Origin of the sequence: Mycobacterium sp. 852002-30065_SCH5024008 (assembly GCF_001665645.1) — a bacterium.
Taxonomy (GTDB): domain Bacteria; phylum Actinomycetota; class Actinomycetes; order Mycobacteriales; family Mycobacteriaceae; genus Mycobacterium; species Mycobacterium paraffinicum.
On the sequence record NZ_LZSZ01000072.1, the window covers coordinates 1 to 57,671 of the forward strand.

The window sequence follows — 57,671 nt, forward strand, 5'->3', positions numbered from 1 at the left end:
CCCCCCCCCCCCCCCCCCCCCCCCCCCCCCCCCTTTTTTTTTTCACGCATAAGACGGCATACGAGATGTAGCTCCGTGTCGTGGGCTCGGAGATGTGTATAAGAGACAGGGTGCAGCTGCGGGGGCGGGCGGCGGCGGGGTCGACGACGGTTCGGGTGTCTCGCTCATTCCTGAATCATGCCCAGCGTCGCGACGGGCATAACAGGTTCGTGCCACAAACTTGCTGTGAATCGAGATCGGGCGGTTAGTTGCCGGTGACGAAACGACACGCAGCCCGGTGCTCTGGCGAGCACCGGGCCGCTGCTTGTTCAGGAACGGGTTGGACTACGGCGTCCGGGACGGGGCGACCGACGACGGAATCTGGCTGGGCCCGGGGGCGCCGGGGGTGGCAGACGCGGGTCCGCCCTGCTGGACGCCGGCGGGTCCACCCTGCTGGGCACCCGGGCCACCCGGACCGCCCATGCGGTGCGGATGCATCCACGCCGCGTGGTGCTTGTGGTGGTGGTGATGGCCACCGTGGTGTCCCAGCGCCATTCCGGTGAAGAAAATGACGGAGACGATGAACACTATTCCGGCGACAATGGCAACCCAGGCCGCGGCGATGAAGACCCTGGGGGTCTTGTAAAGCGCGGCTTCGGTTGCTGGTGCCGGGGCAGTTGCGGTGGAGGTCCGCGCAGTGGGGGTTTCAGATGTTTCACTCATGAGACAAATGATGAAGGTGTTAACACCAGTCGTGGCTATGCATTACTTAAGTAGCAGCTATGAGCTGAACGGCCGTCTTGCCTGGTAGAACGGCCAGCCTGCTCCATCGCAATTGCCGGCGAGCGGCTTTCCCCTATGCGGCAGACCCGCTGCAACCGGGAGCGCACTCCGCGCTCTGGACCACCCGTTTCTCGCACCGAACGCATTGGTTGGCGGCCTCCCAATCAGCCACCTGCTGCACCCCCGAAGACTTACGCTGCCTGAAACGCCTCAACCGTGACGTGGCCGCCCGCAGACCGACAACCGCCGACCCTGTATCAGGAGAAAGTATGACGCTATTTGTCAGTCACTCCAGCCAGGACAAGGCGGCGATCCAGGATCTCTTGAAGGCGTTGCGGGACGCGCGTCAGCACGTGTGGGTTGACGAAACGTTGGGCGGCGGTGACGCATGGTGGCGCACCATCCTCGAGGAAATCCGGGGCTGCGACGTCTTCGTCTTTGCACTGTCGAACAACTCGATGTCGTCGAAACCCTGCCAAGCCGAGTTGCGCTACGCCGAGGCTCTGCGCCGTCCGATCCTTCCCGTCCAGGTGGGTCCGGTCGATTCCATGCGGCTCACTCCGCTGGCGGAGACCCAGGTCATCGACTACCGAAATCCGGCCGTGGACAGCGGTATTCAGCTGATCGAAGCGGTGCACGAGTTGAAGGAAAAGCTTGAGCCGCTGCCGTCACCTCTGCCCGAGGAACCGCCGGTGCCCTTCGCCTACCTGATGCGGCTGGGCACCATCCTTTCCGACCCGGAGCTCAGCGCCCGCCAGCAGGCCGAGTTGGTGTCGGAGCTGAAGACGGGGCTGCACGAGGACGGGGCCGATCCGGCTGCGCGCCGCGACATCGCCCGATTGCTGTCCAAGCTGCGCGACCGTCCCGATGTCACCTATCAGGCGCGAAACAGCATCGATGCGCTGCTGAAGTCGGTTGACGACGAACCTACAACCGAAGCCACGGCGCCTGTTGCGACGCCCGGCTCGCCAGCGGAACCCGAATCGGGAGCGGTCCCGGGAGAGGGCTCCGACGCCGCGCCCCCGCACGCTCCCAAGATCGGCAAGAGTCACCGGCCGCGCGCCAGGTGGCTCATCGCCGGCGGCGCGGGTTTGGCCGTTCTGGTCGCAATCATCGTCGCCGCGGTGCTGCTCCTCCGGCCCAAGCCGGGTCCTGCCCCCCTGCCCCTGGAGTCCATCCTGCTGAGCGACGCGGAGATCAACTCGATCACGGGCACCTCCAATATGGTGAAAACCCCGGACAACCAAGGCAAGACGTTCAAGGACGTCAGCAAGGCAGTTGACGTGTCTCCGCGGTGGTGCATGGGCGTGCTCTATCCCGGTGCCGACCTGACGTATGAAGACAGCGGAGAAAAGGGACTCGACTGGGCGGCGTTGGAGGATTCGGGGGGCTGGGTACGGGCAGGCGAGGGCAATCATCACTTCGTCGACCAAGCCGTGGCGGCCTTTCCGACCAGAGATCAGGCCCTGGACTTTGTGAGGCGCTCAGCGAACGAATGGGCGGCCTGCGACGGGAAGACGGTGACCGCGACCTACCTCGACAACGGCCGCGCATACACGTGGATCGTCGAAAACCTCACCGGGCATGCCCCGCAGATCACTCAGATGTACAGACAACAGGGCGACGGTCCCTACGCGTGCCAGCGGGTGTTGCAGGCGGCGTCCAGTTATGCGATCGACGTCAAGGTGTGCGGGGACCACATCACCGATGAGGGCACCGTGATCGCCGGGAAAATGGCCGTCAAGGTGCCGAAGTCCGCGGGCCCCAAGTTCTGAAGGCGCGGCCGTCCTCACTTCTGCTGTGTGCGGATCACCTGCAGACCGGCCGAGGCGAGCAGGGCGGGGATCTCCCGCACAAACATGCGGTCGTAGTCGGCGACGTCGTCGGGCAGGTCTGAGAAGGGCACCAGATACGGGGTCCTCTTGTTTTCGATGTCCTTCTCACCGGAGGACCATCCGTCGGCGAGGCGCTCGGCCATCCAGCGGTCGTGTTCGGCGACCGCGAGCGTCTCGGCCTCATCGGTGCTGAACAGGAATTCCGATGCGTCCCAGTCCCGCAAGGGCGCAAGGTCACAACCGATGCTTCGCAGCTTGACCCCAATGTGGCGCGCCTGCGAGCGGCTGGAATCTTTGCGTGATTCGTCGAGCTCCGACCACGGTGGCGCAGGCTTGCCGGACCCGAGTTGTTCGGCGCACCACCGACGGTGGATGGCATGGGCGATGGCCTCGTACGAACCGCCGCGGGTGAGTTCGACCGTGCAGGTTCGTTCGAGGGTCGGGAAGACGTCGATGTCGGGTCCGCCGGCGCTGCCGGCCTCGTCGAGGAGGCGGGCAACCCCGCGCGACCGGGCCAGCGCGACGACCAAGGGGACCGCCGCATCCAGTTCATGCCTCAACTGCAACGCCAGCTCAACGGATTGCTCGTCGTTGTCGGCGGTCACGTAGGCGCGGGCCAGCGGTGGCGCTCCCGCATCCGCGTGGTAGGCGCCCAGCCGGTGGATGTTGCTGACAGCCGCGGGCAGCGTGATGAAGCTGCAGACCTGCTCGAGGGCGGGATAGTGGCCGAGGAGCAACTGCACCCGGTGGTCGGCCTGGTTGTCGACGACGGTGACCACCAGCGCCGCGGTGTCGTCGCCGCGGTGGTCATACCAATCTCGGGCGGCGTGGTACACCACCCAGGCGCCCAGCGCATCGAGGCCGGCGATGAGGATGTGCGGGCGGTCGCGCCCGGTATCGACGGGAAACTCGTCGAGCAGCAACCGCGCGCCGATCTCGTCGGTGTTGAAGAAGTCCAGCGCCGACGCCGCATCGGCGCGCTCGGCCTCCCGGATCCTCAGCAGCGCGCACAGCTCCGGGTCTCCGATCTGGGCCAGACAGGTCAGCACATTGCCGGAACGACCACCCGCAAGCAGGCTGGCAACGGCGACGATCTCGGTGTTGACCGCGTCGTTCGGACACAGCGCGAGCAGCCGCGATGCGCGTCGTACACCGGCCGCCTGCAGGATTCGTTCCTGCTGCGCATCGCCGACGATCACCGGCACACCCCAGCCGTGGCACAGCTGCATGTTCGGATTCGCCGCGTCCGAGTCGATGACAACCACCCGATCCCCGGCCTCGCGGAGGTGGTGCAGAAACGCACTGCCCACATCTCCGAGCCCGCAGACGACCACGTGGCCGGTCATCAGCGGTATCCGCATCTGCTGCACCCGGTCGCGGAACAGCGACGCCAACCCGCTGAGCCCCGCGAAGCCGGCGACGAGCGGGGCCAGGAAGCGGGCGATATCCAGAGTGACGGGCAGGTGATCGTCGACCGGTGTCGACGCCGTGAACAGCTTGAAGCTCCAGAAGACGATGTCGCTCGGTTCAGGATGACGCTTCCACAACTGCCAGAACCCGATATTGCCCAGAACGAGCGCCGCGACGCCCACCCCGGCGAGGACGTGCCAGCGGTAGTCGGCCAATAACAGTGCGAACGACCGCAGAGAAGTCATCACAGAGCGCCGAGCACCGCGACTGCCGTTCACGCCAATATCGTTTCACCGCTGGTCAGCGATGTCTGGCATATTGCCGCAGCGGGAGGCGACTTCTCGCTAGTCGGGCTTGAACGGATTGACGGCGAACTGGATCACCCGATACGGCGCCGCCACGCGCGCGCGAGTGTCCCACTGGCTGACGAAGATTCGCAGCTCGTCGAGCGTCGAGCCGGGCGAGATGTATCCGCCGTACGGTTGCGCGAGCCGGTTGTCGTAGGGCGGCGGCAGGCTTTCCGCCGGCTCCGGCCACTCGTCGTGCTGCACCACCGTGGTCACCGGCGCGTCGCCCAGCGACGTCGGATCGTCGGCCACCCGGACCTCCATGTTGCCGGTGACCGCGTTGAAATACGACAGCACGGCCTTCCCGTCGATTTGCCGCACGCTCATCTCCCCCACCGCGTCCGGCCACAGCGGGGTCGGGGGCTTGCCCCAACCGCCGTTGGGTCCGGCCGCCCAGCCCTGCCATCGGGACCGGTCGGTAAACGTTTGCGGGGTGGCTCTATACAGCACGACGGGATCCCTGCGGGTGAAGCTGTCGGCCACGATGTACACCCAGCCGGTGGGCGAGTCCGGCGTCGGGATCGGGTCGTAGTAGCCGCTGATCTGTGTCTGCGAGCCGCCCTGGTACGAGGCGGGTCGGCGCGACCCGGCGATGGTCTGCCAGCCCGCCCGCGCGGGCTCGGCCGTTACGAGCCGGGAGCTTTGCGGCTCCAGGTTCTTCGTCGTCGTCACCATCATGTAGTTGCGCCGATTGATCTGCACCACGCCCGCGGGCAGCTGCGAGGTACCCGGCGGAGCGGGATCGGCCAGCAGCGGGTTGCTCACCCCGGTCACGCCGGTGTAGCGCACGCCGGCCGGGTCGTCGACGGAAGCGGTGTCCACGTGCAGCGCCACCGGCGCGTACCAGCCGCCGAACCCGACGCCTTGGCCGGCGAAGCTGTCGCCGCAGACCTGCAGCAGTTCGGTAGGGAACTCGACGAACTCACAGAGGTCGGTCGCGCCGATGCCGTAGTCGCCGGTTGGGGTGCCGGTGCCGGCCGTGGGGCCGATCCGCAGCACCTGGCCAGGCGCCAGCGGCTGCACGATTGGTTCGGGGACCGGCGCTGGCGGGTCGGCGTGCGCGGTCCAAAACCATTGCGGCACAAACAGAATCAGAGCAAGCGAGCACCGCACGACCAGTCGGGTGTGGGCGGTGCTCACCCGCCTATTACAGCTGGGCGGCCAGCAGCTCGGCAATCTGGATGGTGTTCAGCGCGGCCCCCTTGCGCAGGTTGTCTCCCGAAACGAACAGGGCGAGGCCGCGCCCGTCGGGGACACCCGGGTCATGCCGGATGCGGCCGACCAGCGATTCGTCCACGCCCGCGGCCGCCAACGGGGTCGGCACGTCGACGACTTTGACGCCGGGCGCGCCGTCGAGCAGGGCCCGGGCACGCTCGGGCGACAGCGGCCGGGCGAACTCGGCGTTGATCGACAACGAGTGCCCGGTGAACACCGGCACCCGCACGCAGGTCCCGCTGACCGCCAGGTCGGGGATGCCGAGGATCTTGCGGCTCTCGTGCCGCAGCTTCTGGTCCTCGTCGGTCTCCCCGGAACCGTCGTCGACCAGGGACCCGGCCAGCGGCACCACGTTGAAGGCGATCGGCGCGACGTAGGTCTTGGGCGCCGGAAACTCGACCGCGGAGCCGTCGTGCACCAACTGCTCGGCGTGGTCGATGACCGCGCGTGCCTGCGTCGCCAGCTCCTCGACGCCGACCAGCCCGCTGCCCGACACCGCCTGATAGCTCGAGACCACCAGGCGGGTCAGCCCGGCCTCGTCGTGCAGCACCTTGAGCACCGGCATCGCGGCCATCGTGGTGCAGTTCGGGTTGGCGATGATGCCTTTGGGTCTGCGGTGCGCGTCCCGCTCGAAGTTCACCTCGGACACCACCAGCGGCACGTCGGGGTCCTTGCGCCACGCCGACGAGTTGTCGATCACCGTCACCCCGGCCGCGGCGAACCGCGGCGCCTGAACCAGCGACATCGTCTTGCCGGCGGAGAACAGCGCGATGTCCAGCCCGGTCGGGTCAGCGGTCGCCGCGTCCTCGACCTCGATCTCCTGGCCGCGAAATTCCAGCTTGCGCCCCTGCGAGCGGGACGACGCGAAAAACCGCACCGACGTGGCCGGGAAGTCCCGCTCGTCGAGCAACCTGCGCATCACCTGGCCCACCTGGCCGGTGGCGCCTACCACCCCAATGGCAACCATCTATCTACCCGTTCCCGCATACACCGTCGCCGACTCGTCGCCGCCGAGCCCGAACGCTTCGTGCAACGCCACGACGGCCTTGTCTAGTTCGGTGTCGCGGCACAGCACCGAGATGCGGATCTCGGAGGTGGAGATCAGCTCGATGTTGACGCCCACCTCCGCCAGCGCCTCACAGAAGGTCGCGGTGACGCCGGGATGGCTGCGCATGCCCGCGCCGATCAGCGACACCTTGCCGATGTGGTCGTCGTAGAGCAGCGAAGTGAAGCCGATCTCGTCCTTGAGTGCGTCCAGCTTGGCCACCGCCGTCGGCCCGCTGTCCCGCGAGCAGGTGAAGGTGATGTCGGTCTTGCCGTCCTCGACCTTGGAGACGTTCTGCAACACCATGTCGATGTTCACGTCGGCGTCCGCGACGGCCCGGAACACCCGGGACGCATACCCGGGGATATCGGGGATGCCGACGATGGTCACCTTGGCCTCGCTGCGATCGTGCGCGACTCCGGTCAGGATGGGGTCTTCCATGGCTATGTCCTTGATCGATCCGACGACGACGGTGCCTGGCTTGTCCGAGTACGACGAGCGGACGTGCACCGGAATGTTGTAGCGGCGGGCGTATTCCACACAGCGCAGCATCAGCACCTTCGCGCCGCACGCCGCCATCTCGAGCATCTCCTCGAAGGTCACCTTGTCCAGCCGCCGCGCGTTGTGCACGATGCGCGGGTCGGCGGTGAAGATGCCGTCCACGTCGGTGTAGATCTCGCAGACGTCGGCGTGCAGCGCGGCGGCCAGGGCCACCGCGGTGGTGTCCGAGCCGCCGCGGCCCAGCGTCGTGACGTCGCGGGTGTCCTGGCTGACGCCCTGGAACCCGGCGACCAGCACGATGCGCTCCTCGTCGAGCGCTTCCTGCAGCCGCCCCGGGGTGACCTCGATGATCTTCGCGTTGCCGTGGGTCCCGGTGGTGATGACGCCGGCCTGCGAACCGGTGAACGAGCGCGCCTGCGCTCCCAGCGACTCAATCGCCATGGCCACCAACGCGTTGGAGATGCGCTCGCCGGCGGTCAGCAACATGTCGAGCTCGCGCGGCGGCGGGGCCGGGCACACCTGCTGGGCCAGGTCCATCAGGTCGTCGGTGGTGTCGCCCATGGCCGAGACCACCACGACGACGTCGTTCCCCTGCTTCTTGGTCGCGACGATGCGCTCGGCGACACGACGGATCCGATCGGCGTCGGCCACCGAGGATCCGCCGTACTTTTGCACGACGAGCGCCACTACTTTTCCCGCCCTTCCGGCACGTTTTAAGCCCACAACAGGATACGTGGCTGCGCATAACGGTTTACGCAGCGTTGCTAAGCACCACAGCCTGCGGTTTTGAGCGAGTTTTAGCGCAATTTTCTCCGCGACGCCAATCGCGGTAGAGTTCTCCTCGTGCAGCGGGTGCTCCTCCTCGGACGCCGCGACGGGGTCTGATCCAGACCGGCTTCCCGTCGCGGGTGTTCGCGATGCGCCGGTCTGAGGTTCCTTCTGACACCCCGGAGCAACTACCGTGACTTCCAATCCCGACGCCTATACGTCAACACGTTCGATCGTCAAACCCGCGGGCCCGCCGGGGCCCGGCCAGCCCGCATGGAACCCCCAGCGCGGTTCCGCGATGCCGGTCAACCGGTACCGGTCCTTCGCCGAGGAAGTCGAGCCGATCCGGCTTCCCGACCGCACCTGGCCCGACCGTGTCGTCGACCGCGCCCCGCTGTGGTGCGCGGTGGACCTGCGCGACGGCAATCAGGCGCTGATCGACCCGATGAGCCCCACCCGCAAGCGCCGCATGTTCGATCTGCTGGTCCGCATGGGGTACAAGGAGATCGAGGTCGGCTTCCCGTCGGCCAGTCAAACCGACTTCGACTTCGTTCGCGAGATCATCACCGACGGCGCCATTCCCGACGACGTCACCATCCAGGTGCTGACCCAGTGCCGTCCCGAACTCATCGAACGCACCTTCATCGCGTGCGAGGGCGCGCCGCGGGCCATCGTGCACTTCTACAACTCGACGTCAATCCTGCAGCGCCGCGTGGTTTTTCGCGCCGACCGGGCCGCTGTGCAGGCAATCGCCACCGACGGCGCGCGCAAGTGCGTCGAGGAGGCAGCCAAATACCCTGGCACACAATGGCGTTTCGAATACTCGCCGGAGTCCTACACCGGAACCGAGCTGGAGTACGCGAGGCAGGTGTGTGACGCCGTCGGCGAGATCATCGCGCCGACGCCGGAAAACCCGATCATCTTCAACCTGCCCGCCACGGTGGAGATGGCCACTCCCAACGTCTACGCCGACTCGATCGAGTGGATGAGCCGTAATCTGGCCAACAGGGAATCCGTCATCCTGAGCCTGCACCCGCACAACGACCGCGGAACAGCCGTCGCCGCAGCCGAATTGGGCTTCGCCGCCGGCGCCGACCGGATCGAGGGCTGCCTGTTCGGCAACGGCGAGCGCACCGGCAACGTGTGCCTGGTGACGCTGGGGCTCAACCTGTTCTCCCGCGGCGTGGACCCTCAGATCGACTTCTCCAACATCGACGAGATCCGTCGCACGGTGGAGTACTGCAACCAGCTGCCGGTGCCCGAGCGTCACCCCTACGGCGGGGACCTGGTCTACACCGCGTTCTCCGGCAGCCATCAGGACGCGATCAACAAGGGCCTGGACCAGATGAAGATCGATGCGGACGCCGCGGACGCCGACGTCGAGGACATGCTGTGGCAGGTGCCGTACCTGCCGATCGACCCCAAGGACGTCGGTCGCACCTACGAGGCGGTGATCCGCGTCAACTCGCAGTCCGGCAAGGGCGGCGTGGCCTACATCATGAAGTCCGACCACGGCCTGGCGCTGCCGCGGCGGCTGCAGATCGAGTTCTCCCAGGCAATCCAGAAGATCACCGAGGGTGAGGGCGGCGAGGTCTCCCCGAAGGAGATGTGGGACGCGTTCTACGAGGAGTACCTGGCCCCGGTCTGGCCGCTGGAGCGGATGAAGCAGCGGGTCGAGGCTTCCGAGGAAGACAGCGGCACCACCACGATCGCCGCGACCGTGAAGGTCAACGGGACCGAGACCGAGATCAGCGGCGCCGGCAACGGCCCCCTGGCGGCGTTCGTGCACGCGCTGGGTGGCGTGGGGTTCGACGTCGCGGTCCTCGACTACTCCGAGCACGCGATGAGCGCCGGTGACGACGCGCAGGCCGCCGCGTACGTGGAGGCGTCGGTCAACGGCCGCACGGTGTGGGGTGTCGGCATCGCGCCGTCGATCACCACCGCGTCGCTGCGCGCCGTCGTGTCGGCGGTCAACCGCGCGTCGCGCTAGGGCCGATCGCAAGCGCGGCGCTGGCGCCGGGCGCCGCGGGTCGACACCAAAGCGCTAGGGCCGATCGCAAGCGCGGCGCTGGCGCCGGGCGCCGCGGGTCGACACCAAAACGCTAGGCGGGCCCCGCCGCCACAGCGCTGTGGCGGAAGGGCCCGTCAATGGCCTCGCGTGTCGCCGCCGCCCTAAGGGTCGCGAAGCCGGCTAGCGCATGCGCCGTTCAGAAATAGTGTCGGCGGCCGGCGACGGGGCGTCCGACGTTGCCCAGGACCGCCAGGATCGCGCCGATGACCAACAGGATGATCCCGATCGTCCACAGGATCGAGATCTTGAGCAGAAATCCTGCGACCAGCAGGACGATGCCGAGAATGATCATGGTGAGCCTTCCCCTCCGGATGCGTGACTACCTCGTGCGGCCGGTTGCCCGGCACCGAATTCAGTCGACCACCCCTAAGGGGGGTACCAATACACCCCTAGGTAGGTAATCTTCCCGCCATGACGCGACCGTCACGCGCCAGCGCGCCGATCACCGTCGCGCTCGTCGACGACTATGACGTCGTCGTGAAGGGCGTCGCCAACATGTTGGACCCCTACCGGGACCGCGTCGTCATTGCGGAACTGGACTCCACCATGCCCGTCGACGACGCCGTCGACATCGTGCTGTACGACTCATTCGCCCAACCCGAATCCGATCAAGAGGAGATCGGAGTTCTGACGGCGAACCCCCGAGCACGCCGGGTTGTCGTCTACACCTGGAACTTTCACCCCGACCTCGTCGAGAGCGCACGGCGGCATGGCGCTCACGGATATCTGTCCAAGACCCTGCCGGCCCGCGAACTGGTCGCCGCTTTGGAGGCGGTGCATTCGGGCGAGGTGGTCATCAGCCCGGTGACCGGGCGACCCCGCAGCGCACCCGGGCTGGACTGGCCGGGCCGTAACGAAGGGCTCAGCGACCGGGAAGCGGAGATCCTGGCGCTGATCACCCAGGGTAAGAGCAATGCCGACGTGGCACGGTTGACCTACCTGAGCCCCAACACGGTGAAGTCGTACATCCGCACCATCTATCGCAAAATCGGCGTCGGCAGTCGGACCCAGGCCGTCCTGTGGGGTGTGCATCACGGGTTCACACCTGACCATCACCGCATCGAGCACTGGCGCGGTGGCCCCTGACCGAGCTCAGAACAGCGCGAGCTGCTGGTCGACCGCGGTGGTGTCGGTGAACTCCTCCATGCTGGTGCCGCCGACGACCGCGCGGATGGAGTCCATGAATTGCGCGTCGGAGACCACCGGCACCCCGAGCTGCTTAGCCAGGTAGCCCTTGCCCTGGTCCGGGGCGGGGTCGTTGCAGACGACTAGCGATGTTTCCCCGTCGATGGCATCGCTATAGGCCAGCCCCGCGTGCAGGATGCGTTCGACCAGTTCCTCGTGGGTGCGCCCGACCTCGGCCGCCAGGGCCACCCGCATGCCCTGCACCAGCGGCCGGCCGGAAACATACAGCCCGGGGTTGAGGTACGGGCAGGGCATCCGCGAGGCCAACACCTTCAACGGGCGCAGCTCGTCGTGGGTGACGCGCCCATTCGGCCATCGCCGCCGGGTCACCGGATGCACCGGTAGCCAGATGTCGCGCTCGCACGCCCGCTTGAGCGCCGACGCCAGCACACCGGTCAAGACCAGCGCGTCGTCGAAGGCGTCGTGCGGCCGTTCCTGGGTCACGCCCCAGTGCGCCGCCAGGGTCTCCAACCGCAGGTTGTCGATGCCGAGATCCAGCCGCCGGGCCAGCTCGACCGTGCACATGACGGAGTCGATGGGTAGTTCGGCCTCGGCGAGCTCGGCTTCCGCGGCCAGGAACGCGTAGTCGAACGCGACGTTGTGGGCCACCAGCGTGCGGCCGTCGAGCACCTTGACCACGTCGTCGACGATGTCGGCGAACTGCGGTTGATCTTCCAGCATGGCGGTGGTCAAGCCGTGCACGTGGGTGGGACCGGGATCGACCCCGGGGTTGAGCAGGCTGACCACCGATTGCTCGACGCGCCCGTCGTCGTCGAGGCCGAGCACCGCCAGGCTGATGACCCGTGCCTGACCCGGGCGAAAGCCCGAGGTCTCGACGTCGATGACAGCCCAGCCCCCGTCCGGCTCGCTGGCCGGTCGCCCCCAGGACACCCGGTTCATGATTTGAGGATGGCACGTCCGACCGACAACGCCTGGTCGCTGCGCTGCCGTGTCGGCGCTGAATTCGAAGCGGCGGCGGGCCGCCTCTAAACTCACCCGCGTGGTAACCACCCGTGCACGGCTCGCCCTCGCCGCGGGAGCGAGCGCGCGCTGGGCTTCGCGGGTGACCGGACGCGGGGCCGGCGCGATGATCGGCGGGCTGATCGCGATGACCCTGGACCGCTCGGTCCTCCGTCAGCTGGCGGCCGGTCGGCGCACCGTCGTCGTCACCGGAACCAACGGGAAGTCGACCACCACCCGGATGACCGCCGCCGCGCTGGGCACGCTGGGTTCGGTGGCCACCAACGCCGAAGGCGCCAACATGGACGCCGGGCTGGTGGCCGCGCTGGCGGCGAACCGCGAGGCGCCGCTGGCGGCCCTGGAAGTCGACGAGATGCACGTGCCGCACGTGTCGGACGCCGTGGATCCCGCCGTCGTCGTGCTGCTCAACCTGTCGCGCGACCAGCTGGACCGGGTCGGCGAGATCAACGTCATCGAACGCACCCTGCGCGCCGGGCTGGCCCGGCACCCGAACGCCGTCGTCGTCGCCAACTGCGACGACGTCCTCATGACGTCGGCGGCCTACGACAGCCCGAACGTGGCGTGGGTGGCAGCGGGGGGCTCGTGGGCGAACGACTCGGTCAGCTGCCCGCGCAGCGGCGAGGTGATCGTCCGAGACAGGGGGCATTGGTATTCCACCGGCGCCGACTTCAAGCGGCCCAGCCCGCAGTGGTGGTTCGACGACCACACGCTGTACGGGCCCGACGGGCTGGCCCTGCCGATGCGGTTGGCGCTGCCGGGCGCGGTGAACCGCGGCAACGCCGCCCAGGCCGTGGCCGCCGCCGTCGCGCTGGGCGCCGACCCCGCGAAGGCCGTGGCGGCCGTGTCGAGCGTCGACGAGGTCGCCGGGCGCTACCGGACCGTCCGGGTCGGCGCTCACGAGGCGCGGATCCTGCTGGCCAAGAATCCGGCCGGCTGGCAGGAGGCGCTGTCGATGGTGGACAAGCAGGCGGCCGGGGTCGTCATCGCGGTCAATGGGCAGGTGCCCGACGGCGAGGACCTGTCCTGGCTGTGGGACGTGCGCTTCGAGCATTTCGAGAAGACGGCGGTTGTCGCCGCCGGCGAGCGGGGCACCGACCTGGCGGTGCGCCTCGGCTACGCGGGCGTCGACCACACCCTGGTGCATGACACCGTGGCGGCCATCGCGTCCTGCCCGCCGGGGCGGGTCGAGGTCGTCGCCAACTACACCGCCTTCCTTCAGCTGCAACGGGCGTTGGCGCGCCATGGCTGATTCGACGGTGCGGATCGGGCTGGTGTTGCCCGACGTGATGGGCACCTACGGCGACGGCGGCAACGCGCTGGTGCTGCGTCAGCGGCTGCGGTTGAGGGGGATCGCCGCGGAGATCGTCGAGATAACGCTGGCCGACCCGGTGCCGGACTCACTGGACGTCTACACCCTGGGCGGGGCGGAGGACTACGCGCAGCGGTTGGCCACCAAGCACCTGATCAAGCACCCCGGGCTGCAGCGCGCCACCGAGCGCGGAGCGCCCGTGCTGGCGATCTGCGCCGCCGTTCAGGTGCTGGGGCGGTGGTACGAGACGTCGGCGGGTGAACGGGTCGACGGCGTGGGCCTGCTCGACGCGACCACCTCGCCGCAGAACGTCCGCACCATCGGCGAACTGATCACCAAGCCGCTGTTGCCGGGCCTGACCCAACGGCTCACCGGTTTCGAGAACCACCGGGGCGGCACCGTGCTAGGCCCGGCCGCGTCGCCGCTGGGCGCGGTGGCCAAGGGCGCGGGCAACCGGGCGGGCGACGGCTTCGACGGCGCGGTGCAGGGCGGCGTCGTGGCCACCTATATGCACGGGCCGTGCCTGGCCCGCAATCCCGAGCTGGCCGACCTGCTGCTGAGCAAGGTCGTGGGTGAGCTGGCGCCGCTGGACCTGCCCGAGGTGGACTTGCTGCGCCGGGAACGGTTAGGGGCGCGCTGACGTGCGGAATGACATCGCGAGAAGCGGCCGGCCGGGGTTGGCGGGCGGCGGAGCCCTGCTAGTCGCGGCCGCATTGATTACGCCGGTGCCGGCGCACGCCACCCCGGAGGTGCCGAGCGGTCGTTACACCGTGCTCTATACCGACAGCGACAAGTCGACCACGTGGCTTTTCGCCCCCTGCGGGTCGGACTGCACTCTGGCGACCTCGCAGGACGGCGGGACGTTCGTCATCAGCTGGGAGTTCGACCTCGCGAACGGACGCTGGACCCACAGCGGCGCGACGCAGGCGCCGTGCGCGAACGGAACATCGGTTCCGGCAACCGTCGACTACAGCTTCGACGCCGTGTCGCTTGCCGGTGAGGGCCGGACGACCACGTCCGACGGGTGTGGCGGTCCAGGCTCGACCGTCACCCGGCCGTTCCGATTGACCAAAACCTGAGCGACCTCAGACCATCGCCCGCCGGCCCGCCAGCGCGCGGCCCAGCGTCAGTTCGTCGGCGAACTCCAGGTCGCCACCCATCGGCAGCCCCGACGCGATCCGCGTCACCGTCAGCCCCGGGATGTCGCGCAACATCCGCACCAGGTAGGTGGCCGTCGCCTCACCCTCGGTGTTCGGGTCGGTGGCAATGATCACCTCGGTGATGTCGACGTCGTCGACCCGCTCACCGATCCGGCTCAGCAGCTCGCGGATCCGCAGCTGATCGGGCCCCACGCCCGAAAGCGGATCCAGCGCGCCGCCCAACACGTGGTACCGGCCGCGGAACTCGCGGGTGCGCTCGACGGCCTGGATGTCCTTCGGCTCCTCGACGACGCACACCAGCGAGCCGTCCCGGCGTGGGTCCGAGCAGATCCGGCAGCGCTCGTTGTCGGAGACGTTGCCGCACACCGCGCAGAACCGCACGCCGTCGCGGACCTTCCCCAGCGCCGCGGTCAGCCGGTCGATATCCGGCGGTTCGACCGACAACAGGTGGAAGGCGATGCGCTGGGCGCTCTTTGGCCCGATGCCCGGCAGCTTGCCGAGCTCGTCGATCAGATCCTGGACGGGTCCTTCAAACATGTCGGAAGATCTAGAGCCCCGGCGCCGGGGCCGGAGGCTGGCCCGGGGGTGGGCCGCCGAAACCGCCGGCCAGCGCGCCCAGCCGCTCCTGCGCCATGCGGGTGACCTGCTTCGACGCGTCGCCCATGGCCCCGACGATCAAGTCCTGCAGCGTCTCGACGTCCCCGGGGTCGACGACCTTGGGATCGATCTGCACCGCGACCACCTCGCCGCTGCCTTTGACGGTCACCCTGACCAAGCCTCCGCCGGCCTGCCCGTGCACCTCGGCATTGGCCAGCTGTTGCTGGGCTTCCATCAACTTCTGCTGCATCTCCTGCGCCTGGGCCAGCAGCGCCGACATGTCGCCTCCGGGTTGCATGACAGTCCCCTCGCATCTTGGTCTCGAGTTGGTTTCGCCTGCGGGTGTCCGGCGATTCGAAACACCCAGCGTAGACCGCGCGACGCTACCTTTGCGCCGTGGACCTACGAGTGAGCAGGCGTGTCGGCATCAGGTTGGTCATCGGCGTGCTGGTGGCCGCTTCGGCCGCGATCACCCCGACCGCCGCCCCGCCGGCATGGGGGGTCCCCTCCAACATCGCCGGCATGGTGGTGTTCATCGATCCCGGCCACAACGGCTCCAACGACGCGTCCATCGGCCGCCAGGTGCCGACCGGTCGCGGGGGCACCAAGGATTGCCAGGCGAGCGGGACGTCGACCAACAGCGGCTACCAGGAACACACCTTCACCTGGGACACCGCGCTGCGCGTCCGCGCGGAGTTGAACGCCCTCGGCGTCCGGACCGCCATGGCGCGCGGCAACGACACCGGGCTGGGGCCGTGCGTCGACGAGCGCGCCAACATGGCCAACGCGTTGCACCCAAACGCCGTCCTGAGCATCCACGCCGACGGCGGCCCGGCATCGGGCCGGGGATTCCACGTCAACTATTCGGCCCCGCCACTCAACCAGGTCCAGGCCGGACCGTCGGTGCAGTATGCCCGGATCATGCGCGACCAGATGCAGACCTCCGGGATTCCGCCGGCCAACTACATCGGCCAGAACGGGCTGTACGGACGCTCGGACCTCGCCGGGCTGAACCTGGCGCAGTACCCGTCGATCCTGGTCGAGTGCGGGAACATGAAGAACCCCGCGGACTCGGCGCTGATGGAGTCGGCCGAGGGCAGGCAGAAGTACGCCGACGCGATGGTCCGCGGCGTCGCGGGTTTCCTCGCCTCGCAGGGCCAGGCGCGCTAGGCGCACGCCGCCTCCCCGCCGGCCGTGCGACCAATCGCGGCTTAACGCACAGCTAACTCCTAGGTCGCTTCGAAGAATTTGCCTCAACCCGGCGCGCTCCGGGGTCACCTTATGTATGGTTTGTTGCACGCATGTCGACTTGCGGTGGGAGAGCCGATGATCAACCCGTCGACGACGACAACGACAACTTGTTCGCCTGGGCCGGCGACAACCGGCGCGGGACAACTTCTGGCGGGCCTCCGCCCGAGTCGCAGCCGGTTGCCGGATGGTCGAGATCGCAGCCATTCGCGCTGCATCTTCGCGGCGCGCGACGACGAAACGACGGCGGCCGAGCCACCCCGGTCGTCCATTCCTATGGCTTCAAGCCGGGCGAAGTCGGATGGAGTTTGAGGACCCCGCCCTTCCAATGACGAGGCGACAATCAAATGTCCGGCCTCCGCGAAACTCTGGCCACTTCGGTACCAAATGCCGACCGAGCCTATTGCCGAATACCGGGGCTTTGGGCACCCCAGATTTGCTTAGTCGGGTAATCAGCAAAGTGCAGCGAGGGCCGGAACCACGCCGCGTCGATTTCTTCGAGGTGGACGGCCGAATTTTCCAGGGGACGGCCGATTATTCGGCCGTCGAACCGAACTTCGGTTATGTCTTTGCGCTGGTAGACCTGGCGATTCCGGCCCGTGAGCCCGACAGTCGATCAATTGGAATGCGCACCGGTATGGCGTCCGGCATCGGTCGTATCCCGCCGCAACCAATTGTCGAAGATGCGTCGACTCGACCAGGCGCGCCCATCGACAAATACGAATTCGACCGCGGTTACCGCCCCGCCGGATAAGAAGAGGTGAAGGGCCGTGGAGAAACCAACTTTCACTCCCACTGCTGTCATCGGCATGGCCTGTCGACTGCCTGGCGGCATCGACTCCCCCGAGCGGCTGTGGGAGGCGTTGCACCGTGGGGACGACCTGATCACGGAAGTGCCGCCGGACCGATGGGACGCCGACGAGTATTACGACCCCCAGCCGGGGGTTCCGGGTCGGTCGGTGACGAAGTGGGGCGGGTTCCTCGATGACGTCGCCGGGTTCGATTGCGAGTTCTTCGGGATCAACGAGCGCGAGGCCACCGCGATCGACCCCCAGCACCGGTTGCTGCTGGAAACTTCCTGGGAGGCCATGGAGCACGCCGGCCTGACGCGAGAGACCATGGCCGACTCGCTAACCGGTGTGTTCGTCGGTCTGACGCACGGCGACTATCAACTGCTGGCCGCCGATGCGAACGCGGTGGAGGCGCCGTACGGGTTCACCGGCAGCAGCTTCAGTCTGGCGTCGGGGCGGATCGCGTACGCCATGGGCATTCACGGTCCCGCGATGACGGTGGACACCGCATGTTCGTCGGGTCTGACCGCGGTGCACCTGGCCTGCCACAGCCTGAGCGACGGTGAAAGCGACCTTGCCCTGGCGGGTGGCGCGGCGGTGATCCTGGATCCGCGGAAGTTCGTCGCAGGTTCCGCGGAAGGCATGCTTTCCCCCACCGGTCGGTGTCATGCGTTCGACGTCGCGGCTGACGGGTTCGCGTCTGCTGAAGGCTGCGTCGTCGTATTACTCAAACGGTTGCCCGACGCGCTGCGTGACGGTGATCGGATTTTGGCGGTAATCCGCGGCACTGCCGCCAACCAAGACGGCCACACCGTCAACATCGCCACACCGTCGCGCGCGGCGCAGACCGCGGTGTACCGGGCGGCGCTGGCCGCCGCCGGCGTCGACGCCCGCAGCGTCGGCATGGTCGAGGCGCACGGCACCGGCACGCCCGTCGGTGACCCGATCGAATACGCCAGCCTGGCCGCCGTTTACGGCACCGACGTCCCCTGCGCGCTGGCGACGGTGAAGACCAACCTGGGTCATGCGCAGTCGGCCGCCGGAACGCTCGGGCTGATGAAGACGATCCTGGCGTTGCAGCACGGCATGATCCCGCAGAATCTGCACTTCGCGCGGCTGCCCGACGAAATGGCCGCAATCGACACCAAACTGTTTGTGCCGCAGACGATCACACCGTGGCCGACGAATGGTCATCATCCCCGGCGGGCGGCGGTGTCGTCGTACGGGCTTTCGGGAACGAACGCACACGCCATAGTGGAGCAAGCCCCGGCGCAGGTTCCGGAAGCCGCTGTGCCCGAGTCGGCCGTACCTCTGCTCTTCCCGCTGTCGTCCACCTCGGCCGACGAATTGCGTCGCACCGCCGGCCGCCTGGGCGACTGGGTCGCAGCGCATGAGGATGTGGCCCTGACGGACCTGGCCTACACCCTGGCGCGTCGGCGCGTGCACCGCCCGGTACGCACCGCCGTCATTGCGAGTGGCCGGCCGGAGCTGGTGAAGGCTTTGCGCGAGGTCGCCGACGGCGACACTCCGTATCAGGCCGCGGTCGGGCAGGATGACCGCGGGCCGGTCTGGGTCTTCTCGGGGCAAGGTTCGCAGTGGGCTCAAATGGGAGCCCAGCTGCTGGCGACCGAACCGGTGTTCGCGGCGACCGTCGCGGCGGCCGAGCCACTGATCGCCGGCGAGGCCGGGTTCTCGGTGACCCAGGCGCTGACCGCCTCGGAGACCGTGACCGGTATCGACCGGATTCAGCCGACCCTGTTCACCATGCAGGTCGCGCTGGCCGCCACCATGCGCTCCTACGGGGTGCATCCCGGCGCGGTCATCGGGCATTCCCTGGGTGAAGTCGCTGCGGCCGTCGTCGCGGGAGCGCTGTCGCTGGAAGGCGGGTTGCGCGTCATCTGCCGGCGCTCCCGCATGATGTCCCGCATCGCCGGCGCGGGTGCGATGGCTTCGGTGGAACTGCCTGCGCAGCAGGTGCTTTCGGAATTGGTGACCCGGGGCGTCGACGATGTCGTGGTGGCGGTGGTGGCGTCGCCGCAATCCACGGTGATCGGCGGTGCCACCCAGACGGTGCGCGACCTGGTCGCGGCCTGGGAGTCGCGCGACGTGATGGCCCGCGAGATCGCCGTCGACGTCGCCTCGCACTCCCCCCAGGTGGATCCGATCCTCGACGATCTGGCCGACGCGCTCGCCGGGCTACATCCGATGCCGCCCGAAATTCCCTTCTACTCGGCGACCCTCTACGACCCGCGCGAGCGGCCGGTCTGCGATGCCGGGTATTGGGTGCAAAACCTGCGCCAGATGGTGCGGTTCGCGCCGGCGGTACGGGCCGCTCTGGAGGAGGGGTACCGCGTCTTCGCGGAGCTGGCACCCCACCCGCTACTCACCCATGCGGTCGAGCAGACCGCCCGCAGTCTCGACATGCCGCTGGCCGCCCTGGCCGCGATGCGTCGCGAGCAAGCACAGCCTTACGGCTTACGTGGCTTTGTCGCGGATCTGTACAGCGCGGGCGCCGCGATCGACTTCTCCGTGCTCTACCCGGACGGGCGACTGGTTGACGCGCCGCTGCCGACCTGGACGCACCGACGGCTGTTGTTGAGCCGCGGCGGTCAACCCTCAACGCACGGCGGCTGCACCGTTGCGGTGCATCCGCTGCTGGGCGCCCACGTGCGCTTGCAGGAGCAACCGGAACGCCACGTCTGGCAGGCGGAGGTCGGCACCGCCGCCCAGCCCTGGCTGGGCGATCACCAGGTTCGCGATGTGACCGTGTTTCCGGGCGCTGCTTACTGCGAAATGGCGCTGACGGCCGCGCGCACCGTTTTCGGCAACGCTTCCGAGGTCCGTGACTTGCACTTCGAGCAGGCGCTGCTGCTGGACGAACAGACCACCATCGGAGCCTCGACAGCGTTGTCATCAACGGGCGTCGCCGATTTCGCGGTGGAGTCCGATGACGGGGGCGAGCAAGTGCAGTTGATCACCGCTGGGCTCTATGCCGCCGCGGCGGATCCCCCGCCCCCACATGACATCTCCGCGCTGCTCGCCGCGCACCCGGGCCGCGAGGACGGCGCCGAGGTGCGCCGGCGCCTGGACGAGCGTGGTGTTCGGTACGGTCAGGCATTCAGTGGACTCACCGCGTTGCACATCGGCGCGGGGGCAACCCGCACCGTGCTGGCCGAGGTCGCGCTACCCGGTCAAATCCGCTCGCAACAAGATGCCTACGGGGTGCACCCGGCGCTGCTGGATGCCTGCTTCCAGTCCGTCGCGGCCCACCCCGAATTGCAATCCCTGGGCGAAGACGCGCTGGCATTGCCGCTCGGGCTCCGGCGGCTCCGCTCCTACGGTCCTGCCCGCGGCGTCCGCTACTGCTACACACGGGTGACGAAAGCCGATGCTTCTGGAGTTGAGGCTGACCTCGAAATGCTCGATGAGAACGGGGTCGTCCTGCTCGCCGTGCAGGGGCTGCGATTGGGTGCCGGGGCAGCCGAGAACGACCACGACGAACGCCTGCTGGCCAAGCGATTGCTGACGATCGAATGGCGGCAGCGAGAACTGCCGGAGGCCGAACACCGCAACCCCGGAGCCTGGCTGGTCATCGGCACCGCCGCAGACACCGTTGCCCCGTTGACGGAGGCGCTGAAACAGCTTGGCGCACAATGCACCACGATGTGCTGGCCGCCGCACGCCGATCACACCTCGAACTCCGAACAGCTTCGAGATCGTCTGCGTGCCGGCGCATTCAGCGGTTTGGTGATCGCGGCGGGGCCCGGGAAGGGTGACGCCGATGACCGGTCGCCGGCGCTGGGCCTCGAGTCCGTGCAACACCTGGTGCATGTCATCCGCGAACTGCCCGACACACCCGGCCAACTCCCCCGCCTCTACATCGTCACGCACAACGCCCAGACCGTGGTGGCCAGCGACGTGCCCAATTTGGAGCAGGCCGGGCTGCGGGGCTTGCTGCGGGCGATCGGCGCCGAGCATCCGCACCTGGGGGTCACCCAGATAGACATGGACGACGACACCGAGGCCGAGCAGCTCGCCCGCCAACTGCTCGCCGGGTCGGAGGAAGACGAGACCGCCTGGCGGCACGGCGCTTGGTACACGGCGCGGTTGGCCCTCAGCCCGCTGCGGCCCGAGGAGCGGCGAACCACCATCGCCAACCTCGAGCGCGACGGCATCCGCCTGCAAATCCGCACGCCGGGCGATCTGGAGTCGGTGGAATTCATTGCCCGGGACCGGGTTACACCAGGCCCCGGCCAGATCGAGGTGGAAATCAGTGCCTCCAACATCAACTTCGCCGACGTGCTGGTCGCGTTCGACCGCTATCCCGCCTTCGAGGGCCGACGACAGCAGCTAGGCACCGATTTCGCCGGCGTGGTGACCGCCGTCGGACCGGGGGTGACCGACCACAAGGTTGGCGATCATGTTGGGGGTCTGTGTGGCGACGGCTGCTGGGGCACGTTCATCACCTGTGACGCTCGCCTGGCGGTGACGCTGCCGGCCGGACTCTCCGATGGGCAGGCGGCGGCGGTGCCAACCGCGCACGCCACCGCGTATTACGGCCTGCACGACCTGGCTCATGTCAAGCCCGGTGATCGCGTGTTGATCCACTCCGGTACGGGCGGGGTCGGACAGGCGGCGATCGCGATGGCCCGGGCCGCAGGTGCCGAAATATTCGCCACCGCGGGCAGCGAGCACCGCCGACAAATGCTGCGCGACATGGGCATTGAGCATGTCTACGATTCGCGCAGCACCGAGTTCGCCGACCTGATCAGGCGCCAGACCGACGGGTACGGCGTAGACATCGTGCTCAACTCGGTCCCCGGCGCCGCCCAGCTCGCGGGGCTCAAATTGCTGGCTCTCGGTGGCCGATTCATCGAAATCGGCAAGCGGGACATCCGATTGGGCCTCTTCTCGTTCCGGCCCAACCTCGCGTTCCACGGCGTCGACCTGGCGCTGCTGTCGTACAGCGAACCGGACCGGGTTCACGACTTGTTGGCCACCGTGTACCAGCTCATCGCGGACGGTGTGCTCCCAATTCCGGAGAGCACGCACTATCCGCTTGCGGAAGCCGGCAACGCCATTCGAACGATGGCCGGCGCCGGGCACACCGGCAAGATCGTGCTCGACGTCCCACACACCGGCCGCCACCGGGTGACGGTACCGCCGGCGCAGGCCCCGGTTTTCCGCCCCGACGGGGCCTACCTCGTCACGGGGGGCCTTGGGGGTCTTGGGCTGTTCTTGGCGGAGAAGATGGCCGCCGCAGGATGTGGGCGCATCGTGCTGTCTTCACGCTCAGAGCCGACGCACACCGCGCTGCAGACGATCGAGCGGATCCGCGCGACCGGCGCCGACATCGTGGTGGAGTGCGGGGACATCGCGCAACCCGACACCGCGCGCCGGTTGGTGGCCACGGCGACCGCTACCGGGCTCGCGGTGCGCGGCGTCTTGCACGCGGCCGCGGTGGTGGAGGACGCCACGTTGACCAACATCACCGATGAACTGATCGAACGCGATTGGGCGGCAAAGGTTCACGGCGCGTGGAACTTGCACACCGCCACCGCGGGCCAGCCGCTGGACTGGTTCTGCTCGTTCTCCTCGGCGGCCGCGCTGGTGGGCTCGCCGGGGCAGGCCGCCTACGCGGCCGCCAACAGTTGGGTCGATGGCTTCACCCACTGGCGGCGGGCTCGGGGACTGCCGGCGACCGCGATCGCCTGGGGACCCTGGGCAGAGATCGGGCGTGCGACCACTCTGGCGGAGAATTCCAACATTGCGATCGCGCCCGACGAGGGCGCTTACGCATTCGAAGCGATACTGCGCCACGATCGGGCCTATACCGGCTATGCGCCGATCACCGGTACCTCCTGGCTGGCGCTTTTGGCCGAGCGCAGCCCGTTTGCGCAGGCGTTCCGCTCTGTCGGGCAAAACCAAACGGGCACAAGCAAACTCCGTGCCGAGCTCGATGACCTGCCGATGGACGAGTGGCCCACATGGCTGCGGAGGATGATCTCCGATCAGGTCAGCCTGATCTTGCGTCGCAGCGTCGATCCCGACAGGCCGCTCTCGGGGTACGGCTTGGACTCACTCGGCGCCCTCGAACTACGAACCCGCATCGAAACCGAAACGGGGGTGCGCATCCCGTCGGCTGACATCTCCACCATAACGATCCGCAGTCTGGCGGGTCTGCTGTGCGAGAAGCTAGCGCCCGCTAGTGCGGCCTGACACCGAGGGGGGTCGGATGGAACGTGACGACCGGGCGCTCCCGCTGACGCCCGGGCAGTTGGACATTTGGCTCGCGCAGGAGACGGGCCGCTTCACTGCGGAGTGGCAGCTTGGACTCTTCGCGAAAATCGAGGGCCGGTTACAGCTAGAGCCCTTCGAGTGGGCGATCCGCCGGGCGCTGCAGGAGGCTGAACCGGTCCGGGCAACGTTTTTTGAAGACCAGGGCCAGGTCTTCCAGACGACGATTGATGATCCGAAACTCGACCTGATTTTCCATGACCTGACCGGGTCGCATCGTCCCCTGCAACAGGCCTACGAGATAGCCGCGTCCATTCAGCGCACGCCGATGCCGCTCACGGGACCGCTGTTCAGGTTCGCGCTATTTCAGACACGGCCCGACGAATGCTATTGGTTCACGTGCTGCCACCACATCGTCGTGGACGCATCGGGCATTGCGCTGGTCGGCCACCGGATCGCCACCCTCTACTCGGCCGTTGTCGCGGGCGCGTCCATGCCACCTCCGTTCTTCGGCTCGCTCGAGGACTTGGTCAGGTGCGAGGCAGCGTACGAAGCGTCGGCCGATTATCAAGAGGATCAGGCGTATTGGGCACATAACCTGCCTCCGGAAAGCGGATTCGAGCACTGGCTGCAGTGCGATGCGAGCGAGCCCGGCGCTTCTCGATCCTCCGCGCCGGTTCGCCTGGACCCGGTGGTCCTGCGCCGGATCCAAGAGTCGGCACAGGTGCGCGAAATGCCCCGATCGTCGGTTATCACCGCGGCGTGCGCGCTGCTGGTACACGGCTGGTGCGCCCAAGGCCCTGAGGTGGCAATCGACTTCCCGGTAAGCAGGCGAGTCGATCCGGAGTCGAAGACCCTCCCCGGGGTTTTTTCCGGGGTCGTGCCGCTGGTCGTGACGGTAGCACCGGACGCTACGGTCGCCGATTTCTGTCGGCATGTTGACCGCCGGATTCGGGAAGCGCTGCAACACCAGCGGTTTCCGGTGCAAGCCCTGGAACGCAAGGCCCGCATCCCCGGCCGGAGCCAGCGGGCCCACAGGGTGAGCGTCAACTTTCTTCCGTCCGCATTCACCTTGGACTTCGGCGGACTGCCGGCTTCGGCGTCATTCACCAATTCTGGCCTGACGGACGGCTTCGGGTTGTTCTTCTCTGCCGCCGGTGACGAACTTCTGTTCGGCACGGAGGGCACCGGCCAACCATTTCCGACGCTCGGCGTCACGGACCTGGCGGAGCGCCTGCAAGAGGTCTTGCTGGCGATGACGGCCGACCCGGGCCGGCGGCTCTCCTCGATCGATCCGTTCGGCGCCGACGAATACGGCCGACTCGATGAGTCGGGAAACCGCGCGGTGCTCACACAGGCGTCCGCCCAACCGGTTTCGATTCCCGAGTCATTCGCCGCGCAGGTAGAGCGCGCACCCGGGGCGGTGGCAGTGCGGTTCGCGGGCCGGTCGATGACCTACGGGGAGCTCGATCAGGCTGCGAATCGCCTGGCGCACCTGCTGACTGAACATGGCGCGGGCCCGGGCGAGTGTGTCGCGTTGCTGTTCAACCGTTCCCCTGAGGCCGTCGTCGCGATGTTGGCGGTACTCAAGAGCGGCGCGGCATACCTGCCGATCGATCCGCAACATCCACGTTCCCGCATCGAGTTCATGCTGAACGACGCCACCCCGATCGCCGTCTTGACCACCGCGGAACTCCGGTCGCGGCTGGACCGGTGCAACCAGGTGGTCATCGACGTCACGGACCCCGCTGCCGACGCCCGACCCAGCACCGCGTTGCCGCTGCCCTCACCCGATGACATCGCGTACATCATCTACACCTCGGGCACCACCGGCGTGCCGAAAGGTGTTGCAATCAACCACCACAACGTGACCCAGCTGCTGGCGTCGCTGAACTCGCAGGGCCAAGTGTGGGCGCAGTGGCATTCGTTGGCCTTCGACGCTTCGGTTGAAGAAATCTGGAGCGCCCTATTGTTCGGCGGCCGGTTGGTGATCGTGCCCGAGTCGATGGCGGGCTCACCGGAAGACCTGCACACACTGCTGCTCACCGAACAGGTCAGCGTCCTGAGCCAAACCCCCTCAGCAGTCGAAGGATTGTCCCCCGAACGTTTAGGATCTGCGGCGCTACTGGTGGCCGGTGAGGCTTGCCCCGCCGAGACCGTCGATCGTTGGGCGCCTGGGCGGGTCATGGTCAACGGCTACGGCCCCACCGAGACCACAGTGTGCGCGTCGAGGAGTGCACCGCTGACCGCCGGAACGGGCGCGCCGCCGATCGGCGCGCCGGTGCCCGGAGCGGCGTTGTTCGTCCTCGACGCGTGGTTACGTCCGGTGCCCGCCGACGTGGTCGGCGAGTTGTACATCGCCGGGCGCGGTGTGGGAGTGGGGTACTGGCGCCGGGCCGAGCTGAGCGCGTCGCGATACGTGGCCTGCCGGTTCGGGCCGCCGGGAACGCGTATGTATCGGACCGGGGATCTGGTGCGCTGGCGCCGCGACGGCCAGCTCGATTACCTCGGGCGCGCTGACGAGCAGGTCAAGCTCCGCGGCTACCGCATCGAACTCGGCGAAATTCAGGCCGCCCTGGCGGCACTGGATGGCGTGCAACGGGCCGCGGTGATCATGCGCGAGGACCGTCCCGGCGACAAGCGATTGATCGGCTACCTCACCGAAACCGAAGCTGGGGCTGTCGATCCCGCTGCCGCGCGGGCGGCGTTGGCCGAGCGGCTACCCGGATATATGGTGCCCGCGGCCCTCATGGTGTTGCAGTCAATGCCGTTGACGATCAACGGCAAACTCGACACCCGCGCCCTGCCGGCACCCGAATACGGCGACGCCGATCGATACCGGGCCCCCACCAACCCCACCGAGGAGATCCTAACCGGCATCTACGCCCAGGTGCTCGGGGCGGAGCGGGTCGGCGTCGACGAGTCGTTCTTCGACCTGGGCGGGGATTCACTGTCGGCGATGCGCCTGGTCGCCGCCATCAATAAGTCGATGGATGCCGGGCTCTCGCTGCGCACGTTCTTCGACGCGCCCACGGTCGCGCTGCTGGCACCCCGGCTCAATGGAGATGCGGCCAAGCGCGAGCCATTGCTGGCCGGCGAGCGTCCCGCCAGGGTTCCGTTGTCGTTCGCCCAGAGGCGACTGTGGTTCCTCGAGCAATTGCAGGGCGGCACAACCACATACAACATGCCGACCGCTTTCCGAATCGGCGGGCCACTGAACTTCGAGGCTCTTTGTGCGGCGCTCGACGACGTCGTCGCCCGGCACGAACCCCTGCGCACCGTTTTTCCCGACCTCGACGGCGTGCCCTTCCAGCGGGTGCTGCCGCCCCAGAGCCGGATGTGGCAACGCGGCGATACCGCGATAGTGCCGCTGGCTGAGCAGGATGTGGCCGGCGAGTTGACGTCGCTGGCCGGTCATCGATTCGACCTGTCGACCGAGATCCCGATCCGTGTGCAGATCTATTCGCTCGACCCCGAGCGGTATGTGGTGGGAATCGTGGTGCACCATATCGCCTTTGACGGGCTGTCACTGGCTCCGATGGTGCGAGACATCACCGCGGCGTACGGGGCGCGGCAGCGGGGCCTTGCTCCGGGTTGGGTTGGGCTGCCGGTCCAATACGTGGATTACACGTTGTGGCAGCGGGCCCACTTCGGCGACCTCGATGACGCCGATAGCCCGATCGCCACACAGCTGGCGTATTGGGAGGATGCGCTGGCCGGGATGCCCGAGCGCGTGGAGTTGCCCACGGATCGGGCGTATCCGCCGGTCGCCGATCAGCGTGGGGCCACTGTGGCGGTGGATTGGCCCGCGGAGTTGCAGCAGCGGGTGCGGGCTGTCGCCCGCGAATGCAACGCGACCAGTTTCATGGTGATGCAGGCCGGATTGGCCGTCTTGTTGTCGCGACTCGGCTCGACTTCGGATGTGGCGCTCGGCTTTCCGATCGCCGGCCGTGACGACCCCGCGCTCGACGATTTGGTCGGATTCTTCGTCAACACCCTGGCGCTGCGGGTGAACCTGACCGGTGACCCCACGGTGGCCGAGCTGCTGGCCCAGGTCCGGCTGAAAGGGCTTGCCGCTCTCGAGCATCGGGATGTGCCTTTCGAGGTGCTCGTCGAGCGGCTGAATCCGGCGCGGTCGCTGACCCATCATCCGTTGGTGCAGGTGATGCTGGCCTGGCAGAACCTGCCGGGAAGCACAGGTGACCCGGGCGCCGGGTTGGCGTTGGGTGATTTGGAGGTCGCGCAGCTGCCGATCGCCACTCACACCGCCCGCATGGATCTGACGTTCAACTTGGCCGAGCGCTTCACCGATGCCGGTGAGCCGGCAGGGATTTCGGGAGCCGTGGAGTTCCGCACCGACGTCTTCGAGCCCGGCACCGTCATCGCCTTGGTCGGCCGGTTGCAGCGGGTGCTGGCTGCCATGACCGCCGACACGCGGGCGGCGTTGTCGTCGATCGAGGTGCTCGACTCCGATGAGGCCGCGCGGCTCGACGTGCTCGGCCACCGCGCGGTGTTGGCCCGGCCGGCGGAGGCGGTCTCGATCCCCGCGTTGTTCGCAGAGCAGGTGGCGCGCGCCCCGGAGGCGGTGGCGCTGCGCTGCGGGCCGCGCTCCTGGACCTACCGCGAACTCGACGAGGCCTCAAACCGGTTGGCTCACCTGCTCGTCGAATATGGTGCTGGTCCGGGCGAGAATGTAGCGCTGCTGTTCGCCCGCTCGGCCGAGGCCATCGTCGCGATCCTGGCCGTGCTCAAGACCGGGGCGGCCTACCTGCCGATCGACCCCGCGGTCCCCGATGAGCGGATTGCCTTCCTGCGCAAGGACGCCGCACCGGTCGTGTCGATGACCACCGCCGCGCTGCGTCACCGCTTGGGCGAGTGCGACCCGGTGGTCCTCGAGGTCGATGATCCCCGCATTGACGGCCAACCCAGCACTGGTCTACCGGCCGCGGCGGCAGCAGGTGTCGCGCACATCATCTACACCTCGGGCACCACCGGAGTGCCCAAAGGCGTTGCGGTCAGCCACCACAACGTCACCCGGCTGTTCGACGCCCTGCAGGTCGGAATCAGGCTGGGGCCCGAGCAGGTGTGGACCCAATGTCACTCCTACGCCTTCGACTTCTCGGTGTGGGAGATCTGGGGCGCCCTGCTGTTCGGCGGTCGGCTGGTGGTGGTGCCCGACGAGGTGACCCGCTCCCCCGACGACCTGCACGCGCTGCTGATCGCCGAACAGGTCACCGTGTTCAGTCAAACCCCCTCCGCGCTCGCGGCGCTGTCACCGCACGGGTTGGAGGCGGTCGCGCTGATGGCCGCCGGGGAGGCGTGCCCACCGGAGGTGGTGGACCGATGGGCCCCGGGCCGGCTGATGCTCAACGGGTACGGCCCTACCGAGACCACCGTCTACGCCACCATCAGCGCCCCACTCACTCCCGACCGTGCGGCCGTTCCCATCGGCGTGCCGGTGCCCGGGGCGGCGCTGTTCGTGCTCGATCCATGGCTGCACCCGGTGCCGCCCGGGGTCGTCGGCGAACTGTATGTGGCCGGCCGCGGTGTCGGCATCGGCTATATCAACCGGGCGGGGTTGACGGCGTCGCGATTTCTGGCCTGCCCCTTCGGGCCGCCGGGAACACGAATGTATCGCAGCGGGGATCTGGTCCGGTGGGCCTCCGATGGACAACTCGACTACCTCGGCCGTGCCGACCAGCAGGTCAAAATCCGCGGCTACCGCATCGAACTCGGCGAAATCCAGGCCGCGCTCGCCGCTCTCGAGGGCGTTGAGCACGCCGCGGTCATCACCCGCGAAGACCGCCCGGGCGACAGGCGGCTGGTCGGCTACATCACCGAAACCCGCCCCGGCACAGTCGATCCTGCCACCGCGCGCGCCGCACTGGCCGACCGGCTCCCCGGCTTCATGGTGCCCGCAGCGATCGTGGCGGTGGACGCGCTGCCCATCACGGTCAACGGCAAGCTCGACGCCCGCGCCCTACCCGCGCCCGACTACACCACCGAGCACTACCGCGCTCCGACCACACCGGTCGAAGAAATTCTGGCCGCCATCTACGCCCAGGTGCTCGGCATCGAGCGGGTCGGCATCGACGACTCCTTCTTCGACCTCGGCGGCGACAGCATCTTGTCGATGCAAGTGGTGGCCCACGCCCGTGCGGCCGGGCTGAGCTGTCGCCCCCGTGACATCTTCGTCGAACAAACCGTGGCCCGGTTGGCCCGCATCGCCGGAGTCACCGACGGGCACGACACGGTCATCGATGAGGGTATCGGGCCGATCAGGCCCACCCCGATCATCCGCTGGCTGTTCGACATCGACGGCCCCGTCGACCAGTTCAACCAAACGATGGTGCTCCAAGCGCCGCCCGGCGTCACGCCTACCGACGTGCTCGCCGTCCTGCAAGCTTTGATCGACCACCACCCCGTGTTGCGGCTCCGAGTCGACGGGGACGGCCCCGAGGGACGCACGCTGACCGTCCCCGAGATCGGGGTCGTCGACGCCGGTGAGTGCCTGCGCACGGTCGACGTGTTGAGCGATGAGGAGCTTGCCCGGGCCCGGTCGGAGCTCAGCCCCGCCGCCGGAGCCATGCTCGGCGCGCTGTGGGTGTCCAGCACCGGTCAAATGGTGCTGATCATCCACCACCTGGCCGTCGACGCGGTGTCGTGGCGGATTTTGTTGGAGGACTTCAACATTGCCTGGGCCCAACGCCACCGCGGCCAACCCATCAGCCTGCCCGCCGGCGGCACCTCATACCGGCGCTGGGCCGAAATCCTCGAGCAACACGCCCACACCCCGGCGGTCAGCGAGCAGGCCGACACGTGGAAACACATCACCAGCGCCGCTGCCGGCCTCCCCCGCCCCCAACCGCAAGACACCCATACCAGCGCCGGGCACCTGACGGTCTCGCTGGACACCGAGACCACCCGCCGACTGCTCACCGACGTTCCCGCGGCGTTTCACGCGGGCATCCACGAGATCTTGCTGATCGCCTACGCACTGGCCTGGACCGAATTCCTCGGCACCGGCGACGGCCCCCTTGGCATCGACGTCGAAGGTCACGGCCGCCACGACGACCTGGTCGACGACGTCGACCTGTCGCGCACGGTTGGCTGGTTCACCACCAAATACCCCGTGGCACTGAACGTCGGCGACCTGCGGTGGCAGCACGTCACATCCGGCGACGCGGCGCTGGGCTCAATTGTCAAGCGCATCAAGGAACAACTGCGTGCCGTACCCCATCCCCTGAGCTACGGACTGCTGCGATACCTCAACACCGACACCGATCTGGCCGGGCCCGACCCCACCATCGGATTCAACTACCTCGGACGCCTGGGCGCCCCACCCAACGCCCATATCTCTGGCGACCAGTGGCGGGTCGACCAGGGCAGCCTGGCGGTCGCCGGCGCTGCCGCCGAGGTGCCGATGCCCCTGTCCCACACCACCGAACTCAACGCCGCCACCATCGACACCGACACCGGCCCACAACTCAACGCCACGTGGACCTGGGCGCCCTCGGCGCTCGATGACACCCAGGTCGACCGGCTCGGCCGGCTCTGGTTTGACGCCCTCACCGGCATCTGCGCCCACGTCCAGAATGGCGGCGGCGGGCTGACCCCCTCCGACATCGCTCCCGCCCGGCTCACCCAACACCAAATCGACGAGTTGCAAGCACAATACGACATCGCCGACATCTTGCCGCTCACCCCCTTGCAGGAGGGACTGCTGTTCCACACCGCTCCCGATCTGGGTGACCTGTATGCGATGCAGCTCGATATCACCGTCACCGGGCCACTGGACCCCCACCGGCTGCACGACGCCGTACAAACCGTCATCAGGCGACACCCCAACCTGGCCGCCCGCTACTGCCCGCAATTCGACGAACCCGTGCAGATCATTCCTGTCGACCCTGAAATACCCTGGCAGTACCTCGAATACGAAGCTGAAGTCGACGAGGGCGCCGGGCGACTCCGAGCCGCGGAACGCGCCGCGGTCTGCGGCCTCACCGGCGGCGCGTCGACCTTCCGGGTGGCGTTGATCCGCACCGCCGAAGACGAGCACCGCATAGTGTTGACTTTCCACCACATCGTGCTCGACGGCTGGTCGCTACCAATACTGTTGCAAGAGATCTTCGCCAGCTACCAGGGCCGGCAGCTGCCGCCGGCCACCCCCTATCGCCGGTTCGTCACCTGGCTGGCCGAGCGAGACCTCGATGCCGCCAGGGCGGCCTGGCACAACACACTGGCGGGCTTCGACACTCCCACGCTCGTCGGCCCGCCGGCCCGAATCAAGCCCGGCACCAAGGCCACCAGTGCATTTGCGATGACCGAGTCCACCACGTCGGCGTTGAACGAGCTGGCGCGTTCCCAGCACACCACCGTCAACACCGTCCTGCAGGCAGCATGGGCGCAACTGCTGATGGGCATGACCAGCCAGCGCGACATCGTCTTCGGCACCGCCGTTTCCGGGCGGCCCGTCGAGCTGGCCGGCGCCGACACCATGGTGGGGCTGCTGATCAACACCGTTCCGGTGCGGGCCACCATCACACCGGCCACCACCACCGCCGGCCTACTGGGCCAACTCCATGCCGTGCACAACCACACCCTCGACCATCAACACCTGGCGCTGAACGAGATTCACCGCACGACCGGTCACGACCAACTCTTCGACACCCTGTTCGTCTACGAGAACTACCCGATCGGCGTCACCACGCTGGCGGGCGCGGGCGGGCTGGCGATTACCGAGTTCACCGGCCACGAGGCCAACCATTACCCACTGACCATGCAGGCCACGCCCGGCCCCGAACTGAGCTTCCGGATCGAGTACGACACCGGTGTATTCGACGCCGAAAGCATTGACACGCTCATCGACCGGCTGCGACGGATCATCGCGGCGATGATCGCTGATCCGCAACTCCCATTGTCGGCGATCGACCTGCTCGACGCCGATGAGCGCAACCGCCTCGACGACATGGGCAACCGGGCGGCTCTGGCCGGAGCCGCACCTGCGCAGGTGTCGATCCCGGAACTCTTCGCCGGCCAGGTGGCCCGCTCGCCGCAGGCGGTGGCCATCAGTTGCGCGGGCCGGTCGTTGACCTATCGGGACCTCGACGAGGCGTCGAATCACGTGGCGCATTCGCTGTCTGGCCTCGGCGCCGGCCCCGGCGCGCGGGTGGCGCTGCTGTTGGAACGCTCCGCCGAAGCTGTCATCACCATGCTCGCGGTCCTCAAGACCGGGGCGGCGTACCTGGCGATCGATCCGGCCCTGCCCGACGAGCGGATCGGATTCATGTTGGGTGACGCCGCGCCGATCATCGCGGTCACCACCACCGCCCTGCGCCCACGGTTGGCCGGTCACGCCCTCGCCGTCATCGATATCACCGACGACCGCACGACCGCTCAACCCCGCTCCACCCTTCGGGCACCCGCCGCGGACGATATCGCCTACCTCATTTACACGTCGGGCACCACGGGCATGCCCAAAGGGGTTGCGATCAGCCATCGCAACCTGGCCCACCTGGTGGAGTCAGCGTCGGCCCACCTACCCGCGGAGCAGGTGTGGACGCAGTGTCACTCCTATGCGTTCGACTTCTCCGTGTGGGAGATCTGGGCCGCCCTACTCGGCGGCGGGCGCCTGGTCGTGGTGCCCGACCAGGTGATCAGATCACCGGACGACTTGCGCGCCCTGCTCATCGCCGAGCGCGTCACCGTGCTCACCCAAACGCCGTCGGCGGCCGCGGCGCTCTCCCCGCAAGGGCTGGAGTCGGTGGCGCTGCTGCTCGGCGGCGAGGCCTGCCCGCCCGAGCTGGTGGACCGGTGGGCCCCGGGGCGGGTGGTGATCAACGCCTACGGTCCCACCGAAACCACCGTCTACGCAACGCTCACCGCCCCATTGGCGGCCGGTTCGGGGACCGTCCCCATCGGGGCACCGGTATCCACAGCGGCATTGTTCGTCCTCGACGAGTGGTTGCACCCGGTGCCGCCCGGAGTGGTCGGCGAACTCTACGTGGCCGGACGCGGCGTCGGCGTCGGCTATATCGGCCGGCCCGGCCTGACCGCAGCACGGTTCGTGCCATGCCCCTACGGCGGGCCCGGCGCGCGGATGTACCGCAGCGGTGACCTGGTGCGCTGGGGACCCGACGGGCAACTGTGTTACCTCGGCCGCGCCGACGAACAGGTCAAAATCCGCGGCTATCGAATCGAACTGGGCGAAATCCAGGCCGCGTTGGCCGAACTCGACGGCGTCGAACAGGCTACGGTCATCACCCGCGAGGACCGCCCCGGCGACAAACGACTGATCGGATACGTCGTCGAAACCGCCTCCGGCACTGTCGATCCCGTCGCGGCGCGCGCCGCGTTGGCCGAGCGGCTGCCCGGTCACATGGTTCCCCAGGCGATCGTGGCGCTCAACGCGCTGCCGCTGACGGTCAACGGCAAGCTCGACACCCGGGCCCTGCCCCCGCCCGACTACGCCCCCGAGCACTACCGCGCCCCCGCCACCGCCGCTGAGGAGATCCTGACCGGCATCTACGCCCAGGTGCTGGGCGTCGAACGCGTCGGTGCCGACGACTCGTTCTTCGACCTGGGCGGGGACTCGCTGTCGGCGATGCGTTTGATCGCCGCCGTCAACACCGGGCTGGACGCGGACCTCGCCGTGCACGAATTGTTCGACGCGCCAACGGTTGCGCAGCTGGCGTCGCGCCTCGACGGCGAGGCCCATCGCCGTGAGCCCTTGCGGGCGTGGCGGCGCCCGGCGATGATCCCGCTCTCGTTCACCCAGAACCGGCTGTGGGTTCTCGACCAGTTGCAGGGTTCCTCCGCGGTTTACAACATTCCGGTGGCCCTCGAGCTGCGCGGCCCGCTCGACGCCGACGCGCTCGGCGCAGCACTGGCCGACGTGGTGGCCCGGCACGAAACCTTGCGCACGATATTTCCCGCACTGGATGGGGTACCGCAGCAACTCGTCATCTCCGCCGAGCGGGCGGTTTTCGGTTGGGAAGTCATCGATGCCACCGGATGGCCGCCGGCCCGACTCGACGAGGCAGTCGACGAGGCGGCGCGTCATCCCTTTGTCCTGGAGACCGACATCCCCCTGCGGGCGAAGCTTTTCCGTGTCACCGACGAGATGCACGTGCTGGTGTGCGCGGTGCACCACATCGCCTTCGATGGGTGGTCGGTGGTGCCGATGATCCGCGACATCGGCGAGGCCTATGCCAGCCGATGCGACGGGCGAGCCCCGGGCTGGCCTGAATTGCCTCTGCAATACGTGGATTACACGCTGTGGCAGCGGGCGCAGTTCGGTGCGCTCGACGACGGCCACAGCCGGATCGCCGGCCAGCTGAAGTACTGGGAAGACGCCCTGGCCGACCTGCCCGAGCGCCTGGAATTACCGACGGATCGGCCCTATCCCTCGGTCGCGGATCAGCGTGGCGCCAAAGTGGCCGTGGACTGGCCGGCCGAACTGCAGCGACGCATACGCGAAGTGGCCCGCGACTTCAACGCGACCGGTTTCATGGTGGTGCAGACCGCCCTGGCGGTACTGCTGTCTCGGCTCAGTGCGAGTTCCGATGTGGCCGTGGGATTTCCGATCGCCGGGCGTGGTGACCCCGGGCTCGATGACCTGGTGGGATTCTTCGTCAACACGTTGGTGTTGCGGGTCGACGTGGCCGGCGACCCAACCGCCGCCGAGTTGCTGGCCCAAGTTCGCCGGCGCAGCCTGCTGGCCTTCGAGCATCAAGACGTGCCGTTCGAGGTGCTCGTCGAGCGGCTCAACCCCACCCGGTCGCTGAGCCATCATCCGCTGGTTCAGGTGGCGTTGGCGTGGCAGAACCTGCCCGGGCACGCCAGCGACCCCGCCGCCGTGCCGGCGTTGGGTGATGTGCAGGTTACCGAGCGTCCCCTGGACGCCCACAGTGCCCGCATGGACCTGACCTTCTCGCTGTCCGAACACTGGACCGACGACAATGCGCCCGACGGCATCCGAGGCGCGGTTGAATTCCGCACGGACGTGTTCGACCCCGACAGCATCACCACTCTTGTCGAGCGGTTCCAGCGCATCCTGGTGGCGATGACCGCCGATCCCCGGGCGCGGTTGTCGACGATCGATGTGTTGGACGCGGACGAGCACGCCCGTCTGGACAAGACGGGTAACCGGGCAATCCTGACCCGGCCGGCGCCCGAGCCGGTCTCCATACCGGCCCTGTTTGCCGCCCACGCGACGCGCACCCCCGACGCGGTCGCGATCAGCGACGGGGGGCGCCGCTGCACCTACCGCGAATTGGACGCGGCATCAAACCGGTTGGCGCACTTCCTGACCAGGAACGGCGCAGGCCCCGGCGAGCGCGTGGCGCTGCTGTTCTCCCGCTCGGCCGAGGCCATCATCGCGATCTTGGCGGTGCTCAAGACCGGGGCGGCTTATCTGCCCCTCGACCCCGCGCTACCGGCGGGCCGGATCGATTTCATGCTCGCCGATGCCGCGCCGATCGCCGCGATCACCACCGCGGCCCTGCGCTCGCGGCTGGATGGGCACCAGTTGACCGTCCTCGACGTGGAAGACGTTGCCGTGGACACGCAACCAAGCACACCGCTGCCTGTGGCCGCCCCCGACGACATCGCGTATCTCATCTACACCTCAGGGACCACCGGTGTGCCGAAAGGTGTTGCCATCACTCATCACAACGTCACGCAGTTGCTGGCCTCATTGGATGCCGGCCTGCCGCCGACAGGCGTTTGGCCGCAGTGTCATTCCCTGGCCTTCGACGTCTCGGTGTGGGAGATCTTCGGCGCCCTGTTGCGTGGCGGGCAAGTGGTGGTGGTGAACGAAGATGTGGCCACGTCACCGGCCGACTTCCACGATGCGCTGGTGACCGGGGAAGTCGATGTGCTCACCCAAACCCCCTCCGCGGTGGGTGTGTTGTCACCCGAAGGCCTGGAGTCGGCGGCTCTGGTGGTGGTCGGTGAGGCTTGCGCCCCCGAAGTGGTCGATCAATGGGCGCCCGGGCGAGTGATGATCAACGCCTACGGCCCGACCGAGACGACGATGTGTGTCGCGATCAGTGCGCCATTGACCGCCGGATCGGGGACGGTGCCCATCGGCGCCCCGGTGCCCGGGGCGGCGTTGTTCGTCCTCGACGAGTCGTTGCTTCAGGTACCGCCGGGGGTGGTCGGCGAGCTGTACATCGCCGGACGCGGCGTCGGCGTCGGTTATCTGCGCCGGGCGGGGCTGACCGCCGCCCGATTTGTGGCCTGCCCCTTCGGAGGCCCCGGGGCACGCATGTATCGCACCGGGGATCTGGTGCGGTTGGGCCGCGACGGGCAACTGCACTACCTCGGACGCGCCGACCAACAAGTCAAGATCCGCGGTTATCGCGTCGAACTCGGCGAAATCCAGATGGCGCTGGCCGCTCTCGACGGCGTCGACCACGCGGCCGTCGTCGCACGCGAAGATCATCCCGGCGACAAACGACTGGTCGGCTATATCACCGGCACCGCCGAGCCGGTCGCCGTCCGTACCGCCCTGGCTGAGCGGCTGCCGGGCTACATGGTGCCCGCCGCCGTTGTCGCATTGGACGCGCTGCCCTTGACGGCCAACAAGAAGCTCGACACCCGCGCCCTTCCGGCACCCGACTATTCCAATGTCGATAACTACCGTCCCCCGACCGACGCCGTCGAGGAAATCCTTGCGGGCATCTACGCGCAAGTCCTGGGACTCGAGCGGGTAGGAGTCGACGACTCCTTCTTCGACCTTGGCGGCGACAGCATTTCGTCGATGCAAGTGGTCGCCCGCGCCCGCGCAGCCGGACTCGTGTGCCGCCCGCGCGACATCTTCGTCGAACAGACCGTTGCACGACTGGCCCGCGTCGCCCACGTCACCGAGGGTCTGGAAGCCGCCGCGGATGAGGGCATCGGCCCCCTACCGGCCACCCCGATCATGCATTGGCTGCACGACATCGACGGCCCCGTGGATCAGTTCAACCAAACGATGGTGCTACAGGCGCCGCCCGGGGTCACCCAGGCCGACGTGGTGGTGGTCCTGCAAGCCCTGCTGGACCATCACGCCATGCTGCGGCTGCACGTCGCCGAGGGCGATGCCGGCGAGTGGCCACTGACCGCGCGCGAGGCTGGTGCGGTGGATGCCGGCGGCTGCCTGTACGCCGTCGATGTGTTGACCGACGGTGCGGTGGCCGACGCCCGGGCGGGGCTGAGCCCCGCCGGCGGGAGAATGCTCAGCGCGCTGTGGGTGGCCGACACCGGCCAGCTGGCGCTGATCATCCACCATCTTGCCGTCGATGCGGTGTCCTGGCGAATCCTCTTGGAGGACATCAACATCGCCTGGGCTCAACACGCCGGTGGTCAGCTGGTCGCACTGCCCTCGGGCGGAACGTCCTTCCAGCGGTGGGCATCGCTGCTCGCCGAGCACGCCGACCAGCCCGCGGTTTTGGACCAGGCCGAGAGCTGGCAACGGGTGGCGGCGACGCAGGCCGCCCTGACACCACCCAAACCCGAGACTGATACCTACGCGAGCGCGGGGCATCTGACGGTTTCCCTGGACACCGAGACCACCCGCCTACTGCTCGGTGCGGTACCCGCGGCCTTTCACGCCGGCATCCAAGACATCCTGTTGATCGCCTTCGGCTTGGCCTGGACCGAGTTTTCGGGCTCGGAGGGTGGCGGGCCTATCGGAATCGATGTCGAGGGCCATGGCCGTTACGAGGACCTCGCCCCTGATGTCGACCTGTCCCGCACCGTGGGCTGGTTCACCACCAAGTACCCGGTGGCGCTGGCAGTCGACGGGCTGCACTGGGCCCAGCTGGTGGCCGGTGACGCTGCAGTCGGCCCAATCGTCAAGCGGGCCAAGGAACAGCTTCGCGCCCTGCCCGACGCCATAACCTACGGCCTGCTGCGCTACCTCAACCGAGATGTCGTACTCCCCGAATCCGACCCGACGATCGGGTTCAATTACTTCGGGCGGCTCGGCGCGGCCGAGGACTCCGCCGAACTGTGGCAGATCAGCCGAGACGGTCTCGCGGTCTCCACCTCCGCCGCGGCGGTGCCCATGCCGCTGGCTCACACACTGGAACTCAACGCCAGCGCAGTCGACACGGCCACCGGCCCTCACCTGCATGCCGACTGGACCTGGGCCCCTTCGGCGCTCGATCACACCCAGGTCGCCCGGCTCAGCCAGCTGTGGTTCGACGCGCTGACCGGCATCTGTGTCCACGTCCAACGCGGGGGCGGCGGCATGACCCCCTCCGATGTCTTCCCCGCCCACCTCACCCAAAAGCAGATCGACGAGCTGCAGCAGCATCACCGAATCGCCGACATCCTGCCGCTCACCCCACTCCAGCAGGGATTGCTGTTCCACTCCGCCCGACAGAACAGCGACAACGACCTGTACGCAATGCAACTCGACATCACCGTCGCCGGCCCGCTCCACCCCGATCGCCTGCACGACGCCGTGGACGCCGTCATCGCCCGACACCCCCACCTGGCCGCCCGATTCTGCAGTCAATTCGACCAGCCGGTCCAAGTCATCCCCGCCGATCCGCAATCTATGTGGCAATTCCTCGAATTCGAGACCGATGTCGACGAGCAAGTCCGGCGGATATGCGCCGCGGAGCGCGCCGCGGTGTGCGACCTCAGGGGCTCGCCGGCTTTTCGCGTTGCTCTGCTCCGTACCGGGCCGGAACGGCATCGGGTCATCCTGACCAATCACCACATTGTGCTCGACGGCTGGTCGTTGCCGATCCTGCTGCAAGAGATCTTCGCCAGTTATTACGGCCAGCGACTGCCGGCCGCCGGGTCGTATCGCCGGTTCGTCACGTGGCTCGCCGAGCGAGACCTGGCCGCCGCCCAGGCGGCCTGGCGTGACGTGCTGGCCGGTTTCGACATTCCCACACTCGTCGGACCGCCGGGCCGGTCAAAGCTGGGACCGCGAGGCATTGCCTCGGCCCGGGTTCCGGAGGCCACCACCCAGGCCGTGAACGAGCTGGCCCGGTCCTGTCGCACCACCGTGAACACGGTGCTTCAGGGCGCCTGGGCGCAGGTGCTGATGTCGATGACCGGCCGGCGCGACGTCGTCTTCGGCGCGGCGGTCTCGGGACGGCCCACTGAGGTGGCCGATGCGGAATCCATTGTGGGACTGATGATCAACACGGTTCCGGTGCGGGCCACCATCAGACCGGAGACCACTATCGCCGACCTGCTCGACCAGCTCCAGAGTGCCCACAACCACACCCTCGACCACCAACATCTGGCGCTCAACGAAATTCACCGCATCACCGGGCACGACCAGCTGTTCGACACGCTGTTTGTGTTTGAGAACTACCCCATCGACACCACCGCGCTGTTGAACAACAACGGATTGGCCATCACCGAATTCGCCGGCACCGAATCCAGCCATTACCCGCTGACGATGCAGGCCCGGCCCGACCGCGAATTGAACCTTCGCGTCGAATACGACAGCCACGTGTTCGATGCGGCCGCCATCGAATCATTGATCGAGCGCTTCCAGCGGGCGTTGGTGGCGATGACCACCGATCTGGGCGGCCAATCGTGACCACCAATCCAACACGGCGGCTGTTGTCCATCGATCTCCTCAACGAGTCTGAGCACGCACACCTGGATGAGTGGAGCAACCGCGCGATATTGGCCAAGCCCTCGGCGCCGGTGTCGATTCCGGCGCTGTTCTCCGCCCAGGTGGAGCGCGCGCCCGAGGCGGTGGCGGTCACCTTCGAGGGCCGCTCAATGACGTACGGCGAACTCGACCAGGCGTCGAACCGGCTGGCGCACTTGCTGGTTGGATATGGCGCCGGCCCGGGTGCGTGCGTGGCAGTGCTGTTCCCCCGGTCCGCCGAGGCGATTGTGGCGATCCTGGCGATACTCAAAACCGGTGCGGCGTATCTGCCGATCGATCCGGTGGTGCCCGCCTCCCGCATCGAATTCATGGTCGCCGACGCCGCACCCATGGCGGCGGTCACCACCGCAGCGCAGGCCGGGCGGCTGCACGGATGTGAGCTGGCCGTCGTCGAGATCGACGACCCAGCCATCGACACCCAACCGGGCACCCCGCTGCCGGCCCCGGCCCCGGACGACATCGCCCACATCATCTACACATCGGGCACCACCGGTGTCCCGAAAGGCGTTGCGGTTAACCACCACAACGTCACCCGGCTGTTCGACTCACTCGACGTCGGGCTGGAACTGACTCCGGCACAAGTGTGGAGCCAGTGCCACTCTTACGCGTTCGACTTCTCGGTGTGGGAGATCTGGGGCGCGCTGCTGTTCGGCGGGCGGCTGGTCGTGGTGCCCGAGGCGGTGGCCGGCGCACCGTCGGACTTCCACGCCCTGCTCGTCACCGAACACGTCACCGTCTTGAGCCAGACCCCCTCAGCGGCAGCCGCCCTCTCCCCCGAGGGATTGGAGTCGGTGGCACTGATGGCCGCGGGTGAGGCCTGCCCCGCCGACCTGGTCGACCGCTGGGCACCCGGTCGCGTGATGATCAATGGCTACGGCCCAACCGAAACCACCGTCTACGCCACGATCAGCGCCCCGCTCAGCACCGATTCGACAGTGGTGCCCATCGGGACACCGGTACCGGGGGCGGCGCTGTTCGTCCTCGACGAGTTGCTGCACCCGGTGCCGCCCGGAGCGGTCGGCGAACTCTACGTCGCCGGCCAGGGCGTCGGGGTTGGGTATGTGCGCCGGGCCGGGCTGACCGCGTCACGGTTCGTTCCCTGTCCCTTCGGCGGAGCGGGGACGCGGATGTATCGCACCGGGGATCTGGTGCGGTGGGGCCCCGATGGGCAACTGCAGTATCTGGGTCGCGCCGACCAACAGGTCAAGATCCGTGGCTACCGCATCGAACTCGGTGAGATCCAGGCCGCCCTGAGGGCACTGGACGGCGTCGACCAGGCCGCGGTCATCGCGCGCGAAGACCGCCCCGGCGACAAACGGCTGGTCGGCTACATCACCGGGACCGCCGACCCGGCCACCGCGCGTGCCGCGCTGGCCGAGCGGTTGCCGAGCTACATGGTGCCCGCGGCGATCGTGATGTTGCCGGCACTCCCCTTGACGGTCAACGGGAAACTCGACACCCGCGCCCTGCCGGTGCCGGAATACCAAGATGCCGAACACTATCGCGCCCCGACCAACGCGGTCGAAGAGATCTTGGCCGGCATCTACGCACAAGTCCTCGGGCTCAATCGGGTCGGCGTCGACGACTCGTTTTTCGACCTGGGCGGGAATTCGGTGTCCGCGATGCGTCTGGTCGCCGCGATCAGCACCGCGCTGGACGCCGACCTCGACGTGCACACCTTGTTCGACTTTCCCACCATCGCCCAGCTGGCGCCCCGCATCGGCGACGAGGCAGGGCGGCGCAAGCCGTTGGTGGCTGTCGAGCGCCCGGCGGTGGTGCCGTTGTCTTTCGCCCAGAATCGGTTGTGGTTCCTCGACCAGTTGCTCGGCCCCTCAGCGGTTTACAACATGGCGGTGGCATTGCGGTTGTGCGGGCACCTTGATGTCGACGCGCTGGGTGCGGCGCTGGTCGACGTGATCGCACGCCATGAGAGCCTGCGCACGCTGATTGCCGCGCCCGACGGCATACCCCAGCAGCGGGTTGCGTCCGTCGAGCGGGCCGACTTGGGCTGGGAGATCGTCGACGCCGCCGCATGGTCGCCGGGCCGGCTGAGTGAGGCCATCGAGCACGCGGCACGACACACGTTTGACCTGGCAACCGAGATACCGCTGCGGGCAAGGCTTTTCCGTGTCGCCAGCGATGAACACGTGTTGGTCGGCGTGGTCCACCACATCGCCGCCGACGGCTGGTCGATCACCCCGCTGTTGCGTGATCTGGCCATGGCGTATGCCAGCCGGAGCGCGGGGCGGCCTCCGGGCTGGGCTGAATTGCCGGTGCAGTACGTGGATTACACGTTGTGGCAACGCGAACGTTTCGGCGATCTCGACGACGGCAACAGCCCCATCGCCGGGCAGCTGGCCTACTGGCAGGATGCCCTGGCCGGGATGCCCGAATTCCTGCAGCTGCCAACCGATCGGCCCTATCCGCCGGTGGCCGATCTGCGCGGCTCCAAGGCCGACGTGGACTGGCCGGCGGAGCTTCAACAACGAGTGCGCCAACTCGCCGGTGAGCACAATGCGACCAGCTTCATGGTGGTTCAGACCGCCTTGACAGTGCTGCTGTCCGCGCTCAGCGCGAGTTCCGATGTGGCGGTGGGGTTCCCGATCGCCGGGCGTGGCGATCCCGCGCTCGACGAGTTGGTCGGGTTCTTCGTCAACACCCTGGTGTTGCGGGTCGATCTGGCCGGAGATCCCAGCTTCGGCGAACTGCTGGGCCAGGTGCGCCGGCGCAGCCTCGCCGCCTACGATCACCAAGACGTGCCCTTCGAGGTGCTGGTCGAGCGGCTCAACCCAACCCGGTCCTTGGCCCATCACCCCCTGGTCCAGGTGATGCTGTCCTGGCAGAACCTTTCCGGGCACGAAAACCACGACCCCGCCGCCGGATTGGCGTTGGGCGATGTGCGAGCCACCCAGGTGCCGGTGAACACCCACACCGCCCGCATGGACCTGTCGTTCTCCCTTGCCGAACGCTTCACCGAGGCGGGCGAGCCCGCCGGCATCGGCGGTGCGGTCGAATTCCGCAGCGACTTGTTCGACACGGCAACCGTCGCCGCACTCATCGAGCGGTTCGAACGCGTGTTGGACGCGATGACCGCCGACCCGGACCAGCGGTTGTCGTCGCTGGACGTGCTGGATGCCGCCGAGCATGCCCGGTTGGACGAGCTCGGCAACCGGGCGGCCTTGACCGAGCCGACGCCCGCGCCCATGTCCGTTCCGGAGCTGTTCGCCGGCCACGTGGCCGGCGCGCCGCAGGCGGTCGCGATCCGCTGCGGCGGCCGTTCACTGACCTATCGGGAACTCGACGAGGCCGCCAACCGGTTGGCGCACCGGTTGACCGCAGACGGGGTGGGGCCGGGCTCGTGTGTGGCGCTCTTATTGGAGCGATCCGCGCAGGCGGTCGCGACGATGCTGGCGGTACTCAAGTCCGGGGCAACGTATCTGGCGATCGACCCTGCGCTGCCCGACGCCCGGATCGAGTTCATGATCGCCGATGCCGCGCCGGTCGCCGCTGTCACCACCGCGGGCCTGCGGTCGCGACTGGACGGGTACAACATGTCGGTCATCGACGCGGACGACCCGGCTGTGGACGGCCAACCCGGCACCGCGCCGCCGGCGCCCGACCCGGACGACATCGCCTACCTCATCTACACATCGGGCACTACCGGCGTCCCCAAAGGTGTTGCCATCAGCCATCGCAACCTGACCCACTTGGCGCAGTCAGGGCCCCCGGGCCTGCCCGGCGCCCAGGTCTGGACCCAATGCCACTCTTATGCCTTCGACTTCTCGGTGTGGGAAATCTGGGCCGCGCTGCTCGGCGGCGGGCGGCTGGTCGTCGTGCCCGACGAGGTGGCCGCCTCGCCGGAGGACTTCCACGCCCTGCTGGTCGACGAAGAGGTGAACGTGCTCACCCAGACCCCGTCCGCGGCGGCCGCGCTCGCACCGCAGGGGCTGGATTCGGTGGCGCTGCTGCTGGGTGGTGAGGCCGTCCCCGCCGAGGTGGTGGATCGCTGGGCACCCGGACGGGTGGTGATCAACGCCTACGGTCCGACCGAGGCGACGGTGTACGCGTCGATGAGCCGGCCGCTGGCAGCGGGGTCGGGGGCGGCGCCGATCGGCGGCCCGGTGGCCACCGCGGCGTTGTTCGTCCTCGACGAATGGCTGCGCCCCGCGCCGCCGGGGGTGGTCGGCGAGTTGTATGTGGCCGGCCGCGGCGTGGGGGTCGGGTATGCGCGCCGGGCCGGGTTGACCGCGTCACGATTTGTCCCCTGCCCCTTCGGCGAACCGGGGACACGGATGTATCGCACCGGCGACCTCGTGCGGTGGGGTCCCGACGGGCAGCTGCGCTACCTCGGACGCGCCGACGATCAGGTGAAGATCCGCGGGTACCGCATCGAACTCGGCGAGATCCAAACGGCGCTGGCCGGGCTGGACGGTGTGGAGCAGGCGGTGGTGATCGCCCGCGAGGACCGTCCCGGCGACAAACGCCTGGTCGGCTACATCACCGGAACGGCGGGCCCCGCCGAGGCGCGCGCCCAGCTGGCTCAGCGGCTCCCGGCCTATATGGTTCCCGCCGCGGTGGTTCGCGTCGACGCACTGCCGTTGACGGTCAACAACAAACTCGACACTCGCGCCCTGCCGGCACCGGGGTACGGGGACGTCGATCATTACCGCGCGCCGACCAACGCGGTCGAGGAGGTCCTGGCCGGCATCTACGCCCAGGTGCTCGGGCTAAAGCGGGTGGGGGTTGATGAGTCGTTCTTCGACCTGGGCGGGGACAGCATCTTGTCGATGCAGGTGGTGGCCCAGGCGCGGGCGGCCGGGCTGACGTGTCGGCCGCGCGACATCTTCGTCGAGCAGACCGTGGCCCGGCTGGCCCGGGTGGCCGCGGTGGCCGGCGTCGAAGCCGTTCCGGTCGATGAGGGCGTCGGGCCGGTGCCGGCCACCCCGATCATGCGCTGGCTTTACACCGTGGCCGGGCCGATCGACCAGTTCAACCAGACGATGGTGGTCCAGGCACCCGCCGGGGTCACCGAGGCCGACGTGGTGATCGTTCTTCAGGCGTTGCTGGACCGGCACGCCATGCTGCGGCTACGCGCCGGCACCGACGATGCCGGCGACCTGTCGCTCCACGTGCCCGAGCCGGGTTCGGCCGACTCCGACGCTTGCCTGCAGATCGTCGACGCGCTCTCCGACGAGGCGCTGGCAGACACCCGGTCACGGTTGAACCCGGCTGACGGGGCAATGGTCCGCGCACTATGGGCGACCGCCACCGGCCAGTTGGCGCTGGTCATTCACCACCTGGCCATCGACGCGGTGTCCTGGCGAATCCTGTTGGAGGACTTGAACATCGCGTGGGGTCAGCATCGCAGCGGGCAACCGATCGCGCTGCCGGCGGCCGGGACATCGTTTGCCCGCTGGGCCGCACTGCTCGACGAGCGCGCCCACGCCCCCGCAGTCGTCAACCAGGCCGACCGCTGGCGAAAGGTGTTGGCGCTCCCGGCCGCGCTGCCGCCGGTACAACCCGAGGTGGATACCTATGCCGGCGCCGGGCACCTGACGGCAAGACTGGATGCCGAGACGACCCGCCTGCTGCTGGGCGAGGTGCCCGCGGCGTTTCACACCGGCATCACCGACATCCTGCTGATCGCCTTCGGCATGGCCTGGGCCGAATACTTCGGCGCCGACGGTGGCGCACCCATCGGCATCGACGTTGAAGGCCACGGGCGCCACGACGACCTGTTCCCCGACGTCGACCTGTCGCGCGCGGTGGGCTGGTTCACCACCAAATACCCGGTCTCCCTGGCGGCCGCGGGGCTGCGCTGGGCTCAGGTCGTGGGCGGTGACTCGGCCCTGGGTGCCGTGATCAAAGACGCCAAAGAACAGCTCCGCGCCCTGCCCGACGGCCTGACCTTCGGGCTGCTGCGTTACCTCAACGCCGACATCGACATGCCCGGTTCAGATCCGGCGATCGGGTTCAACTATTTGGGCCGGATGGGCGCGGGCGCCGCCGACCTCCCTGACGAGCTGTGGCGCGTCAGCCAGGACGGCCTGTCGGTCGCCGCCGCGACCACCGTGCCGATGCCCTTGGGACACACCGTTGAAGTCAACGCCGTCGCCTTGGAAGACGATGACACCGGCGCCGGGCCACACCTGCACGCGACCTGGACGTGGGCCCCTTCGGCACTCGACCACGGCCAGGTCAGCCGGCTCAGCCGGCTGTGGTTCGACGCCCTGGCCGGCATCTGCGCGCACGTCCAACGCGGCGGCGGCGGACTCACGCCCTCCGATATCGTCCCCGCCCGACTCAGCCAACCGCAGATCGACGAGCTGCAGCAGCGGTACCGGATCGCCGATGTCTTGCCGTTGACTCCCCTGCAGCAGGGACTGCACTTTCACGCCGGCGCCACCGGCGGCTGCGACGACCTGTACGCGATGCAGCTGGACATCACCGTCACCGGCCCGCTGGATCCGCATCGCCTGCACGATGCCGTACACGCGGTCATCAACCGCCACCCCAACCTGGCCGCCCGGTTCTGCGACGAATTCGGCGCACCGGTGCAAATCATTCCGGCCGACCCCACGCCGGCGTTTCAGTTTTTCGAACTGGGCTCCGAGGAGCAGGTCCAGCAGGTGTGTGCCGCCGAACGCGCCGCGGTCTGCGACCTCGCCCAGCCGCCGGCTTTTCGGGTGGCTTTGATCCGCACCGCCGAAGGCCGGCACCGGGTCGTCCTGACCAATCACCACATCGTGCTCGACGGCTGGTCCCTGCCGATCCTGTTGGGGGAGATCTTCGCCGGCTACTACGGACAGCGACTCCCCGCGGCCACGCCGTATCGCCGGTTCGTCGGCTGGCTGGCCGATCGGGACCTGGAGGCCGCCCGCGCGGCCTGGCGCGATGTGCTGGCCGGCTTCGATACCCCCACCTTGGTGGCTCCACCTCGCCGATCGGGGCTCGGGCGGCGCGGCGTGACCGCGTCGCGGTTGCCCGGGGAGACCACCCGGGCACTGACCGACCTGGCGCGCTCGTGTCACACCACCGTCAACACCGTGCTGCAGGCGGCGTGGGCGCAGCTGCTGATGGGGCTGACCGGCCACCATGACGTCACCTTCGGCACCGCGGTATCCGGCCGGCCGACCGACGTGCCCGGCGCGGAAACGATGGTCGGTCTGTTGATCAACACGGTGCCGGTGCGCGCGACCATCACCCCGGCCACCAGCACCGTCGACCTGCTCGACCAACTGCGCAACGACCACAACCACACGCTCGAACACCAACACCTGGCGCTTACCGAGATCCACCGCGCCACCGGCCACGACCAACTCTTCGACACCCTGTTCGTCTACGAGAACTACCCGATCGACACCGCCGCGTCGTTGGATGTCCGCGAGCTGGCCATCACCGACGTCGCCACCCGCGAATCCACCCACTACCCGCTGACGCTGCAGGCCATGCCGGGCGACCAATTGGGCCTGCGCATCGAATTCGACACCGACGTCTTCGACGCCGCCGGCATCGAAGCGCTGAGCGCGCGGTTGCGGCGGGTGCTGGTGGCCATGACCGCCGATCCGACGGCTCGGTTGTCGTCGACGGATTTGCTCGATGCCGACGAACACGCGCTCCTCGATGAGATCGGCAACCGCGCGGTATTGACCCAGCCCGCGACGCCGGTGTCGATTCCGGGCCTGTTCGCCGCGCAGGCGGCGCGCACACCCGAGGCGGTGGCGGTCACCTTCGACGGCCGCGAGATGACGTACCGCGATCTTGATCTGGCGTCAAACCGCCTGGCGCACTTGCTGATCGAACACGGTGTAGGACCCGGCCAGTGTGTGGCGCTGCTGTTCAACCGGTGCGCCGACGCGATCATCGCGATCCTGGCAACGCTGAAGGCAGGCGGGGCCTATTTGCCGATCGACCCGGCGCACCCGCCGGCCCGGATCCAGTTCATGATGGCGGACGCCGCGCCGATCGCCGCGGTCACCACCACCGGGCTGGCCGACCGGCTGCGCGGGTACGACGTGCCGGCCATCGCCACCGACGACCCCGCCGTTGATGCCCGCCCAGACACGGGCCTCCCGCCGCCGGGCCCCGATGACGTCGCCCACATCATCTACACCTCGGGCACCACAGGTGTCCCCAAGGGCGTCGCCGTCACCCACCACAACGTCACCCGGCTGTTCGACTCACTCGCCGTCGGCGTGGAGCCGGGGCCGGAAAAGGTGTGGACGCAGTGCCACTCCTACGCCTTCGACTACTCGGTGTGGGAGATCTGGGGCGCCTTGCTGCACGGCGGCCGCCTGGTCGTGGTGCCCGAGGCGGTGGCGGCCGCACCGGACGACTTCCACGCCTTGCTCGTGGCTGAAAGGGTCAGCGTCTTGAGCCAGACCCCGTCGGCCGTGGCGACGCTCTCACCCGAGGGTCTGGGGCCGGCGGCGTTGATGGTCGCCGCCGAGGCCTGCCCGGGCGACGTGGTGGATCGGTGGGCGCCCGGGCGGGTGATGATCAACGGCTACGGCCCGACCGAGACCACGGTTTACGCCGCGATCAGCGCCCCGCTGATGGCGGGGTCGGCGGTGGTGCCCATCGGTGCACCGGTGCCAGGGGCGGCCCTGTTCGTGCTGGACGGCTGGCTGCGGGCGGTGCCGTTCGGCATGGTCGGGGAGTTGTACGTGGCCGGCCGCGGCGTCGGGTGTGGCTATCTGCGCCGGGCCGGGCTGACCGCGTCGCGGTTTGTGGCCTGTCCGTTCGGGGAGCCCGGAACACGCATGTACCGCACCGGGGATCTGGTGCGGTGGGGCGCCGACGGGCAGCTGCAGTATCTCGGCCGCGCCGATGAGCAGGTCAAGATCCGCGGATACCGCATCGAACTCGGTGAGATTCAGGCGGCACTGGCCGCGCTGGACGGGGTGGAGCAGGCGGCGGTGATCGCCCGCGAGGACCGCCCGGGCGACAAACGATTGGTGGGCTACCTCACCGAGTCCGTCCCCGGGGCGGTGGACCCAGCCGCGATCCGTGCCCGGCTCGCCGAACGGCTACCGGCCTACATGGTCCCCGCCGCGGTGATGGTGGTTCGGGCACTGCCCCGCACGGTCAACGGCAAGCTCGACAGGCGCGCCCTGCCGGCACCCGAATACCGGGCCGGCCCTTACCGGGCGCCCGCCGATGTGGTTGAAGAGGTGCTGGCCGGTGTGTACGCCCAGACCCTGGGCCTGGAGCGGGTCGGGGTCGACGAGTCGTTCTTCGACCTGGGCGGCGATTCGCTGTCGGCGATGCGCCTGGTCACCGCGATCAACAAGATCCTGGATACCAACCTGGCGGTGCGCACGATCTTCGACGCGCCGTCGGTCAGAAGCCTGAGCCAGCTGTTGGGTAGGGACGGCAGGCTGCTGGAAGCAGCCCCGGCCGTGAGCCCGGCCAGCGATCGGTGCTTCGCGTCCGTGCACGGCGGCGATACCGCCGAGCTGCGCGCCGGCGATCTCGCGCTGGACAAGTTCATCGACGCCCCGACGCTGTCGGGCGCCCCCGGCCTGCCCCGGGCCACGACCGAGCCGCGGACCGTCCTGCTCACCGGGGCCACCGGTTTCCTCGGCCGCTACCTGGTCCTGCAATGGCTCGAGCGAATGCAACTCGTCGACGGCACCCTGATCTGCCTGGTGCGCGGAACTTCCGCCGACGATGCGCGACGCCGGCTGGACAAGACCTTCGACAGCGGCGACCCGAAGCTCTTGCGCCACTACCAGGAACTGGCCGCCGATCATCTCGAGGTCATCGCCGGCGACAAGGGCGAAGCCAACCTCGGCCTGGACCGGCAGACCTGGCAGCGGCTGGCCGACACCGTCGATCTGATCGTCGATCCCGCCGCGCTGGTCAACACCGTGTTGCCCTACCGCGAACTGTTCGGGCCGAACGTCATGGGCACCGCCGAGCTGATCCGGATCGCACTCACCACCAAGATCAAGCCCTACGCCTACGTGTCGACTTCGGACGTCGGCCGCCAGATCGAGCGGTCGCTGTTCACCGAGGACGCCGACATCCGGGTCATCAGCCCGATCCGCACCGTGGACGGGAGTCTGGCCAACGGCTACGGCAACAGCAAGTGGGCCGGCGAGGTGCTGCTGCGGGAAGCGCACGACCTGTGCGGGGTGCCGGTCTCGGTCTTCCGCTCCGGCATGATCCTGGCCGACACCACCTACGCGGGGCAGCTCAACCTGCCGGACACCGTGACCCGCATGATGCTGAGCATCCTGGCCACCGGCGTCGCGCCCGCCTCGTTCTTCCAGCTCGACCCCGACGGCAATCGGCAACGCGCACACTTCGACGGGCTGCCCGTCGGCTTTATCGCCGAGGCGATCGCCACGCTGGGCGCCCAGGCCGGCCGGGATTCATCGAGTGGCTTCCAGACCTACCACGTGATGAACCCGCACGACGACGGCATCGGGCCCGACGAGTACGTCGACTGGCTGATCGAGGCGGGCCATCCCATCCAGCGGATCGACGACTTCGGGGAGTGGTTGCAGCGATTCGAGGCCGCCCTGCGTACCCTGCCGGATCGACAGCGCCGGCACTCGGTGCTGCAGATGTTGCTGTTGCGCAACGCTACTCAGCTGCATCCCCCCGAGCCGAGCCGCGGGTCCTACGCGCCGACCGACCGGTTCCGCGCCGCGGTCCAAAACGCAAAGATCGGCCCCGACAAGGACATCGCGGACATTCCGCACGTGACGGCGCCGATCATCATCAAGTACGCCACCGACCTGCAACTGCTCGGACTGCTGGGTGCGGACCGGGTCGGAGCCGACGACTCGCGCCGAGATGCGGGTCGGCGTAAGCCGTTGGTGGCCGGTCCGCGGCCCGCAGTGGTCCCGCTGTCGTTCGCCCAAAGCCGGCTGTGGTTCCTCAACCGCTTCGAGGGCGGGGTTGCGACCTACAACATGCCGATCGCTTTTCGGATGAGCGGGCCCCTGAACGTCGCGGCGTTGGAATCGGCCCTCGACGATGTCGTCGCCCGCCACGAATCGCTGCGCACCATATTTCCCGACATCGACGGTGTGCCGTTTCAGCAGGTGATGCCGGCCAAGGCGGGCATGTGGCGAGGCGGGGACCCGGCTGTCACGTTTTTGCCGGAGCAGGATGTCGCCGCCCACGTGATCGCGCTGGCGGGTTATCGGTTCGATTTGTCCGCGGAGATCCCGGTCCGTGCGCAGATCTATTCCGTCGGGCCCGAGCGGCATGTGGTGACAATCGTGTTGCACCACATCGCTTTTGACGGATGGTCGTTCGCGCCGATGGTCAGGGACATCGCCGAGGCGTACCGGGCGCGGGCGCGGGCGGAGGCGCCGCGGTGGGCACCGTTGCCGGTGCAGTATGCGGATTACACGCTTTGGCAATCGGAGTTGTTGGGCGCTGAGTCCGATCCGGATAGCGTCATCGCGGGCCAGTTGCGGTACTGGCGGCAAGAACTGGCCGATCTGCCGGTAGTGGCGTCGCTGCCGACGGATCGGTCCCGTTCGCCGGAGCCCAGTTTCCGCGGTGATGCGATCGACGTGGCCATCGACCCGCAAATCTGGGCGGGCGTCAAAGGCGTTGCGGCAGAGCATAATACGACGGCATCGATGGTGCTCCAAGCGGTGGTGGCGGTGCTGTTGCACCGAGTCGGCGTCGGTGAGGACGTGGTGATGGGCACGCCGATCGCCGGACGGTTGGATCAGGCGCTCGACGATCTGGTCGGGTTCTTCGTCAACACCTGGGTGTTGCGGGTGGGGATCACTTCTGCGCACCGGTTCAGCGATGTGCTCCAGCAGGTGCGCCACAAGGCGCTGGATGCCTACGGCAATCAGGATGTCCCGTTCGAGCGGCTGGTCGAGCAGCTGAATCCCGCGCGATCCACGGCACACCATCCACTGTTTCAGGTGTTCATGGCCTTCCAGAACAATGTGCGCCCCGAGGTGTTGTCGTTCGACGAGCTCAGTGTCGAGCCGCTGACGGCGGCGACGGGCACCGCCAAATTCGACCTGGAATTCGAGTTCAGCGAAGTGCCGACCGACGATCCGGCGGCGCCGATGGCCACCGGTGTGGTGACGTATGCCACCGATCTGTTCGACCGGGCCACCGCCGAGCGGTTGGTCGCCTGGCTTGGACGCCTGATCGAGGCGGTGGTGGCGGATGCGTCGGTGGTGGTGGGGGACGTCCCGCTGCTCGATCGCCGCGAGCGGGACTCGATGCTGTCGCAGTGGTCTGGCGCCGGCGTGGGAACGCCCGTGGAGGTGGCGCCGGAGTTGTTGGCCGCGGCGGTGGCTGCCCGCCCCGACGCGGTGGCGGTGGTGGACGGCGCCCGGGAGGTGTCGTATCGAGAGCTGGATGAATGGTCGACGCGGTTGGCGCGGATGCTGATCGAGGCCGGGGTGGGTCCCGAGCATGCCGTGGGCGTGGTGATGGATCGGTGTCTGGAGTTGGTGGTGGCCTGGTGGGCGGTGGTCAAGGCCGGCGGGGCTTATGTGCCGGTGGATCGGGCCTATCCGGTCGAACGGGTCGCCACGATGCTGGACACGGTCTACGCGGGGTGGGTGTTGACGTGTGGCGCCGACACCGTGCCCGGGGCCGGGGCGCGCCCGGTGCTGCGCGTCGACGGGCTGGACCTGAGCGGGCGCTGCGCGGACACGATCACCGACGCCGAGCGGCTGACGCCGTTGGGGGTGGGCAACACCGCGTACGTGATGTTCACGTCGGGGTCCACCGGTGCCCCCAAAGGGGTCGCCGTCAGCCACGCCGGTCTGCTGGCGGCGGCACTCGGCGAGGGCGTCGGGTTAGGAGCGGATTCGCGGCTGCTGATGGTGGCCTCGCCGACCTTCGATGTTTCGGTCGGCGAGTTGTTGGCGGCGGTGAGGTCGCGGGCGGCGCTGGTGGTGGCGGGCAGGGACGCCTACGCGGGGGAGGCGTTGACCACGTTGCTGCAACGCCAGCAGGTCAATGCGGCGGTATTCACCCCGACGGTGTTGTCGTCGCTGGATCCGAACCGGCTGCAGGGCGTGGACACGCTGATCACCATCGGGGAGGCCCTGCCGGCCGAGTTGGCGGCCTCCTGGGCGCCGGGCCGGCGGATGTTCAACACCTACGGCCCCACCGAGACCACGATCTGGGTCACCTGCACTGCGCCGCTGTCGGCGGGGCAGCCGGTGGGCATCGGCGCCCCGCTGCCCGGAGCGTGCGCGGTGGTTCTCGACGCCCGGCTGAACCCGGTGCCCAGGGGAGTGGTCGGCGAGTTGTATGTGAGCGGGCCGGTGCTCGCGCACGGCTATCTGGGCCGGGTCGACCTGACCGCGGAACGGTTCGTCGCGAATCCCTATGGCGCTGCCGGCGCGCGGATGTACCGCACCGGTGATCTGGTGCGCTGGACGCGGGACGGAACCCTGGACTACCTGGGCCGCGCCGATACCCAGATCAAATTGCGCGGACAGCGCATCGAACTGGGCGAAATCGAAAACACCCTGCTGTCGTGCCCGCAGGTCACCCAGGCGGCCGCAACCGTGCACCACACCAAGACCGGAGCGCACCTCGTCGCCTACCTCACCCTCGAGCGCAGCGCCGGAACCGACCATGACGCCGAAACCGTCGAAGGGTGGCAGCACGTCTGGGACGAGCTGTACGGCACCCAGGTCGGGGAGTCGGCGTTCGGCATGGATTTTCGGAGTTGGAACAGCAGCTACACCGGGGATCCGATTCCGCTCGAGGAGATGGTGGAGTGGCGCTCGGCAGCGGTGGATCGGATCGTCGCCCTGCGGCCGCGAAGAGTGTTGGAGATCGGCGCGGGCTCAGGGTTGGTGCTGTCGCAGATCGCCCCGCACTGTGAGCACTACGTCGCCACCGACATCTCGCCGGCGGCCATCGAATACCTGGCCCGCTCGCTGGAGAGGTTGCAGATCCCTTGGCGCGACCGGGTCCAGCTGCTGACCCAACCCGCCCATGTGGTCGAGGGGCTGCCGCCCGGCTACTTCGACACCGTCGTTCTCAACTCGGTCATCCAGTACTTCCCCAATCGGCAATACCTGGCCGAGGTCATCGACAACGCCATGGATCTACTGGCCCCCGGCGGGGCCCTCTTCCTCGGCGACGTCCGCAACCACACCCTGCAAGCCGCCTTCCAAACCGCGGTCGCGCTGGCCCGCACCGACAGCACGGACACCACCGAGATCCGCCAGTGGGTTCAGCGCGCCATGCTCAGCGAATCCGAATTGCTCTTAGCCCCGGAGTTTTTCCTTACCTGGGCCGCCGACCGCCCATCAGTGGCCGGGCTCGACATCGAAGTCAAACGCGGGCTCGCCGACAACGAAGTGAACCGGTACCGCTACGACGTTGTCATCCATAAAACACCGACGCCGGCACGCTCGCTCGCGACGGTGCCCACCTGGACGTGGGCCCAATGCGCGGGGCTGGACGGGTTGCGCACCCAGTTGATGACGCAACGTCCCGCCACGATCCGCGTCGCCGACATCCCCCATACGGGAGTGATCGCCGACGTCCACGTCGAACAGGCCCTCGCGGCCGGGCTACCGCTGGCCGACGCGCTCGCCCGAGCCACGGCGACCCCCGATACCGCCACTCCCGAACAGTTGCACCGCGCCGGCGAAGCCGCCGGATATCACGTCGCGGTGACCTGGGGCGCCCAACCCGGCACCCTCGACGCCGTCTTCATCGGCCCCGAACCGCACCGCCGGCACGCCCCACCGGTGACCGATCTCTACCTGCCAGACACCCGGGCCCGCCGGAGTACCCCCCATGCCAACGAACCCCGCACCAACACCAAGGTCGGTGCGGTGCGTCAGCGTCTGAGCGCACGGTTGCCCGACTACATGGTGCCGTCTCAGATCGTCGTGCTCGAGCGATTCCCGTTGACCTCCTCGGGCAAGATCGACCGAAAGGCGCTGCCCGCGCCGGTGTTTGCCGCCACACCCTTCCAGGCGCCGCGCACCCCGACGGAGAAGATCGTGGCCGGCGTCTACGCCCAGGTCCTGGGGCTCGAGCGGGTCGGGGTCGATGAGTCGTTCTTCGACCTGGGCGGCGATTCGCTGTCGGCGATGCGCCTGATCGACTCGATCAACAAAGCCCTGGACACCGACGTGGCGGTGCGCACGGTTTTCGACGCCCCGTCCGTCAGAAGCCTGAGCGAGCGGTTGGATCGACATGACAGTCCGGCCAGCGACCTGCTCTTTGCTGCCGTGCACGGAAGTGACAGCACCGAGGTGCGCGCCGGCGATCTGAGGCTGGACAAGTTCATCGACGCCCCGACGCTGTCGGCGGCCCCGAGCCTGCCCCGGGCCACAACCGAGCCGCGGACCGTCCTGCTCACCGGGGCCACCGGTTTCCTCGGCCGCTACCTGGCTCTGCAATGGCTCGAGCGAATGCAACTCGTCGACGGCACCCTGATCTGCCTGGTGCGCGCGAAATCCGCCGACGATGCGCGACGCCGGCTGGACAAGACCTTCGACAGCGGCGACCCGAAGCTGTTGCGCCACTACCAGGAACTGGCCGCCGATCATCTCGAGGTCATCGCCGGCGACAAGGGCGAAGCCAACCTCGGCCTGGACCGGCAGACCTGGCAGCGGCTGGCCGACACCGTCGATTTGATCGTCGATCCCGCCGCGCTGGTCAACACCGTGTTGCCCTACCGCGAATTCTTCGGGCCGAACGTCATGGGCACCGCCGAGCTGATCCGGATCGCACTCACCACCAAGATCAAGCCCTACGCCTACGTGTCGACGAGCGCCGTGGGCTATCAGATCGAGCGGTCGCTGTTCACCGAGGACGCCGACATCCGGGTCATCAGCCCCACCCGCGGAATCGACCCCAGCTACGGCAACGGATACCCCAACAGCAAGTGGGCCGGCGAGGTGCTGCTGCGCGAGGCCCACGACCTGTGCGGCCTGCCGGTCTCGGTATTTCGTTGCGACGTCATCCTGGCCGACACCGCGTATGCGGGCCAGCTCAATCTGCCGGACGTCTTCACCCGGACGGCGTTGAGCATCCTGGCCACCGGCATCGCGCCCGCGTCGTTCTTCCAGCTCGATGCCGACGGCAATCGGCAACGCGCACACTTCGACGGGCTGCCGGTCGGTTTCGTCGCCGAGGCGATCGCCACGCTGGGCGCCCGGGCGGTCGACGGATTTCAGACCTACCACGTGATGAACCCGCACGACGACGGCATCGCGCTCGATGAGTACGTCGACTGGCTGATCGAGGCGGGCCATCCCATCCAGCGGATCGGCGACTTCGGGGAGTGGTTGCAGCGGTTCGAGGCCGCCCTGCGTGCCCTGCCGGATCGGCAGCGCCGGCACTCGGTCCAGGACGTGTTGCAGTTCGTGTTACACGCGGCCGAGCAGTTGCAGCCCCCGGAGCCGAGCCGCGGGTCCTACGCGCCGACCGACCGGTTCCGCGCGGCGGTCCGGGAAGCGAAAATCGGCCCCGACCATGACATTCCGCACGTAACGGCGCCGATCATCAGCCAGTACGCCACCGACCTGCGACTGCTCGGACTCCTCTAGCGCGTCCCCGTCGTCAGCGACTTCCCTTGACTTCCAGGGGCTTCCGCGCCGACGCGATCACATAGTCGGAGAAGCCGGTCGATCGTTCCCACAGCGAGACGCCACGGCATTGCGCGCGATCGTCTTCCGTCACTTCCACGACCACTTCATTCATCTTCTTCTTTGCCTGAATGCGCTGCCGGGTGTACTTGGCCATGCCCGGGTACACGTCGTCCCGGATCGATTCCACCCGGATATCCTCGAATCCCGCGGCAGCCAGCCGGCCCGAGTATTCCTCCCGGTCGTAGTAATTGGCTTTCGGAATGTGGCCGTACTTTCGGCCGAACGCGGTCGTCAGGCCGGATTTCTTGCCAGGTTTGGGAAGCATATCGGTGAGCGCAATGGTTCCTCCGGGCTTGAGGACCCGAAACGCTTCGCGGATGAATTGGTCGCGCGTGTCGAAGTGGAATGCGCATTCCAGGGCCAAGACTTTTTCGAACGACACGTCGGGAAACTCCATTGCAGTCGCGGAGCCGCACCGAATGTCGATTTGTTTCTCCAGCCCGCGCTTGGCGACGCGGTCTCGGCCCATGTCGACGTGGACCGGTGTGATGTCGATGCCCGTGATGTGAGAAACCTTGAAGCGCTCGAGAAGAACAAAATCCTGCTCCCCGAAACCGACGCCGACGTCGAGGACTCTGTCGCCTGGTTTCAACCCGGCCCGCGTCCCCAAGAGTTCGACCATCGCGACGCAAGCGTCCGGATAGGTGCGAGCGACTTTCCAGTAACCGAGGTTGAGCCACAGCGGCTTGGAGTTATTGACGTAACCCTCATTCATGAAATCGATGACGTCGTCGCCGATCATCGTGTAGTAAGCCGCGGCGTCTTTTTGTCGCATCAGGCCGTAGGACTGGGAAACTGTCCGGAACGCCCGGTGGATCGCAGAGGAATTTCCGCGCATTGTCTTCCCTTCGGGAAACCGGCAATTCATGGTAGCGCGGGCCCCGGCACGACGACCCAGATCGAGCACTTCCGTGGCCATGGATTGCACGCAAAACTCGGTCGATC

At 68.0% G+C, this 57,671-nt stretch carries 21 protein-coding genes; 11 read left to right on the plus strand and 10 right to left on the minus strand.

All coding sequences use genetic code 11. From position 1 onward, the window contains the following. Nucleotides 1–324: 324 nt before the first annotated feature. Nucleotides 325–702, minus strand: coding sequence for a hypothetical protein (locus tag A5781_RS08860; RefSeq protein WP_067203871.1), 378 nt, complete (start codon nucleotides 700–702; stop codon nucleotides 325–327). 329 nt (nucleotides 703–1,031) lie between these two features. Here A5781_RS08860 and A5781_RS08865 point away from each other — a divergent pair, with 329 nt between their 5' ends. Then, nucleotides 1,032–2,537: a sensor domain-containing protein gene (locus A5781_RS08865; protein ID WP_067203872.1), complete on the plus strand. Its 1,506-nt coding sequence runs from the start codon at nucleotides 1,032–1,034 to the stop codon at nucleotides 2,535–2,537. Between the two features lie 14 nt (nucleotides 2,538–2,551). Here the strand turns inward: A5781_RS08865 and A5781_RS08870 are convergent, their stop codons facing one another. The 4 genes from A5781_RS08870 to A5781_RS08885 all read right to left on the minus strand — a co-directional run bounded on the left by A5781_RS08870 (nucleotide 2,552) and on the right by A5781_RS08885 (nucleotide 7,802). After that, nucleotides 2,552–4,252 carry an NAD-binding protein gene (locus A5781_RS08870; RefSeq protein WP_082939282.1) on the minus strand — a complete coding sequence of 567 codons (1,701 nt, stop codon included), beginning with the start codon at nucleotides 4,250–4,252 and terminating at the stop codon, nucleotides 2,552–2,554. Between the two features lie 99 nt (nucleotides 4,253–4,351). Next, nucleotides 4,352–5,494 carry a DUF4185 domain-containing protein gene (locus A5781_RS08875; protein ID WP_067203873.1) on the minus strand — a complete coding sequence of 381 codons (1,143 nt, stop codon included), beginning with the start codon at nucleotides 5,492–5,494 and terminating at the stop codon, nucleotides 4,352–4,354. Nucleotides 5,495–5,501: 7 nt separating this feature from the next. Next, nucleotides 5,502–6,536 (minus strand): aspartate-semialdehyde dehydrogenase, encoded by a 1,035-nt coding sequence (locus tag A5781_RS08880; RefSeq protein ID WP_067203874.1) that lies wholly within the window; start codon nucleotides 6,534–6,536, stop codon nucleotides 5,502–5,504. Beyond that, entirely contained in the window at nucleotides 6,537–7,802 is a 1,266-nt protein-coding gene (locus tag A5781_RS08885; protein ID WP_067203875.1) for an aspartate kinase, read from the minus strand. A 274-nt stretch (nucleotides 7,803–8,076) separates the two neighbouring features. Between A5781_RS08885 and leuA the strand changes: the two genes are divergently transcribed. Beyond that, nucleotides 8,077–9,873 carry a 2-isopropylmalate synthase gene (gene leuA / locus A5781_RS08890; RefSeq protein ID WP_067203876.1) on the plus strand — a complete coding sequence of 599 codons (1,797 nt, stop codon included), beginning with the start codon at nucleotides 8,077–8,079 and terminating at the stop codon, nucleotides 9,871–9,873. Nucleotides 9,874–10,090: 217 nt separating this feature from the next. On the opposite strand, the gene A5781_RS25835 is transcribed toward leuA, so the two are convergent. Next, nucleotides 10,091–10,246, minus strand: coding sequence for a DUF6131 family protein (locus A5781_RS25835; RefSeq protein WP_197503757.1), 156 nt, complete (start codon nucleotides 10,244–10,246; stop codon nucleotides 10,091–10,093). 119 nt (nucleotides 10,247–10,365) lie between these two features. Between A5781_RS25835 and A5781_RS08895 the strand changes: the two genes are divergently transcribed. Next, a complete protein-coding gene (locus A5781_RS08895) occupies nucleotides 10,366–11,040 on the plus strand; it encodes a response regulator transcription factor (protein ID WP_067203877.1) in 675 nt (224 codons plus the stop codon). Between the two features lie 6 nt (nucleotides 11,041–11,046). On the opposite strand, the gene A5781_RS08900 is transcribed toward A5781_RS08895, so the two are convergent. Next, nucleotides 11,047–12,039, minus strand: coding sequence for a DEDDh family exonuclease (locus A5781_RS08900; protein WP_067203878.1), 993 nt, complete (start codon nucleotides 12,037–12,039; stop codon nucleotides 11,047–11,049). Between the two features lie 100 nt (nucleotides 12,040–12,139). Here A5781_RS08900 and A5781_RS08905 point away from each other — a divergent pair, with 100 nt between their 5' ends. The 3 genes from A5781_RS08905 to A5781_RS08915 are packed head-to-tail and all read left to right on the plus strand — an operon-like array spanning nucleotide 12,140 to nucleotide 14,508. Then, nucleotides 12,140–13,369 (plus strand): Mur ligase family protein, encoded by a 1,230-nt coding sequence (locus A5781_RS08905; RefSeq protein ID WP_067203901.1) that lies wholly within the window; start codon nucleotides 12,140–12,142, stop codon nucleotides 13,367–13,369. Beyond that, nucleotides 13,362–14,069, plus strand: a complete 708-nt coding sequence (locus tag A5781_RS08910; protein WP_067203879.1) for a type 1 glutamine amidotransferase — start codon at nucleotides 13,362–13,364, stop codon at nucleotides 14,067–14,069. The genes A5781_RS08905 and A5781_RS08910 overlap by 8 nt, the downstream gene beginning before the upstream one ends. 1 nt (nucleotide 14,070) lies before the next feature. Further along, on the plus strand, nucleotides 14,071–14,508 hold the full coding sequence (locus A5781_RS08915) for a hypothetical protein (RefSeq protein WP_082939283.1): 438 nt from the start codon (nucleotides 14,071–14,073) through the stop codon (nucleotides 14,506–14,508). Nucleotides 14,509–14,514: 6 nt separating this feature from the next. Here A5781_RS08915 and recR read toward each other — a convergent pair whose 3' ends face one another. Together recR and A5781_RS08925 are read right to left on the minus strand one after the other, a co-directional pair. Further along, a complete protein-coding gene (gene recR / locus A5781_RS08920; protein ID WP_067203880.1) occupies nucleotides 14,515–15,126 on the minus strand; it encodes a recombination mediator RecR in 612 nt (203 codons plus the stop codon). A 10-nt stretch (nucleotides 15,127–15,136) separates the two neighbouring features. Then, entirely contained in the window at nucleotides 15,137–15,484 is a 348-nt protein-coding gene (locus A5781_RS08925) for a YbaB/EbfC family nucleoid-associated protein (protein WP_066955869.1), read from the minus strand. 98 nt (nucleotides 15,485–15,582) lie between these two features. Between A5781_RS08925 and A5781_RS08930 the strand changes: the two genes are divergently transcribed. From A5781_RS08930 to A5781_RS25840, 5 genes are all read left to right on the plus strand, one after another. Continuing rightward, nucleotides 15,583–16,356 carry an Rv3717 family N-acetylmuramoyl-L-alanine amidase gene (locus A5781_RS08930; protein ID WP_082939284.1) on the plus strand — a complete coding sequence of 258 codons (774 nt, stop codon included), beginning with the start codon at nucleotides 15,583–15,585 and terminating at the stop codon, nucleotides 16,354–16,356. A gap of 499 nt (nucleotides 16,357–16,855) precedes the next feature. After that, the gene (locus A5781_RS08935; RefSeq protein ID WP_156624502.1) at nucleotides 16,856–17,188 is read left to right on the plus strand and encodes a hypothetical protein; all 333 of its coding nucleotides are present in this window, start codon (nucleotides 16,856–16,858) and stop codon (nucleotides 17,186–17,188) included. Between the two features lie 16 nt (nucleotides 17,189–17,204). Further along, a complete protein-coding gene (gene pks2 / locus A5781_RS08940; protein ID WP_067203882.1) occupies nucleotides 17,205–23,444 on the plus strand; it encodes a type I polyketide synthase in 6,240 nt (2,079 codons plus the stop codon). 16 nt (nucleotides 23,445–23,460) lie between these two features. After that, nucleotides 23,461–40,017, plus strand: coding sequence for a non-ribosomal peptide synthetase (locus A5781_RS08945; protein ID WP_067203883.1), 16,557 nt, complete (start codon nucleotides 23,461–23,463; stop codon nucleotides 40,015–40,017). Then, complete coding sequence (locus A5781_RS25840) at nucleotides 40,014–56,624, plus strand: non-ribosomal peptide synthetase (RefSeq protein ID WP_067203884.1); 16,611 nt, start codon at nucleotides 40,014–40,016, stop codon at nucleotides 56,622–56,624. The genes A5781_RS08945 and A5781_RS25840 overlap by 4 nt, the downstream gene beginning before the upstream one ends. A gap of 13 nt (nucleotides 56,625–56,637) precedes the next feature. Here A5781_RS25840 and A5781_RS08955 read toward each other — a convergent pair whose 3' ends face one another. Next, complete coding sequence (locus tag A5781_RS08955) at nucleotides 56,638–57,645, minus strand: class I SAM-dependent methyltransferase (protein WP_082939286.1); 1,008 nt, start codon at nucleotides 57,643–57,645, stop codon at nucleotides 56,638–56,640. Between the last annotated feature and the right edge of the window lie 26 nt (nucleotides 57,646–57,671).

What these genes read in the sequence shown, in the direction of transcription:
- A5781_RS08860 (WP_067203871.1), bottom strand. Translation starts at nt 702, where the DNA reads ATGAGTGAAACATCTGAAACCCCCACTGCGCGGACCTCCACCGCAACT.
- A5781_RS08865 (WP_067203872.1), top strand. Translation starts at nt 1,032, where the DNA reads ATGACGCTATTTGTCAGTCACTCCAGCCAGGACAAGGCGGCGATCCAG.
- A5781_RS08870 (WP_082939282.1), bottom strand. Translation starts at nt 4,252, where the DNA reads ATGACTTCTCTGCGGTCGTTCGCACTGTTATTGGCCGACTACCGCTGG.
- A5781_RS08880 (WP_067203874.1), bottom strand. Translation starts at nt 6,536, where the DNA reads ATGGTTGCCATTGGGGTGGTAGGCGCCACCGGCCAGGTGGGCCAGGTG.
- A5781_RS25835 (WP_197503757.1), bottom strand. Translation starts at nt 10,246, where the DNA reads ATGATCATTCTCGGCATCGTCCTGCTGGTCGCAGGATTTCTGCTCAAG.
- A5781_RS08895 (WP_067203877.1), top strand. Translation starts at nt 10,366, where the DNA reads ATGACGCGACCGTCACGCGCCAGCGCGCCGATCACCGTCGCGCTCGTC.
- A5781_RS08900 (WP_067203878.1), bottom strand. Translation starts at nt 12,039, where the DNA reads ATGAACCGGGTGTCCTGGGGGCGACCGGCCAGCGAGCCGGACGGGGGC.
- A5781_RS08910 (WP_067203879.1), top strand. Translation starts at nt 13,362, where the DNA reads ATGGCTGATTCGACGGTGCGGATCGGGCTGGTGTTGCCCGACGTGATG.
- recR (WP_067203880.1), bottom strand. Translation starts at nt 15,126, where the DNA reads ATGTTTGAAGGACCCGTCCAGGATCTGATCGACGAGCTCGGCAAGCTG.
- A5781_RS08925 (WP_066955869.1), bottom strand. Translation starts at nt 15,484, where the DNA reads ATGCAACCCGGAGGCGACATGTCGGCGCTGCTGGCCCAGGCGCAGGAG.
- A5781_RS08945 (WP_067203883.1), top strand. Translation starts at nt 23,461, where the DNA reads ATGGAACGTGACGACCGGGCGCTCCCGCTGACGCCCGGGCAGTTGGAC.
- A5781_RS08955 (WP_082939286.1), bottom strand. Translation starts at nt 57,645, where the DNA reads ATGGCCACGGAAGTGCTCGATCTGGGTCGTCGTGCCGGGGCCCGCGCT.